The following is a 57,671-nucleotide window of genomic DNA, read 5'->3' on the forward strand; positions in this document are numbered from 1 at the left end:
AACGCCTAAGCAAGTTAATGTTGCGCTGAAAACAGCTTTTCACATCGCTGCTTTTGCGGCTATCAAGACTAAATATCTCAGAGAATACTATGATCGTAAACGAGCAGAGAACAAGACACACTTGCAGGTACTAAATGCTATCCGGAACAAACTATGTAGAGCGATCTACGCTTGCCACGAAAACAAAGTTATGTATGAAAGAAAGTTGCAAGCTTCTTTGGTTATCTCATAGCAATCGCAGGTGCAGGGTGAGTTTGCAAAAAGGCAGGGGACAGTTCCTCCACGGGGCTTACTCAACGGGCCCCGTCTCAAAATCACTCTTATTCACCCAACCTGCTTTCATATCCTCGCCACTCATATACCGGTTGTAGAAGTCGCGCGACTTCTCGCTGGAATAGAGGTAGGTATCGAAGACCTGTGCGTTGCCGGTCATGCGCGGATCATTCTGTGCCATAAGCTGTTCGGTCATAAAGGCGATCATAGCCTTTTTCTGTTCCTGTATCTCGGGTGAATCAGCGAGGTTGTTGAGGCAGAAGGGATCGGTCTTGACGTTGTAGACTTCTTCCTGAACCCTTTTGCCGAAGTTGAGCCGCCACCATTCCTGTTCTCCGCTCACCCGCCGGGTGTTGAGGATGTAGGATTTCGTTGGGCTTCCGTCCGTATTCAGGTAGCCGGTTTCGGGGTTGCCTACCGGCCAGCGCTCAGGGTGGAAGTTTTTCAGGTAGAGGTAGTCGCCCTTAAATATGCCGCGCACGGGGTAACCCTCATCGTTGGGTCGGCCAACGTCGTGCCGCTCTTTACCCACCAGCACGTAGTCCCGGTAGTCGGTAACCATGCCGTCCTTGTCTGAGTTAAAAATATCCGTAAGACTGCGGCCGGTAATCGGCTGCATACCAGTTTGTTCGGGGTCTACACCTGCAGCTTCCATAAAGGTGGGGGCGAGATCGATGAAGTTGACGAAATCTTCGATTTTACGCCCCGGTTTTGTGATGCCTTTTGGCCAGCGAATCGCCAGCGGAAGGTGGTTGGAGTATTCGTACACCTGGCCTTTGATGCGGGGAAAGGGCATCCCGTTGTCGGCGGTGACGACGATGATGGTGTTGTCCAGCTCTCCGGATTTTTCCAGGGCATCGATCATCCGGCCGAGGTGGCCGTCGAAGTGCTCGATTTCGTAGGCGTAGTCGAGCATGTCCGTCCGGACGCTGTCTACGTCCGGCCAGAAGGGCGGTACTTCGTCGATATCGGAGCGTTTTTTATCCGTGAGTCTCAGCGCGGCGCCGTATTCGTAGGCCCGGTGTGGTTCGGAGCCTCCGTACCAGAAGCAGAAGGGCTCGCCTTCCGTTCGTTTTTCGAGGAAGTCTTCGAAATTACGGGCGTAGTCGACCGTACTGATGAATTTCGCCGGCGGTTTCAGTTTGAACTCATCGAACTTCTGGCCGGCCAGCTCACGTGGAACTCCGTCCCGGGTCCCCTGATTACCCGGTGCCCATGGCTTCCCGGTTGCGCCGACGAAGTAGCCGCTGCTGTCGAGGGCCTCGGCGTAAGTGCCGAATTTCTCAGGGAAGAAGGGGAGGTGGCTCACGGCTTCTTCCAGTTGCCAGCTGTTGCGGCCCGTCAGGATGCAGGAACGGGAGGGCGAACACTTGGCGTTGGGCACGTAGGCGTTGTTGAACAACAAGCCCTCGGCTGCGACCCGGTCGAAGGCCGGCGTTTTTACCCAGTCGCATCCGTAGGCCCCGAAGTGTTTCCAGGAGGCATCGTCGGCGATGGCGAAGAGAATGTTCGGGCGGTCCGTAGTTGCGGAAGCCGGTGTTTCTGCTCCGTTTCCTCCACACCCATTTAACAGGCCGAGCAGTAAGAGGAGCGAAAGAGGGGCTAGTCTGTGATATCTCATAACGGGTTAGTGGTTAGTGGGAGGTGATTAGTTCGCCCTTGCTCAGGGTGGATGGATCCTTGTATAGTCTGACCTGGCGGAGTAATTCCGGTTGCAGGCGCTTGATGACCGCCGCGTACGCAGGGTCCTCGTAGCGGTTAATGATCTCCTGCGGATCAAGCTCCAGATCGAACAAGTAAGGAGGATCGTTCTTGGATAGAATGAGTTTGTGATGACCGTCAACAGCAGCTACCCAGTTGCCACCGGTGGTGCCGATGTAGGTGATCCGCCCGGGGCTGGGGGCTTTCTTTGGACTGAGGAAAGTCGCAGAAGCATCCGTGCCATGAATATTGGTCAGCGCAGGAGCTCCTAAAAGGCCAAGTACGGTTGGGGCAAAATCCACCATGGTATAGGGCGTCCCGATCTGCTTACCGGCAGGTATATGGCCGGGAAACCGGATCAGGAACGGGACCCGGGCCGAAGCTTCGTACGGAACGCCCTTATTGTTGCGATCATGCTCGAAGATCATGTCGCCGTGGTCGGAGGTGAAGATGATAATGGTTTTCTGCGCCAGCTTTTCCCGGTCGAGGAAGTCGAGGATGCGACCAACATTATCGTCGATGCACTTAACCATACCAAGGTATCCCTCTACGTATCCTGGGTCGAAATCACGGTGATAGTTTTTGTCTTTTCCCGTAGCCCAGCCAGGCCGGTCTTCTTCCGGGATTATCGTCATGGTAGCTGGTGGCTGGTAGTTCAGGTTACTGAACATCGTATCGTAGGGTGGGCGGGCAATGTTTGGCGTATGCGGATCGGGGATGGAAAGCATCAGGCAGAAAGGCTTGTCTTTGTCTCTTTCGAGAATAGCCAGGGAGCGGTCGGTGAGGTAGTCCGTCACGTAATGGATGTTTTCGGTTTCTCCTTTCTCTTTCAGCCTGACAAATGCCTTCGCATTAATCGCTTCAATCCAGCCATCCTTGAGCCTGAAGTAAGGAGCGTGGCCACCGTTGAACATCATACTGTGGTCTTCCCAACCAAAGGAGTTGTTTACCCTGGTGTATTTCCCTTCGCCCTCCAGGTGCCATTTCCCGACGTAGGAGGTGGCATAGCCCTGCTCCTTCAAAACCTGTGCAAAAGTCCGCATGGAGGCGTTCATCGGGATGTTGTTCTGACGCACATCCGTAGCGATGGGGTAGAGGCCCGTCATCATGGATGCGCGGGAGGGCGCACACACCGGAGAGGGAGCGTAGTAAGCATCGCAGATTGCGCCTTCGTGGGCGATCCGGTCTATGTTGGGGGTTCCTACTTTCACTTCCGGTCCCCAGACTAAGGCATCGTTGGCGGCCATCAGGTCGCGGTAGCAACCCAGGGTCCGGAAGTTGTGCTCGTCGGTATGGATGATGATCAGGTTAGGTTGTGCTACTTCTTCCAGGGTGGTACCTCCATCGCTTTTCGCTACCGTGGCAGCGCTTTTAGGGGAGCAGGAGACCAGCAGCAGCGCCAGAAATCCTGAAAAGTATGTTCTCAGTTTTAGCATGTCGTATTAATTGATATGAATGGTCCCGGAAAGGCATAGCATGGCCTGTGTTCTGTGGGGGGAACACTAAGGGGATAATTCAAAAATGTAAAGCGTTTTCAAAAGGCCCTTTCACGTGGGGCCGGGCTCACGTGGGGTTACTCCAGCTTAATCTGTTTGGTATCCCCGTAGGTCTCCCCCCGAATCTCTTCGAAAGCAGCCACCATTTCTGCCAGTTTTTCGGGGTTTTCCGCGGCAAGGTTGTTTTGCTGCCCGATGTCTTCACTGAGGTTATACAGTTGGTATTCGAGGCTGTTGCCCGGTTCGATTTGCACCTGCTTCATCACCGCCGGGCCTTTGTAGGGGGGAATCATAATCCAGTCTCCTTTGCGGAGCGCTGTACGGGAGGTGGCTTCCAGAACGAGTTCCTCGCGGCCGGTTGCAGATTCTCCCATGAAGGCAGGGAGCAGGTTTTTACCGTCCACTGCACCTGCGTCACCGCCCACGAGTGCTGCGATGGAAGGCAGAAGGTCCATCTGGCAAACCAAAGCGTCAGATACCTGTGGTTTGATTTTGCCCTCCCAGTAAGCGATGAAAGGTACGCGGGTGCCTGCCTCAAAAAGGCTGTATTTGCCGCCGCGCAGCGGTCCGGCGGGTTTATGATCGCCAATTTTCTCTACTGCATCGTCGTAGTACCCGTCGTTGAGTACGGGGCCGTTGTCGGATGACAGGACAATCAGGGTGTTCTCCAGCAGACCTTCTTCGCGCAGCGTTTTCATGAACTCACCGATGCACCAGTCGGCTTCGATGATTACGTCGCCGCGTGGGCCCATTCCTGATTTGCCCACAAACCGTGGATGCGGCGTGCGCGGCACGTGTGGCTGTTGCATGGCGTAGTAAAGAAAGAACGGCTCGTCTTTGTGGTCTTTCACGTACTGCTGAGCACGGACGAGGAAATGGTCGGCCATGTCCACGTCACTCCATTTTGCTTTTTCTCCGCCTTTCATGTATCCGATCCGGGGGATGCCGTTCACGATGGTGTTGTTGTGGCCGTGATGCCATTTCATTTCCACGAGTTCCGGGTTGTCTTTGCCCGTCGGCTGGTCGTCGAAGTTGTTTTTATAGTCGATCTCGATGGGGTCGTTGGGGTCGAGGCCTTCCACCATTCCGTTTTCGAGGTAAACGGTTGGCACGCGGTCCTGGGTGGCGGCCATGATGTAGCTGTGCTTGAAGCCAATCTCGTTGGGGCCGGGGCTTACGTGCTCGTTCCAGTTCACGTTGCCCGAGCCGAGACCGAGGTGCCATTTACCGACCACGCCGGTGTGGTAGCCTTCGGCGGCCATCATCTTCGGGAGCGTCGGCTGGCTCGTACTGATGATGAGCGGGGCAGTGCCGGGCAGAATTGCGGCGTCTTTGTTCTTCCAGGGATACATGCCCGTCAGCAAAGCGTAGCGGCTGGGCGTACAGGTGGCCGAAGAGGCGTAACCGTTGGTGAAGCGGACACCACCGTTGGCCAGGGCATCGATGTTCGGGGTTTTTAGGGAAACCTGCCCGTAGGCGCTCACATCGCCGTAGCCAAGATCGTCGAGGTAGATGACGACGACGTTAGGCTTTTCCGCCGCGTTGTTCTCCTCTTCGGACGCTTCGCCCTCAGGAGTGCTGCCGCAGGTGTAAAACAATGCGCAAAGCGCAAGTAAAAGCAAATTTTTAAATCTCATAGCTGGGTTATTTGGAGGACATTTTATCCTCGTAGACTTTAAGTTGTCGGCGGAGACCGGTAATGATTTTTGCTGCTCCGGGATCAGTTGCCAAGTTATTCCATTCCAGCGGATCTTCCATGTGATTGTATAATTCTTCTGTTCCGTCCGAGTAGCGTGTATAGCGGTAAGCCTGGGTTCTCAGCGAGAGGTTGTCGTCGTTCTTTACGGTCACGGCGTAGTTTTTGGTGCTCAGGGCGGGGTTTCGCAGCCATCCGGCGATGCTCTCGCCGTCGAGGCCTGACCGGGGAGTGAGTCCGCAAAGCTCTACCAGAGTGGGGTAGACATCAAGGAGTGAGACTACCCGGTCGGTAACGACGGGTGACGGACGGCGCGGGTCAAAAATCATCAGCGGGGTCTTGGCCGATTCCTCCCAAAGTACATTTTTGCCCCAATGCTGTTTTTCGCCCAGGTTCCAGCCGTGGTCGCCCATAACGACTACAATTGTGTTGTCGGCAAAAGCACTTTTTTCCAGTGCACCGAGGAGGTGTCCGGCACAGGCATCAGCGAAGGATAGTGAAGCCAGATACCCCTGCATGGCTTCCTGCCATTTCCCCTTTTCCACCATCAGGTCGTGGAGTTTGTTGGTGGCATAATTGTTGCCGTTGCGGCCAACGTCGGCCAGATCGTCCGGTTGTACGTCCGGCAGCCGGAGCTCCTGCGGATCGTAAAGATCAAAGTATTTCTTTGGGGCGTACCACGGCAGGTGTGGCCGGAAGATACCGACGGCGAGAAAGAATGGCTTTTCGTGCTGCCGGCTCAGCACCTGGGCACCGTAATTGGCAATTTGCCAGTCGGCGGTTGCTTCATCGGCAATGTCGATGGGTTGCCAGTCGAAGTTCTTTGGGCCGGGAACTTTGCCCTTCACGGTGCCTTTGCCCAGGGCGGAAAACCGTTCTTCTGCGGGCGGGAATTTTACCCCCAGACCACCACGCCATTCTTCCTGAAAGGATCCAGGGTCGCTGCCCGGCCGGGGCTGTTCCTTCGGGCCGTGCGGGCTGTGAAATATTTTGCCGGAGGCAAAAGTGGCGTAGCCGTTGGCCGCAAAATGCTGGGGCAGCGTTACCACGTCGGCAAACCCCCTCTGGTCCCTGAAGTTTTCCTTGTTGCCATGAACTCCGGTCCGGAGCGGAGACAGCCCGGTAAGCAAACTCGTCCGCGATGGATTACACAGCGGAGCGGAGCAATAGGCATTGTCAAAGCGTACGGCGCGGGCCGCGAAACGGTCGAGGTTTGGTGTGACCGCCTGGTTATTACCACCAAAGGCCCTAACCCAGTCGTTCATATCGTCTACTATAAGGAGCAATACGTTGGGCTTTTCCGCAGGCGCGGCCGCAGGTGCCGTGGTGGTTGGGCGGGCCAGGTTGCACCCCGTTGCCAAGAAAAGAACGGAAGCAAATAACAGGCAGGTTCGCATCATCGTAATGTATGTTTCATTCCTGGTTTGCGCTCTTCGTCTCCGGGGGTGGTATACCCGGAGACCGTTTTTGGTGTCTCGCAATCAGGAATGTTGTTTTGAATGTCGACTTATTGAATTTCTAACCGCAATAAGCACCTCCTTCCCCTGACCGGGGTGCCTGAGCGTTTGCTCTGTGTGCCCGAGCGTAAATAACCGGCAAATGCGGTGATTGGGTAGGTACGAACCCGTTCGGCAGCCTTCAGGCTGCGTTTAATCTTGCTTCAGCATGTTTACCGCACTTCGCGACCGTAGGGGAAGGCCGAAGTTGCCGTTCGCTCCTCGCGGAAGATGCGTTCGGCGCGGGCAACGAGATCGGGGCGCTCGGCGGCGATGTCGTAAGCTTCTGCGATGTCTTTGCTCAGGTCGTAAACCTCGATGGCTACGTTGGTGCCATAACGGACGGCCTTGAAATCTCCCATCCGGGCGGCTTGCCGGAAGTTCCGGGGATTGTCGCCGGGTTTATGAAACTCCCAGTTCAGGGTGTCACGCAGGGGTTGTTCTTCTCCCAGGAGCACGGGCAGGAAGGAGATCCCGTCAACTCCATCCGGCACCTTTGCACCTGCGGCCGCGGCAATTGTCGGTAAAACATCCTGTCCCGAAGCCACGCGGTCGGTGACCACTCCCTGCGGAACACGGCCCGCCCAGTACGCCAGCATGGGCACCCGGATGCCGCCTTCGTAAACGTCGCGTTTGTAGCCCTGCGTTTGGCCGTTGCTGGCAAAGAATTCGGGGTGATGACCCGATTCGGTGTGCGGACCGTTGTCGCTCGTAAACAGGACGAGCGTATTTTCGAGTTCTCCCAGTTCACGGAGTTTGTTGAGCAGGCGACCGACTTCGCGGTCGAGCAGCGTGATCTGGGCGGCGTGGAGCCGTTCCGGCTCCGCCCAACCGTGTTCGGCGTAGAGCGTCTTGTTGCCAATCTCGTATTCGTGGCCGTGGGGCGCCCGGTAAGACATGAACAGGAAGAACGGCTTGTCGGCTTCACGCTTATTATCCAGATAATCGAGGGCGAGATCGGTACGGAACTCATCCTGGCAGTCGTACTGGTTCAGGTCGTAGTTTACGGAATCCTGCAAACCGTTGATGTACTCCATCGGGCTGTCGTAGCGCGGCCCGGGGTCGCGTTTGTCCGACCATTGCTCCTGCACGGAGTAATCGAAGCCACGGCTGTGCGCCCAGGTATCGAGGTCGTAGGAGACATCGAGGTGCCACTTCCCGATCATCGCGGTCTGGTAACCGCGGGGACGCAGCATCTCGGCGATGGTTACGTGATCCGGCGGCAGGGCGACGCGACGCCACGAACCGTCTTCGGCCAACCCTTTATTGCCCCGCACGGCGTTGTGTCCCGAGCTGCGGCCCGACAGTAACACTGCGCGCGAAGCCGCGCAGACGGGGTTGCCGGCGTAGAAATCGGTAAAGAGCATGCCCTGACCCGCGAGGCTGTCCAGAACCGGAGTTTTGATCACCTCCTGGCCGTAGCAGCCGAGCTCACCGTAACCAAGGTCGTCGGCCAGCAGCAACAGAATATTGGGCGGGCGTTCGGAGGTCTCAGTGGCGGTAGATGCGTCGGGCTGCGGCCCCGCGCACGAGTAGGTGAACAGGAGTGAGTAAAGAAGGATAATTGCTTTTTGCATGATGGATTTTTGTAACGCTTAAGAGTAACCTGTCCCAAAAAACGCTGTTTTTCGTAGCTTGTGCCGCTCCGTTTACCGGTCTTTACCTCCACGCACGGTATGCTTACGGAGCAACACAAATACGCCCCGGTTTATCGGGGTATTCAACGGAAAACAGACCGTCGGCAGCGTATTATTGCAGTTGCCCGGGCTTACGTTCAGCTATACTTAATCAAGTCTGCTTTCCGGGCGTTGCAGATCCGCGCAACTTGCGCCTTTAAAACCAAAGATCATGAATCGTAGAAATTTTATCCGTCAGTCTGTTCAGGCCACCGCAATACTCTCGCTTGGCGGAGCAGCCCTCAGTAGTTGTACCCCGAAAGCAGCGATGACTGATGGAAGTGGCGAACTCTTCTTCAAAATATCCCTGGCGCAGTGGTCGTATCACCGGGCGCTACAAGCGGGAGAGATGGACGCGCTTGAGTTCGCAGCTGCTGCCCGCAGGCACGAATGTGAAGGCCTGGAGTACGTCAGCAACTTTTACCGCAAAACGATCGGGCAGAAGGGGTACGTACAACAGATGGGACAGCGCGCAGCCGACGAGGGCGTACAGAACCTCCTGATCATGATCGGCGGAGAAGGACCGCTGGCTTCGCCCGATTCGAAGAAGCGGATGGAATCGATCGACAAGCATAAAAAGTGGATCGACGCGGCGCATACGCTCGGGTGCCATTCCGTCCGGGTAGACCTGAGGGGAGGGGAGCACAAAGCCGAGGCCGCCGAGGCGAGTGTTGAGTCGCTTACCCGCCTGGCGGAGTACGCCAGTGACGCCAACGTCAACATCCTCGTAGAAAACCACGGCGGCTTTTCTTCCGACGGAGCGTGGCTCGCCGGAGTGATGAAGCGCGTGAAACCCAAAAACCACGGCACCCTGCCCGACTTCGGGAACTTCTGCATCGAGAAAGACAAACAGCGAAACTGCCTGGAGGAATACGACCGGTACCAGGGGATGAAGGAATTACTCCCTTACGCCATCGGCGTAAGCGCGAAATCGTACGATTTCGATGAACAAGGCAACGAGACCACGCTCGATTATCCCCGGATACTACGGATGGTAAAAGAGGTCGGCTACCGGGGGTTCATCGGCATCGAATACGAAGGCCGCCGCCTGCCGGAACCCGAAGGAATCCGGCTGACGCGCCAACTCCTCCTCAAAGCAGGGAGCGCGCTCTGATAAACGTCCTTTGCACCTGCGTCCGCGCCAAAATCAAGCCAGAATCTAAGAGCCGAACTTCCGCAAATCGTAACGGAAACCGAGTTTCACGTAGCTGCTGAGTACGTCGGTCTCGACGTCCTGGGTGTAGTTCGAGGCGACGTGGCGCTGCAGGCTGAGGTTCTGCCCCAAAAGATCGAAAACCGAAAGGCTGACTTCACCCCGGTCGTTCTTCATCATCTTCTTGCCGAGGCTGAGGTTCCACAGCAGGAAATCCTGGTTGAGTTCTTCGGAGAGCCCCCGGTAAAAACGGTGAGTAAGGTCGCTGCGGAAAACGATGCCCGGACCGATGATCCAGTTCAGGTTCAGCCGCGAAGTCTGCTGGAAATACTGGTTGTTGTTGGCGGGTTGCAACGCGTTGCTGACCCAGTTGTATTTTCCTTTGGAGGCCATCGAGAAATCGATCCTGTTGCTGACGTTGCTCGAGAAGGTAAGCCCCAGGCCTCCCGTCGAGTTCTGGATCTCGTTCGTTTCGCCGTTGATGAGCCCGGGCTGACGGTTGGTGGTTGCCGAAATGTCGAGGTTGAGATTCGAGCCGATCAGTTCCACCGGGAAGCCGATGGTGGTGAGCACCCGTAAATTCCAGCTTTCGTCCAGGTTCACCGGTTGCGAAACCCTGGTTCCTACCGGAAGGTCAAACGACTGGCCTACTTCGCTTTCTGCGGTAAAAATCCCGTTCGTAATGTCGTGCTGCGTTACCCCTCCTCCGATGAGGGTGTAGAAAACCGTGCCCGCCGTAGCGTTGGTGCTGTTGAAGCGCAGGTGCATATTGTGGCGGATCTCCTGCCGCAGGTTCGGGTTCCCCGTACGGATAAAGCGGGGATTGGAACGGTTGACCAGCTCCTGCAGCTGCGTTGCGGATGGCAGCCGCGTATTGCTGCGGTAAACCAGGTTGAGGTTGCCCGAGCCCGACTTTTTCCACTGCAACGAAAGGGTAGGGAGCACGCTCAGGAAAGAGCGCTCGTTGGTGGGCAGCGGCGGAATTTCCTGGTCGTTGATCAGTCTTGCGTACTGAAGGTTGGCTTTTGCCGTCAGGCGAACGCCCTTCATGTAATAGTTCAGGCCCGTACCGACTTCCTGGCTCAGGTAATCGTTGGTGAGGCGTCCGCTCTGGTCGGTATCCAGGTCTGTGTAACCGGCCGTTACCGGGTCGTAGTCGTAGGCGAGTTGCTCGCTGAGCTCTTCGCGGACGCTGGTTTTGCTGACCAGCAGTAACGAGGAGCGTTTGCTCACCGGTTCGGTGTACTGCAGGCTTATGCTGCCCATGTCGCGGGCCCGTTCCGTCTGGTTCTGCTGGTTAACCTCCCGCTGTACTTCACCGTCGGCAGTTTCGATAAATCCGGTAGTGCTCTGGTTGGTTTGCGGAATGGTGTAGTGGTTGAGGCTTACGGAGAAGGTCCGTCGCGACTTATCGAAACGGTGCTGCCAGAAGAGGTAGTTGTTCAGGTTCAGCGAGCGGTAATTGCCGGAGTAGTAGTTCTGGCTGGAGTCGACCGGAACGCCATTCAGGACCGTCGATCCCAGGCTGTTATTTTGGCCCTCACTGTTTTGTACGCTCAGCCGGGGACGCCATACCAACCGGTTTTTTTCGTCGATCCGCCATCTCAGCCGGCCGTCGAAACGATGGTTTCCGTTTTCGCTTTCTTTCACGCCGGTTTCCCGGTAGCGCTCACCGTCGCCTTCGGCGTCGTAGTACTGGCGGTCGAGGGTGCGCAGGCTTAGCCCCTGCGCGTTGTTATGGAAATAACTGGCGGAGACTTCCACGTCCTCGCCCCACTCATCCACCAGGTTGATCCCGATGGCCCGGGTGGTTACGATGCCGCTTTGTGGTTTCACCACGAAGTCGCTGGACGAAGAGCCGGTGTTGTTGGCCGCGTCGGCGTCCAGGTCTTCCGGCGCGAAGTTCTGGCGGTTGATGTTGTTGGCCATGCTGACTACCGAGAGCCTTCTTGCGCCCTGAAACGAATTCAGATTGCCACCGGTATCATAGCGATTGTCGGTGCCGTAGCCGGCTGAAAGCCGGCCGAAGACGCCGTTGCGCATGCCTTTCTTGGTGATGATGTTGATGGTTTTGGCGGTATTTCCGTCGTCGAAACCCGAAGCGCGGGATTCCTCGCTCTGCTCATCGAAAATTTCGATGCTTTCAATGATTTCGGCGGGCAGGTTGCGCAGCGTCGCGAGGGCATCGTCGCCAAAGAAAGGCTTGCCGTCCACGATGACTTGCTTCACTTCTTCACCCTGGGCCTGCACCTCGCCGTTGCTGATGGCCAGGGTCGGCATTTTCTGCAGAAGTTCCTCCGCCGAGGCATCCGGGAGTGTTTTGTAGGCGGCTGCGTTCAGGAGGGTAGTATCGCCTTTTTGCCGGACGGCCAGAACTTTTTCCACTACTTCTACCTGGGCCAACTCGACGCCTTGCATCATCCTGAGCTGGCCGAGCCGGACCGTGTCTTGCCCTACGGTCAGTACCTGTTTCAGGTCGGAGTAGCCGAGGTAACTCACCAGCAAGTCGTAGGTTCCCGGCGCTACTTCGGCCAGGGCAAAATTGCCGTCGTAGTCCGTCGTGGTTTTCCACTGCGTAGCTACTCCGTCTTGCTGCAGGATGACGTAGCCGCCAATCAGGGGGTATTCTTCGTTGCCGTCAAATACCTGCCCGGAGACCGGAACGCCCTGTCCGTACACTCCCGAAAAGGAGGCGGCAATCAGAAGGATCAGAAGAGAAATGTGTAGAATTATGGGCTTTGTCATGACGCTGTTTGGGGGTTACGCTAAAGTTCGGGCTTTTAGGCTTGTCTGCTAAACGATTGGCCTTTTTTAAGATTTTTTAGGTTCTGTACGACAATAATCCGGGCGCGGCCGCAGGTGCAGGGAAGGTTTGCGGGCAAAGGTGGGCGAACACCACGCTTTTCCGCCTGCCGGCTTACTTCACCCTGAATTTTATGCCTTTGTTCCGGCCGATATTGAGCGTCTGGCGGGAGCGCTCGTCGGCTTCGAGTGCGTATTTGTAGTCGCCGTTGTACCGGTTGTTTTCGATGCTTACGTTTCGGCAATTCATCAGCTCAAAGAGCGGAGCATCGGGGTAGAGCTGGGCGGCGGCCTTCGTTTTGGTGATTTTGTTGCCGCTGATGGAGAGCCCGTCAACCCGGTCGGCCCAGACGATGCGGTTGTCGAAGGTGGTGATCACGTTGTCTTCAAAACGGATGTTGCGGTCGTAGGGCGCGGTAGGGTCGAAGCCTTTTCCCAGGCGGGGCGTGATGTAGAGCACAGCGTGCTCCGACCCGCTGTACGCGCAATGATCGAAACGGTTGTTCCGGATGGTGACGTCTTCCACGCCGCCCGACTCAAACCAGTAGTACGTCTCCCCCCGGAAGAGGATGGCGGACATCATTGAGGAAAAGTCATTGTCCTCGATCACAATTTTGAGCGGTGTCTTCAGCACCACGTTCCTTGCCCGGTGGTTGCGGATGGTGCAGCCGCGCATCGTGAAGGTGGGGTTCCAGGTTTTGTTTTCCAGAATGTCTCCCCGCTTTAAGGCGGAGGGGATATCTTCCTGAAAAACAAGGTCGGAGTAACGATCATTGATGCGCTCAACGGCAACTACGCGGTTGGTCTCTTTGCGTGCGGGGTCCGGCTGGTGGATGAACCAGACTTCGTCGTCTGCGCCGGCGAACTCAAAGCCCAACTGCTGGAAGTGCTCCAGCTTCACGCGGACTTTTCGTTTGCTGATCACTTGATCGACCGAGACGTAGGTTCCGTGAACGTTCGTACCGTCGTCGAGCATATTCTCGAAGCGGCAGCCTTCGATGAGGATTTCGCCCTTGCAGTTGGCGAAGTGGGTGGCATCGGCAATGATGGACACCATCCGCGGAGAATCTTCGCGGCAGTACACTCCGCTGTTGCGGATGGTGATGCCATCCGTACGACCAAACAGGAAACCCATGCCCAGGGCATGGTGGATCACGATTCCCTCGAACAGGATGTTCTCCGAACCGGCCACCTCCACTGCGGGAGCGTAGCGGTTTTCTCCCTTTGTTCCTTTAGAACTGATGATGGTGCCCACGGCGGGGAAATGACGGAGGTCTTCGTAGAAACGGAGCACTCCGTTCTCCTTCTTTTCGACGCGTTCGGGGTCGATGGAGGCATCCCACGCGCCGTGGGCTACCTGCCGGGTTTCGGGATCGAAGGTGAGCGTGCTGCCCAGGCTGGAGAAGTTGAAGCCCTCAACGCCGGGAAACTGTACGCCTCTTCGGTTGAGCTCCCAGGAGAAGCCTTCGGTGTCGGGCTTCATCTCCCACCAGCCTTCTCCGGCGTTAACGGCGGTCACTTTTCCCTGAAAGAGGAAGGGGATGTCCCAGTCCACCGTTACGGCCTTCATGGTCACCTTGCGGCAGTCCTCGAACAGAAAGGGCTGCGACTGACCGTGAAAGATCAGTTCGGCTCCGTTGCCTTCAATCGTTACGGCATCGAAGCCTTTGAGCGGGAAGATGATGTTCTTCATCCCGTTGTCGTGGTTGGTGATGAAGCGGTATTCATTGAAGGCATAATCGTTGTGGAAACGATAGGTGCCGGGTGCCAGAACGATGGTTAGTTCTTTATCGTCGATTCCTTCAAGTGCTTCCCTTACCACGGGCGTCATGTCGCTTTGTGTAGGGGAGAGGTTAATTACGGCGGCAGCCAGACTGTTGAGGTTGCAAACGGAGAGCAGCAGCAGTAAGGGAAGCAGTTGGAGGGATCTGTTAGTCATCGCTTTTTTTCTTGTATTCTTTGTAGAGGTTAGCGGCTTTCTTATAGCCTATTTCTTCCCCGTCGAGCATTTGTTGGTGCAGGTCGGGGTGCTTTGTCTTAATGTGGTTGAGCACATCGACGGCACTGGCGTGAACGGGGTTGTAGACGTCGCTTACGGGAGCCATTTCACGGTCGTACCGCTCAGCGCGACGGCGGAACTGGTCGAGCTGCTCTGCGTATTCGGGCTGATTGGCCAGGTTGTTTAGTTCGTCGGGGTCGTTCGCGAGGTCGTAGAATTCTTCGGCGGGTTTGTTGGGCTGGAAGAACAGGGCCTGGACCGGCGTGAGCTTGCCTGCTTCGTTGAGCTTGCGCATGGCTTGAACAGCGGGGCGGTAGAACTCGAGGTAGGCCTGGTGGGCATCGTAGGGCACATCCGGCATGTCGTTGCGGATGTACTTCCAGTCTTTAGATACAATCGCCCGGGACTTCTCATCGATCTCATCCCACAGATCGCGGGCGGCGTAGACGTATTCGCGGTCGAAACCTTCACTCTGCAGCGGTTGGCCGGTCAGGAAGGCGGGGAGCTCCGCCCCCGCGTACTGGAGGACGCTGGCGGTGATGTCGGTGGCACTTACAACCTCACTTCGCACCTGCGCCCGCGCCCCCGAACTCCGCGGATCGTAGATGATGAGCGGAATGTGCAGGCCGGGATCGTTGAGGTAGCCCTTGCCCCGGATGTTGCAGCGGCCGTTGTCGCCGATGAAGATGATGATCGTATTGTCGGCAAGGCCTTTCTCTTCGAGCTCCTGACGGATCATCGCCACTTCACCGTCCATGTACTCCAGCTGATCGAGGTAGCGGGCCCAGTCTTTGCGTACTACGGGATCGTCGGCCATGTACTCGGGCAGGGTGACTTCTGCGGGGTCGTGGCGGTCGGCCGCTTGCTGGCTGACTTCCTCCCACCAGTCGCCCCGGTGGGTCACGTTGAGTTGGATCTGCGCGAAAAACGGCTGATCGGCCGCCGTGAAGGTGTCGAACTTGTCGAAAAGGCCGAACTCCGTCGTCCCGTCCCAGGGGCCGATGGGTTTATGCTTGAAATTGACGTCCGTTTTGCGGCCTTTTCCCCTGACGCCGTGGTGCCCCAGGACCGTGGTGTAGCCCACATCGCGGAGCAGCTTCGTGAAGGGAACGTAAGGCGCCGAAAGCGGCACCTCGCGGTTGCTGCGGTGGTGGTGGGTGTTGGTCTTTACCTGATGCGCGCCCACCATCATCGCCGAGCGGCTCGGCGAACAGATCGGGTTGGTAACGAAGGCGTTCTCGAAACGGACGCCCTGCGCAGCAAGGGCATCGAGGTTGGGCGTGCGAACATCGGGGAAGCCGTAGCACCCCAGATCGGTGCTGATGTCTTCCGACATCAGCCAGATGATGTTGGGCTGTTCAGCAGCGATGCCTTTGTCTTTATCAACCACCTCTGCGGAGGAGGTGCAGCCAGAGAGGACAAAAATACACGCCAGTACGAAGGCCAGTACCGTGGTCAGTCTGGTGAAACGAAGGCGATGTACGTACAGTGGGCCGGAGGGGGAAACAGTTTGCATGATGTATTTCAATTGAGGATCATTTTGCGTGAAGATTGAATACAAAACTCAATCAGCCATCGATTTAAAGCAACGAACAAGGGAAATACCTGAAAGTGCAACATTATTGCCCGCTAGCGGACCCCAACAGCCTCCTCCCAGGCCGCGAGCTTCTTCTTCAGTTTGCGCGCCATTTTGGGCGCGGTGGCGATCAGGTCGTTCTCTTCCGCGAGATCCTCGTTCAGGTTGTAGAGTTCGAATTTTCCGCTGTGGTACCGTTTCAACTTCCAGTGGCCGGAGATCACCGCTGAGCGCTGATCTTCGTAGCTGCGGAAGAAGTAGAGGTCGCGGCGCTTCATTTTTTTGCCCCGCAGTAGCGGAAGGAGGCTTTTGCCCTGGATTTTGTCGTCCTTATACTTCTTACCGCTTGCCAGCTCCAGAAAGGTAGGGAAGAGGTCGATGGATTGTACTGGTACGCTGGTGGAACTACCGGGTCGGGTAAGGCCGGGATAGCTGATGAGGAGCGGAACGCGGGCGCCGCCTTCACCGAGCGTGTTTCCGCCGGTTTTGCCGCCACTCAGTGGCGCATTGTCGAAGTAGCCGCCCTGATCGGAGATAAAAACGATGACGGTATTATCGGTCATCCCTTTCTTGTCTACGGCTTCGAGGATGCGACTTACGGATTCGTCGAGCGCAGTCACCATCGCGGCGTACTGCGCGTATTTGCCGGAGAGCCCCTCTTTGGTGTACCGTTCCACCAGGTCCGGCCGGCCGATGTGCGGGCCGTGAACGGTGTAGTACCAGTGGGAAAGCATGAAGGGGGCGGGGCGGTCGTAGTCTTCGATGAAACGGACGCTTTCATCCGTCAACACATCCGTCAGGTAGGCGCCTTCGGGAGCGTCCGGGAGTGGGCTGGCTTTACGAAAAAACGGAGCGATGTAGCTGCCGGGGTGCCCGTGGTTTCCGGTACCGAACTGTGCGTCGAAACCCTGTTGTACGGGATGGTAATCCTCGTGGCCCAGGTGCCATTTGCCGACGAACATATTGTAGTAGCCCTGTTCTTTCAGCTTTTCGGCGTAGGTGACTTCCTCGAGGGGCAGCCAGTTGCGGGTGGGGAGTTGTACGGGGTCTTTGGCCCACTGGCTGAAGGGCTCGTCGGTTCGTCCTTCGGGGGTGAAGCCGTGCTTCACCGAGTTGGGGATGTGACGGTAAAACTGCATCCGGGCGGCTTCCTTACCCGTAAGCAACGAGGCCCGGCTGGGGCTGCACGTAGGCGTAGGGATGTAGGCCCGCTCGAAGTAAAGGCCTGAGGCCTTTAGCCGGTCGATATTGGGCGTGTGGAGTGCCTGGTTCTGGTAGCCCAGATCCGCCCAGCCCAGATCGTCGACGAACAAGAGAACAATATTAGGCTGCTCCTGGCCGACCACCGCAGCGGTACCGCACAAAAGGACGAGAAGGGTGAAAAATGATTTTTGCATTCGACGTTTAACTTAAGCTGTCCGCAACTACCGATTTATCCGTTGTTGTCTTGTGTCTCTCCGTCAATGGTGGGTTGCTGTGCGTGTAAACCGTGACGGAGAGCGTGTTTTAGTAGTGTTTCCGGCAGGCGCGAACGCGGGTGCAAGGCGACGGTTTCAGGAATCCCTGTCTATGCACCTGCGGCCGCGCTATCCCTAACCCACCCCCAATAAATAAAGCAAACCAACCCCCGCCAAACCGCTCAGTCCCATGACGAGGGACTGCAGCGTATAGGTCCGGTACAGGACAGGCACCGGTACCCGGTGCAGCCGGTTGAGTAACCAGAAGAAGCTGGAATTGGCGTGGAAAACACAGAATGCGCCGCAGCCGGTAATGGCCGCCAACAGTTCGGGAGAGTAGGGGAGTTGCTCGACAAGCGGACCCACCATGGAAGCCGCCCCGATGAGGGAAACGGTGATGGAACCCGTGGCGGTGGTAAGCACCGCCGCCAGCAGGAAGGGCAGGAAGAAACCTAGAAAAGGCAGCTCTGCGAAGAATGCGGTCAGCAATGATTGTACGCCGGATTCCTTGATCAGAAAACCGAATGCACCGCCAGCGCCGGTGATCATGATGACGAGCGCAGATTTCGTGATGGCCTGCTCGACGAGCTTACCAAGGGTTCCGCCAGCAGTCTTCCTACGGTACTGTAGCGCCGCTACTCCGGCACCAACCATAACGGCTACCATCGGTGTGCTGAAGAAACCGATGATTTCCTGAAAGAGGCTTGCCTCTTCGGTCTGAAGGAAAGCTCCGGCGCCCATAAGCAGAATAGGAATGAGGATGGGGAGGAGGTCCAGCAGCGGAGACTCGGGTATCGTGAAATCCTCCCCGGCGGGAGCCGGGGTTGAGCGGAATTTCCCGGCAAGCTTCTGGTCGTAATCGATCCAACTGTCTTTGCAGAAATACCTGGCCCAGAGTACCCCGCCGGCCAGCGCGAAAAGCCCTACGAAGGCGTTGATGACCAGAAGTCGGCCGATATCCGCACCAAGCAGTGACGCCACGGCCAACGGCCCCGGGGTGGGCGGAAGCAAGGTATGAGAAACGGTCAGACCGGCCGTGAGGGCCAGACCAATCACCAGCACCGGTTTCCTGGCCCGAACGGCGATGGCCTCGGTAACGGGTTGGAGGACGATGTAGGCCACATCGACAAAGACCGGAATAGAGACGAGGTAGCCCGTAAACCCCATCGCCCATGTCAGTCGTTGCTCGCCAAAGCGTTTTACCACTGTGTTGGCAATGCGGAGGGCTCCGCCGGTTTCCCGCAGCACCTCGCCGATGAACGCTCCCAGGATTACCACGATGGCTATCCACTTGAGGGTATTGCCGAAACCTTCGCCGAGCAAGCGAACGGTCTCTTCGCCGCCCTGACCGGAACAGAGCCCCAACGCCAGCGCCGCAAGCAATAAGGCGATGAAAGGATGCCACCGCCAGCGCGATACCGCCAGGACCAGGAGAAGCAAAACCACCAACAGAACAATAAGCTGCAACATTCTTGCTTTTTGACGACCGACCTAAGTCATAGTTAACGGCGAAGCTAAATCACTCCGGCCGTGACATAGTAATGATAATTACCCGAAAATGAGAGGCTGAATTCGCAAACAGGTTAAAATGCGGTCATTGTTGGTTAGCAGAAGGTAAGTCGGTAGCGGGGTAAAACCGCGCTGACAACTTACCTTTACCTGAAGGAGGTAAAGATTGATCATGAAACTACACTACAAGCCGACGGATAAGAATCCGTTAAGTTCCGTTTACGTAAAGCGTATTCACCAGCCCTACCTGGGCGAAAACTGGCACTTTCACGAAGAGTTTGAGCTGATCTATTTCCTGAAAGGAAGTGGAATGCGGATTGTGGGCGACCATATCTCCAATTTTCAGGCAGGGGAACTGGTGCTGGTGGGCCAGTGGTTGCCGCACCTGTGGCGCAACGCCGAAGCAAACGATCATCCGGTAGAAGGAGCGGATTTCATTGTGGTGAAGTTCTCGCGGCTGCTGAAAGGGATCGACCTGTTTGCGCTGCCCGAACTGAGTTCCGTGAAGGCAATGCTGTCTAAATCCATCAGGGGAATTCAGTACTCGCTGGCTGCGGGTATGGCGATTCATCCGTTGCTGACCCGGCTGCACAGCAGCTCAGGCGCTGAGCGCCTGATTCTGTTTTTGCAGGTGATGGAAATACTCGCCGCCGACCGGGACTATGTGTTCCTGAGCAGTCCGGGCTTTACGTTGCCCAACGAAGTGACCAACGAAAACCGTTTGCAGAAGGTCATCAATTACATCTTTACCAACTACAGCCGCGAAATAAGCCTCGACGAAATATCGGAACTGGCGTGTATGACCTCTCCCGCCTTCTGTCGCTTTTTCAAAGGGCGTACGAATAAGACCTTCTTCAGTTTCCTGAACGAGTTTCGGGTAAACAAGGCGTGCCAGTTGCTGATAGACGGAGAATTGCCCATCAAGGAAATATGCTACGATGTGGGGTTCCGGTCGCTCACCAACTTCAACCGGACCTTCAAGAAAATAAAGAACGTAACGCCGGGGAGTTATAGAACGAATTCCGTCCGGTTGCAGCAACAGCTTTAGGAGAGTCTATGGTAAAAAGCGGTCATTCATGGGTAAATCGGGGCCATTTCCGGGGCTGAAGCCCCCATATTTTTGCTGGACCTGAAAACAGTCACCCTGTATTGACCTGCTTTCAGGCATAGATAACCTTAAAGTCGAATCAGTGAAAATTGCGAACGTAGAAACGTATTTATTGTCGGATAAACTGGAGGAAAGCTTTTTCTTTTCTCAGTGGACTTACGCTGAGCGGCGTATTTGTGTCGTCAAAGTAACCACTGCCTGCGGCATTGTCGGTTGGGGAGAAGGCTACGGCCCTGCCGACGTTCTGGAAGCGGGCATCGAATTTTTGCAACCCCTGCTTATCGGTAAAAACCCGTTGGAGCAGGAGAGCATCTGGTTCGACCTGTACCGCAAGTCGCTCGACTTCGCCCGCCGGGGAATTCTGGTTGCTTCCATCAGCGCCATCGATCTTGCGCTGTGGGACATTAAAGGCAAGCACTTCGGACAGCCGGTAAGTGTGCTGCTGGGCGGACGCCACCGCGAGCGCGTAACGCCGTACGCCACCGGTTTGTATTTCTCGGAAGGGGAAGGACTGGCCAACCGTCTGGCCCTCGAAGCGGTGAACTACGTAAAGCAAGGCTTCAAAGCAATAAAGATGAAGGTGGGGCTCACCATCGAGCGGGACCTGGAGAACGTGCGCGCTGTGCGCGCAGCCATCGGCGACAAAGTAAAACTGATGGTCGATGCCAACCATGCTTACTCCCTCCGCGAAGCAACTGAACTGGCCCGGAAAATCGAGCAATACGACATTGGCTGGTTCGAGGAACCCGTTTCGCCGGAGTTCTACCACCATTATACGTCGTTGCGCCAGAAGACCACGATTCCCATTTCCGGAGGAGAGTGCGAATACCTTCGCTACGGCCACCACCAATTGCTTAAAAACGAAAGCGTCGATATTTTGCAGGTCGACATCTGTTCGGCCGGCGGTCTTACGGAGGCGAAGCGAATTGCTGCGCTGGCGAGTACCTACGGCGTGGAGATCATTCCCCATACCTGGGGAACTGGCATTGCTTTTCACGCCGCGCTGCATTTTATCGCTAACCTTGAACCGGTTCCAGGAAGACTCTATAACCCTGAATTTTACATAGAATACGACCGCACCAGCAATGGAATCAGAGAACGGCTCACCTGCCCGTCCATTGAAATGGAAGACGGTTGTATCAACGTACCCAAAGCCCCGGGGCTGGGGATCGAAGTAAACGAGGATGCGCTGGCTTTTTACGCCGGTAAGAACCAGAACGGCCTGAAGGTAGGCTGATAAACACGACACTACGGTGAAGTTTTCCGGAGTCAGCAACCGCTGCTCCCCGGAAGGAAATTGCCCGAATCCTGCTGATTTACCATTAAATAATACAACGATGTTCCCCTTTATCTTAGTCCTCATCGCCAGCGTCTTTCAGGGCAGTTTTGGTGTAGGAATGAAACATATGGATCCTTTGAAGTGGGAAGCCTGGTGGCTCGTACACGCTACGGTAGCCATGGTCATCTTTCCGCTCACCTGGGCGCTTCTGGTGGTCCCTGACCTTTTCGGCATCATCGGGCAGGCGCCGTCAGGCGCCATTCTGCTCGGCATGTTTTTCGGTTTTCTGTGGGGCATCGGCGGCATCATGTTCGGTAAGAGTATTCCGTTCATCGGCATTTCGCTGACTTACGGTATTGTGATGGGCGTTTGCTCCGCCGTGGGCAGCCTGATTCCGTTTTTCAGCCTGGAGGACGCAACGAGCCTGCCCGCGTTCCCCTACGTGATGGCGGGTGTGATGCTGATGCTCATCGGGGTAGCCATCACGGCCTACGCGGGCATCCAAAAAGACAAACTGCTGAACCAGGAAGTAGAAGGCGGTGCGGCCAAGCTCCGTACGGGGCTAATCATCGCCTTCGTGAGTGGAGTGCTTTCGGCCCTGCTGAACGTGGGTTTCGTGAGTGCACAACCCGTAGGAGAGATTGCGGCTGACGCCGGCGTGATAACGCGCAATACCAGCCTGGCGGTATGGGTGGTTGTGCTCCTGGGAGCCTTTGTGATGAATGCGGGCTACGCGCTCTTCCTGCTGTTCAAAAACAAGAGTTTCAGCTCTTTCTCCGTAGCGGGCTCAGGTAAAGCTTACACCTGGTCTGTCGTGGCAGGTCTTCTTTGGTTCGGCGCCCTTGGGGTGTACGGACAGGGTGCTACGCTGCTCGGCGACATTGGTCCGGTCATCGGCTGGCCCATTCTCCTGGGCGTTTCGCTCATTGTGAGCAACGTCTGGGCTTACTTCAATAAGGAATGGGAAGGTGCCCGCAGACCGTTCACGATTCTGCTCGGCGGGCTGCTGGTGCTGATCATCGCCACGGTAGTGCTCGGGTACTCAAATGGGGTTTAGAGGGAGCTTTATTCCGACTTTTCAAACCCCATCCCTCGTGGGGCCGCCGAATGCAGCAGCGAAGCTCACGGGCTGGGGTGGAGGTTTAACACGGCTTAACGACCCTATGCGTTAGCCCTGCCCGACTCCCGACTCCCGACTCCTGACTCCCCCAACTCCCTGCACCTGCGACCCCGCCCGTAAATATTTTCCCAATCCAATTATCCAAATATGAAATTCGGTCACAAACAATTATACATCGACGGTAAGCTGTGCGACGCAGCAGACGGGAAGACATTCGACGTCATCTGTCCGGGCGACGAATCGATCGTTGCCACCATCGCCTGGGCGGGCAGGGCGGATACCGAACGGGCACTGGTGTCGGCGCAGAAAGGCTTCGAAAACTGGTCGGCGTTGCCGCAGGCGACCCGCCTGGAATGGATGGACAAGCTACGTACGAAGATTCTGGAACGCCGCGATCATCTGCGCCACGCCATCAGCCACGAAATGGGCAAAGTTTGGGCCGGTACGGACGAAGATCTGACCAGCATCACCGATTCGCTGAAGTACTACGCCGACGAAATCCGGAAGCGCGGAGACGTGGAAATCGAAGACCGCGAAGGCACCCATAAGCACCGGATCGTTTCTCAGCCCCTTGGTGTAGCGGTTGCTTTTCTGGCGTATAACTTTCCGTTGCTCAACCTTGGTTTTAAGCTTGGTCCGGCTCTGGCTGCGGGGTGCTCCATCATCATCAAGCCATCGGAGTTTTCGCCGCTGTCGGCCTACATCATCGGTGAACTGTGCCACGAAATCGGGTTTCCCGCCGGGGTGGTAACGGTGCTCTGCGGCGACGTTCAGGAGGTAGGTATTCCACTCTGCGAGAGCAAGATACCCAGGTTGATCACTATGATCGGTTCAACCGAAACCGCGCAGGCGTTGATCCGCCAGAGCAGCGCAACTTCGTTGAAGCGATTTAGTATGGAGTGCGGCGGCAACGCGCCCTTCGTGGTGTTGGAAGATGCCGATCTGGAAGCGGCGATCAGTCTTGGTGCGGGGCTGAAAACCGGCAATTCCGGTCAGATTTGCGTAGCGCCTAACCGCTTTCTGGTCCACGAGTCGGTGATCGATGAATTTACCGAAGGAATGCGGCAAAAATTTGCGGCAACGAAGCTTGGCTTCGGCGAAGCGGAGCAGCCAGACATGGGGCCGCTGACGAACCGTGGTTCGGTGGACAAAGTGAACGGCATAGTTCAGCAGGCGCGGGCGCAGGGTGCAAAACTGGTTTTTGGAGGCAAGGCGTTGGACCGGGCGGGGTATTACTACGAGCCGACAATCCTACGCCTCGACGACGCTCATGCGCCGGTGCTGCAACGGGAAATCTTTGGTCCGGTGGCCATCATCGTTCCGTTTGCTACCCGCGGGGAAGCACTCGCGATCGCCAACGACACCGACGGAGGGTTGGCCTCCTACGTCTTCACCACCAACCCCGACGCAATGGCCTTCTTCGCCGATAAACTGGAATTCGGTGAAGTGCAAATAAACGGCGTCAAATACGACATTTACCTGCCTCACGGCGGTATCAAGAATAGCGGTTTCGGGGTAGATTGCTCAGAGCTTGCGCTCGATGATTACCTGATCCGAAAGCGGGTAAGCCGGGCAATAAGCCAGGGGGTATGAACACACCAAAACACTTCATCAGTAGCGACTGGGGAACAAGCAATTTCCGCTTGAGGGTAGTCGTGACCAATACGCTGGAGATCGTGGCAGAACACACCTCCGGGCTTGGTATTCGGGAGCTTAACGAGCGGTTTGAGCAGAGTGGAGAAGGCAACCGCCTTGCTTTTTACTCCGCATATCTTCAGACCCAACTGGCCGAACTGCGGTCTTTAAGTGTGGTTCCCGATACACCGGCCAGGACTACTTGTTCAGCTCCTCCCACCGCTGGCGGGACCGGAGCGAATACTACCCGCGAAACCACTCCTCCGGGGCGAAGCACCGGTGGAGCAGAAAAGGAACTGAACGCACAACTCCCGGTTGTGATCAGCGGTATGGCCTCGGCTAACATCGGAATGTATGAACTGCCCTACGCCACGCTCCCGATTACGGCAACCGCACGGAACTTCGTGACGAAAGGCCTCACCCTGCATCCGTGTCAGCACCTGCGCCTGATCTCCGGCGTCCAAAGCGAGAACGGGATGATGCGGGGTGAAGAAACGCAGGCCCTTGGCCTGCTGCCGCTCATGGCCGGAGAAGGGGACGGAACGCTGCTGTTGCCCGGGACGCACAGCAAGCACCTCTCCTTCGTCGGTGACGCGTTCACCGGTTTTGCCTCCTACATGACGGGAGAGCTTTTCGAGATCATTTCCCGGAGGAGCATCCTGGCCAACTCGGTTGCTTCCGGCGCGTGGAACGAGCGTACCGGCGCGTGTTTCCGGCAAGCAGTACTTACGGGCTGCAAAGATGGTTTCTCCTCCCATCTGTTTGCCGTACGGGCCGGGCACGTACTGCGGGAGACCGACCCTACCGATAACTTCTACCGCCTGAGCGGGCTGCTGATTGGCGACGAACTGTCGCATCTTCCCAACAACACAAAGGGAAAGATCTACCTGGCGGGGTCGGGGCCGCTACTGCGCCTGTACCGCTACGCGCTCGAAATACTGGGCTTCGGCGAGCGGCTGACGGTCTATGCTGACGAGGCGCTTGAAGCAGCCTTACTGGCCGGGCAGCGGGAAATCCTGCTGCGCAAACAATGAACCGACCCGGAACTACGGATGGCTTTACCGTGCCTTCAGACCAGGTAATTATTTAAGTACCCCTTTTTAATCTTCCCGCCACCATGAATCACTCAACATTTTCCTGGGATGTTTTCAACGCCACGCCGATCGTCGCCATCCTGCGCGGCCAGCCGCTTGCTACCTGCATCCGGATTGCGGAAACCTTGCAATCCGCAGGATACGGCACCCTGGAGGTGACCATGAACACGCCCGGCGTGGCCGGTATCATTAGTGAGTTGAGCGCACGCTTCCCGGACTTGAACGTTGGGGCGGGCACGGTCTGCACGCCCGAAGACCTGGAAGTTGCCCTCGGGGCTGGCGCCAGTTTCATCGTAACACCGATCATCGACGAAGAAGTAATCACGACCTGTGTGAAGCGGGGAATTCCGGTGTTCCCGGGAGGATATACCCCAACCGAAATTTACCGGGCGTGGAGCCTAGGGGCTTCGGCGGTGAAGGTTTTTCCGGCCAGCCAACTGGGCGTGAAGTACATCAAAGACCTGGGCGGACCGTTACCACAGATCAAGCTGGTGCCTACGGGTGGTGTTTCGCTGGAGAATATCGGTAGTTTTTTCGCAGCCGGCGTTGCTGGCGTGGGCATGGGGAGTTCGCTGCTCGATAAGAAGCTGATTGCGGCGGAAGACTACGCTGGCCTGCGGGCGCACTTCCTGGCGATGAAAAAGGAAATGGAAAGCGCGGCGCGCTAATTCTTCATTCTCGTGGAGTGCATAGATTTCAGCCTCCAGCCGTCGGGTGTAGAGACGGCCAGCGCGCTTTCCAACCAACTGGCCTTGCCAACGATGGTGTCGGCTTGCAGAAATTCGGCGTAGTTGTAGTAAGCAATCTGGATGGAGTTGCCGTATTTGTCGAGAGAGATGTAGTCCATCCGGTTGATCCTTTTGGGTCGGTCGGGGCGGGCCAGTTGGCCCCGCATATACTGCTTGATGCGGTCGTTATCCCAGACTTCGCCCTGCTCTAGGATGACAAAATCGGCGGTATGGTACTGGCTGATTTTTGTACTGTCGACGCCGCCCCAGAGGTCGTCGAATGCTCCCTGAATCAATCCTTTTGCAGCTGCTTCTTCTGCTTCGGTGAGAGGTGCAGAGGATTCAGTGGAGACTGGTGACTGGCAGCTGCTGAGTGCCAGCAGGATAATCAATAAGTGCTTCATGCGGTAAAGATAACAACCGGCTGCAACGAGGCTCAACCCCGCCTTGCACCTGCGGCCGCGCAAAATACCTGAAAAGATTAATCGTGTCAGCTATTGAATCCCCCATCTCCCGGGGAAGAAGGGCAGCCTTCCAACCCGCTGGCCTGGAACCCGGACGAAACGAAAGTGGTAATTGACCGATTTAATCATTTGTGGTAGCCGTAAAGCGAACGGGGCAATAGGGTAAAGGAAGATGGTGTGATGTTAAAATACGGCTATATCCCAGTCGAAAAGGGTCGTTGCTTTGTGATGTAATGCGGCATCAGCGATAAAACTGGTGTCCGGAGTGCCAGATATGGTTCGGCTGAAACGAAGGCCGGGCGGGTAATATGGCCTCCTGTGTACTCACTTATTAATAACTAGTCGATGAAAAACATGCAAAAACCGAGTTGGAAGCCAGGGCTTCCGGCCATCGCTCTTACGGCGGAAACCCGTCCATTAGCACGAGCAGGATTACTTCTTTTACTTCTCTTCTTATACTTTCCGGTGTTGACGGCCGGCACCGGGGATCTTCCCGCAACCGTTACCGGAACGGTAACGGACGCTGATGGGCCGCTCATCGGGGTAAACATCATCGTAAAGGGCTCCGCCGAGGCGGGCGGACTGGTAGGAACCGTTACCGACTTCGACGGTAACTACAGCATCGAAGTACCCAATGGCGATGCCGTGCTCGTTTTTACCTATACCGGATACGACACTCAGGAAATTCCGGTAGATGGCCGGTCGGTCATTGACCTCGTTCTGAGCTCCAACAGTGAAGTGCTCGACGAGGTGGTGGTGATTGGCTACACCACGCGTAAAAAAGGAGAACTTACCGGTTCGGTGAGCTCCATCAGTTCCGAGGAAATCGAGACGATTTCAACGGGCAACATCACGAAAGGGATGGCAGGGCGCGTTTCTGGTCTGATTATCAACGACCGGGGAGGGTACCCTGGCGATGACAGCAATAACGCAGTCAGCATTCTCATTCGTGGCCAGGCAACGCTGGGTAATAACTCTCCGTTGATCGTGGTGGACGGCGTACCGACCAACAGTTTCTCCTTTCTGGCTCCCGGTGATATCGAAACCTTCACGGTGCTGAAAGATGCCGCTGCGGCCATTTACGGAGCCCGCGCCGCCAATGGTGTAATTCTGATTACAACCAAGCGCGGTAAGGAGGGAAGACCACGGCTGAACTTCAGCACAACCAATACCTTTTCCGGCTTCACGCGGGTCCCGGATATGATGAATTCGGCACAATTTGCCGAGTACCAGAACGATATCGACGCGCGGGAGGGAAATCCGCTCGAATTTTCTGAGGAAGACATCGAGAACTACCGTTCGGGCAATGACCCGATCAACTACCCGAACACCGACTGGTTTGATCTGACGATGAAAGACCTTTCTTTTGAAACCAGGAACAGCCTCTCTGTATCCGGGGGAGGAGAAGGCGTCAAGTACTTCGTCAGTGGCAATTACTTCAATCAGGAGGGCCTGTACAAATCCGATGCTTTGGGCTTCGAGCAGTATCAGCTGCGCTCCAACATCGATGTTACGCTTAATGATCACATTAAAATTGGCGTAGACCTTTCCGGCATTCAGGGGCAACGAAACGAACCGGGAGCGCCGTCTAACGTGATTCATAAAGCCCTGCAGGTAACCGAGCCGACCAGGGTGGGGCAGTACCCCAACGGACTGTTCGGGGTTGCGGGAGAGAACGGTACCAACCCGGCGCTTCTGGCGAGTAACGCCAGCGGGTTTCAGGACCGCCGGAACACCGAACTGCGTGCCCGTTTTACGACCAGCATCGATCTGGGTTTTATCACCGACGGGCTTAGCCTGGCGGGCAACGCCACCTTTTTGCAACGGTCATACGACACCAAGCTCTTCCGTGATACCTGGACGGTCTACAACCTGAACGAAACCACCGGCGAGTACGATCCGATCAACGGTTTCGATTTCAATGCGGGTAACTTCCTCAGCTTGGAGGATTCCTTCTTCAAGTTCAACGAAGAGTACTACAGTGCTCAGTTGAACTACCGTAAGGAGATTGGCAAGAACACCATCACAGGTTTTATTGCGACGGAACGCATCACAAACCGTTCAACCTCCTTCGAGGCGTACAAGCGAGACCTGATTTCGGCCGATCAGCCCTCCCTCTTTGCGGGAGCGGACGAGGGACAGCGGAGCACCGGTGTTTCCACCGAGTCTGCCCGTCTCAATTACTTCGGCTCCGTTTCTTACAACTACGACCGCCGGTACTTGGTCGACTTTACCTTGCGTCGTGACGGCTCCAGTAACTTTGCTCAGGGCAACCGCTTCGGTACCTTCCCCGGAGTGTCCCTCGGTTGGGCGATCTCGGAAGAACCCTTCATGGCCGGCGTCAAGGGCAACTGGCTTTCCAGCCTGAAACTGCGGACCTCGTGGGCACAACTCGGCAACGACCGTATTGCCGGTTTCCAGTTCCTTACCCAGTACATCTACGGCGGTGGTACGGCGGGCAACCGGAATTACTACATCTTCGGAGAAAACCCGACGCAGTACAACTCTTTCTTCAATTCCAACACACCTAACCCGGATATTACCTGGGAAAAAGCAGACAACCGTAACTTCGGTATCAACTTCGCTTTATTCGAGTACAAACTGACGGGTAACGCCAACTACTTCACGCAAAGCCGGACCGATATTCTGATCAGCCGTAATGCTTCCGTCCCTGATTTTACTGCACTCGAATTGCCGCAGGAAAACCTTGGAGAGGTAGACAGCCGGGGCTTTGAGCTGGAACTGGCTTACCGCAACAGCACCGCTGGTGGCCTTACTTACAACTTTGGTGGTAACCTGACGAAAACCAGCAACGAGGTCGTCTACCTGGATGAGCCAGGCGATGTTCCGGCCTGGCGACAGCGGGAAGGCTACCCGATTAACTCCTTTGTGCTCTACCCCAGCGACGGCATCTTCCGTACCCAGGAAGAGGTCGACGCAGCGGAAGTGAAATTACCCGGAACACTGCCCGGTGACGTGCGCTACATCGATACCGATGGCGACGGCCAAATCACCGGAAACGATCAGGTGCGTCGCTATACTTCGCCCACCCCAACCCTTACCTACGGCTTCTTCGGAGGTTTCTCCTTCAAGAACTTCGACGTCAATTTCCTGCTGCAGGGCCAGGGTGGAGCGGACATCGAAGTCCGCTACGACAACGAAGGCAACCGCCCCGCCTTCCTGGCCGATCGCTGGACGCCGGAAACTCCTGACGGAACCTACCCCCGGGCCTTCGGCCTCGACGATACCTACAACGCCCGCCTCAGCGACGTCTGGATCCGGGACGCGGATTTCATCCGCCTCAAACAACTCGAAGTTGCGTACAGCATTCCTGCCGAGACCATCTCCTTCGCGGCGATTCGTCTCTTCGTGCGGGGAACCAACCTTGTTACCATTGATAAAATCAAGGACGTTGACCCTGAGCAATCACGGTACTACAACTTCACATCTGGTCTTTACGCGCCGCTGAAGTCTTACTCCTTCGGTGCCACCATTCAATTATAAAGACGCTTTCGGAAGTCCGGCGCTCCGCCCGGAGCGGCGGGCTTCCCAAGGTGACCCTCAACCTTCCACATCATGCAACAATTCAAAATAAAAGCTTTTCTCCTTGCGCTGGTCCTGACCGCTTCCTTTGGGTGCGACAAAGACATTCTGGACACCCGACCGGGGAATACTTACTCCGAAGCAGACATTTACTCCAACGTGGACCTGACCCAGAGCCTGGTCGATTACACGTACAACGTTACCGAAAACTGGGGCCTCAACGTTGACGTATGGTGGACGCGCAGGATAGGGATCGAAAATGCCTCAGACGAAGCGTGGTTCCATTTCGTTCCTCAGAATTACCGGATTACGCGCGGCCAGATTCAGCCCAACAACATGGGGTTCTGGACCCAGAAATGGAGACAGTACTACCGCTACATCGGTACGGCCAACGATTTTCTCAGTAAAATCGATCAGAGCCCGGTTGCGCAGTCCGATCCGGAGCGCGTAGCTACCCTGAAGGGCGAGATGAAGTACCTGCGGGCCAACGCCTACGCCCGCCTCATCAACCTTTTTGGAGGTGTTCCCCTGTTCGATACGCCCTTTGAACTGACCGACGATTTCAACGTGCCGCGGGCGTCCTACCAGGAATGTGTAGACTTCATCGTCCGGGAACTCGACGAAGCAGTAACTCTCCTGCCCGAAGGACCTCGCAACGGCGTCGAATTCGGACGTGTGTCGCGGGGAGCCTGCCTTGCGATGAAATCGCGTGTGCTGCTTTACGCCGCCAGCGAGCTTCATGATCCGTCTACGGTACCCAACGGCCCGCTGTACGACTACAACAAGCCGGACAAATGGCAGGATGCCGCCGATGCCGCAAAGGCTTTGATTGACCTGGACCAGTACAGTCTCGTACCGGTGGAAACCGCCGAAGACTACCAGCAAATGTTTCTGTCTCCGAACAGCGAACTGATCTTTGCCCGGCCGTTCAGCCCGGACTTCCCCAACACTCCCAACGATTTCAATACCTTGCCCGATAAAGCGCAGTCGCCCGTCGGTGCCGGAGGGTGGGGGCTCAGTAACCCCACGCACAACTTCGTACAGGATTTCAAAATGGCCAATGGTCTGCGAATCGACGATGCCGGAAGCGGCTACGACGACGATGACCTCTACGCCAACCGCGAACTGCGCTTCTACGCCAACATCCTTTACCAGGGTGCTTCGTTCAAGGGAGCGGAACTGGAATACTGGTCTCCCGGAGGAACGGAGAGCCGTGAGGCCCCGGGCCCCAACCACTACGCGGCAACGGGCTACAACCAGCGGAAATTCCTGGACGAGTCGATCGTGATCGATCAGGAGCAGTCGGCCAACCGGCCTTACCCGCTGGCGCGCCTGCCGGAGATTTACCTCAACTACGCCGAGGCACTTTACCACCTGGGCCGGGAAGACGAAGCACGAACCTACGTGAACCTGGTTGCGGGCCGCGTTGGCCTGCCCGCTATCACCACCACCGGAGAAGCCCTTTTGGAAGATATCCGCTATGAGCGCCAGATGGAACTCTTCCTGGAAGGCCACCGCTTCTTCGATACCCGCCGCTGGATGATGGCCGACAAAATGAACGAAGACATCATGGGCGTACAGTGGGAAAAGCGCAACGCCGCCGGCGAACTCGATCCGGACGGTACGCTGACCCGTCTCGGCCCGCTGCTCATCGAAGACCGGATGTTTGCGCCCACTTTCTACTACCTGCCTATTCCCTTCGCGGAGGTAGAGAAAGCAGGCTTAGAGCAAAACTTTGGATACTGATCGTAATTAATTAACATCTAGTGAGTTGTGTTACGGGCGCGGTGGAATTATCCACCGTGCCCTTCTTTGTGGGCGGGGCCGCAGGTGCCGGGCAAGGAACAACAAGAGCAGGGTTGTACCAATGCCTTCCACCACGCGCTGCACCCGCGACCGCGCCCCAAACCGCGTCACACAGCTTCTTTTTCAGGGCCGAAGCGGCAACGTGTTCTGGATTCGGGTGGCTCGTGTTTAAGGCTGATAGCTGCGATCGGAGTCACTTAGGGTTAAAATGCGGTCACTACCGGTCAAACTTATACTACTATTGGTTAATTCGGTCAGATACCTTTGTCTCAGGCAGAAAAAATGGGTATCCTCGTATTTCCGTTTTGCTGCCTGATTGATCAGAGTCGAATAAAATAAATCATGCATAAATTAATCCTCCCCCTTCTTGGGTTTGTATTCCTGGGCCTTACCTCCTGCGAGCAACCAGTGGCTACGGGCAGCGAAGCAATTACTCCAACCAAAGACCTCAACAGCGAAATACGGGCTGCTGCCAAAAATACGAACCTCTCACGGGCCATCGTAGGCAACACCAACAGCCCCCACGTAAAACTCAAGAGTATCCCGATCGGCGACTGCCGCTGGACGGAAGGCTTCTGGGCCGATAAATTTGAAGTCGCGGAGAAAGTGATGGTTCCCCACATGGGCAGCCTGCTGACCGGAGACATCGGCCACTCACTCAACAATTTCAAGATCGCAGCCGGCCTGAAAGAGGGCAAGCATAAGGGCATGTTCTGGCACGACGGCGACTTCTACAAATGGATGGAGGCCGCCATGTACGTCTACGCCATCAACCGCGACCAGAAAATCCTGGACGAGCTGGACGAATACATCGACATCATCGGCAAGGCACAGGAACCCGACGGCTACCTGCAAACCCAGGTCACTACCCGGGATAATGTGGGGCGCTACGAAAACCGGAAGTTCCACGAGATGTACAACAGCGGTCACCTGATGACCAGCGCCGTCATTCACCACCGCGTAACCGGCCAGACCAATTTCCTCGACATCGCCGTGAAGCACGCTGACCACCTCGTGAAAACCTTCAGCCCTCAGCCCAAAGAGCTGGCCCGTTTCGGTTTCAACCAAACCCAGATTATGGGCCTCGTGGAGATGTACCGCGAAACGGGTGACAAGCGCTACCTCGCTCTCGCCGAGCAGTTCATCAACGCCCGGGGCAAATCCAAAGTGGTGGTTGATGAAACCACCCGCTACGGCCACATCGGCGATATGGTGCAGGAGCGGACGCCGCTGCGTGAAGAAACCGAAGCGGTGGGCCACGCAGTGCTGGCACTCTACTTCTACGCCGGCGCAGCCGACGTTTACGCCGAAACCGGCGAACAGGCCCTCGTGGATGCTCTCGACCGGCTGTGGGACAACGTAGCCAACAAGAAAATGTACGTGACCGGCGCCGTAGGGCAAACCCACCACGGTGTTTCCTCCCACAACGATATGGTTCACGAAGCCTTCATCAACGATTACATGATGCCCAACGCAACGGCATACAACGAAACCTGCGCCAACATCTGCAACGCAATGTTCAGCTACCGGATGCTGGGCGTAAAGGGAGAAGCAAAGCACGCAGACCTGATGGAACTGGTGCTGTTCAACAGCGCCCTTTCGGGGATCAGCATCGAAGGTAAAGACTACTTCTACGCCAACCCGCTCCGGATGACCAACGCCGCGAACCGCGACTACTCCTCAACAGAATCGCGCGACCGCGAACCATACATCGAGTGCTTTTGCTGCCCGCCCAACCTGGTGCGGACCATCGCGAAAGTTTCCGGGTGGGCGTACAGCCTCTCCGAAAACGGTGTTTCCGTCAACCTGTACGGCGGCAACGAACTCAACACTAAACTTACTGACGGATCGGTGCTGAAGCTGACGCAGAAAACCAATTACCCGTGGGAAGGCAGCATCAGCCTCACCATCGATGAGGCAAAGGCGGAAGCCTTTGATCTGATGCTACGCATCCCCGAGTGGGCGGCGGGCGCGCAGGTGCAGGTGAACGGTAAAAGTGCAGGGGTAGCCGCTGAGCCGGGAACCTTCGCCACCATCAACCGCGCCTGGAAGAAAGGCGACGTAGTTACCCTGGAACTACCGATGGACATCCACCTGGTGGAGGGGCACAACCTGATCGAAGAAGTACGTAATCAGGTGGCCGTAAAACGCGGCCCCGTAGTGTACTGTCTCGAAACGCCCGACCTCCCGGCGGGCCGCAGCATTCTGGACGCCTACCTGCCCGCCGACGCCGGCCTGAAAGCAACTTATAAGCCAGAAATGCTCGGTGGAATCACCGAAATACGGGGTGACTTGCTGCTGCGTAAAGACAAGAAAGAAGGGATGTACAACGTCCTCGAAAAACCGGAGTTCGAGCGCCGTAAGACCTCGCTCGTGCCTTACTTCGCCTGGTCTAACCGGGGCGAAGCGGAAATGACGGTCTGGCTCCCCATGATCTGGCAAACCAAGTAAAACCTGAATCGAACCAATATGAAAAACCTACTGATTCTCTGCTGCCTCCTGGTTGGAAGTACGCTGCTGTACGCGCAGCAGGAACGGCCGAACATCGTTTTTCTCTTCGCTGACGATGCCGGATACGCCGACTTCGGTTTTCAGGGCAGCAGCACGATGAAGACGCCTAACCTGGACAAGCTGGCCAAGCGCGGCGTCCTGTTCCGGCAGGCCTACGTTTCTCATCCGACCTGCGGCCCTTCGCGGGCGGGCATACTGACCGGAAAGTACCAGCAGCGCTTCGGGTTCGAGGAAAACAACGTCCCCGGTTTTATGAGTGAAGTCTCGGCAAGTGACGGCGATGAAATGGGGCTTCCGCTGGAGGAAAAGACGGTGGGCGACTACCTCAAATCAATCGGATACCGGACGGGCTACTTCGGCAAATGGCACCAGGGTGGGGCAGATCGGTTTCACCCCACCAAACGGGGCTTCGACGAATTTTACGGTTTCCGGGGCGGCGCACGGGCGTACTACCCCTACGAGAGAACCCCACGGGAAGCCCAGAACAGGCTGGAACGAAACTTCGGGGAATTCAAAGAACACGAAGGCTACCTGACCGACGTGCTGGGCGATGAAACGGCCCGTTTCATCGAGCGCCATAAAAATCAACCCTTCTTCGCCTTCCTGGCCTTCAACGCGGTTCATTCGCCGATGGATGCAAACCCGGACGACATGGCCCAATTCCCCCAGTTAGAGGGCAACCGCAAAAAAGTGGCGGCCATGACCCTGGCGATGGACCGGGCCTGCGGGGTCGTGTTGGACAAACTCGAAGAGCTGGGCCTGGCGGAGAATACCATCGTGGTCTTCAGCAACGACAACGGAGGCCCCTCCAACGTGAATGCTTCCAGTAATTACCCGCTGAGCGGGGTGAAGTCGACCTACCTCGAAGGGGGAATCCGGGTTCCTTTCCTGCTGAGCTGGCCGAGCCGCATCAAGGCGGGCACGGAGTACGATCATCCCATCAGCACCCTTGACCTGCTGCCGACTTTCTTCGCCGCCGGAGGCGGCGAACCGGGGAAGGTGACGGATACGGACGGAGTAAACCTGATCCCTTACCTGACCGGCGAGAACTTCGGGAGGCCACATCAGCGGTTGTTCTGGAAGAGAGATGTCCGGGCCGTAGTGCGGGACGGCGATTGGAAGCTGATCCGCTTCGGTGACCGGCCGGCAGAACTCTACTACCTGCCCGACGACGAAAGTGAACTGAACAACCTTGCCGCCGCGCAGCCGGCGCGGGTGCGTGAACTCTTCAACTTGCTGTTTGAATGGGAAATGACGCTGGAGCGTCCGCGTTGGCTGCTTAAACGGGAGTACGAGTTGAAAGACGTGGAGCGCAGGATCAAATACCGCGACCAGGTAAAGCTTTTCAGTGAGGAGCGACAGTAAATTTTCCTTGATCCGGCAGCGGATCCGGGGCGCGGCCGCGGGTGCAGAGAAAGGATGGAAAACAGGGTAGGGTAGCTTGCTCCTTCCAACTTCCCCCTGCACCTGCGACCGCGCCCGCTAATTCTTCAACTCCTCCCCCAAAACCAAACTACAACATGAGAATCCTGACTGTACTTTTCTGCTTTGTTCTGGTGAGTTGCGGCGCGCAGGATGCACCCGGGGAGATTATCCGGAAACCGCTGAACGTCTTGTTCATCGCGGTAGACGATCTGCGGCCGGAGCTGGGGTGTTACGGCTCTCCCATTGCCAATACGCCCAACATCGATGCGCTTGCCGCGCAGGGTTTACGCTTCAACCGGGCCTACTGTCAGCAGGCGATCTGCAGTCCCTCGCGGGCAAGCCTGATGACCGGCGCCCGGCCGGAGACGATTAATGTGATCGAAAACTATACGTACTTCCGGGACGAAAATCCGGACATCGTTACCCTGCCGCAACACTTTTGGGCCAATGGTTACGAAACAGCATACAGCGGTAAAATTTACCACGGCAAGTTTACCGACAAAGAGAAATCCTGGAGCCGGAAACCGGCCCGAATAAGTACACCCAGACCAAAACTGCCCGGCGGCTATGCGCTGCCCGAAAATGTAGCGATCTTTAAGCAGGCACAGGAAGAAATCAGGAAAAAGTACGGCAATACCGAGCACTACGCGCTGGGCCGGGGCCCGGCCTACGAAGCTGCCGACGTGCCGGACATTACGTACGCAGACGGCTACAACACCGCCGTAGGCATTGCTACCCTGAAGGAGATGGCGGCGGATAAGAACAAGCCCTTCTTCCTGGGAATGGGCTATAAGCTGCCTCACCTCGACTGGGTCGCCCCGAAAAAGTACTGGGATATGTACGACCGGGAGGCCATCCCGATGTCGGAACAGGACGAAGCTCCGGTCAACGGTGCGGCAATGGGCCTGCACGCCTCCTTTGAGCTGCGGGTACGGGCTGGCATCCCGAAATCCGGCCCGATTGAAGGAGAACTGGCCCGGACGCTGAAGCACGCTTACCTGGCCAGCGTAAGCTACGTAGACGCGCAGATCGGCAAGGTGCTGGCTGCGCTGGAGGAATCCGGTGAACGGGAGAATACGGTCATCATCCTCTGGACCGACCACGGCTGGCACCTCGGCGATATGGGAGTATGGGGCAAGGCCACGAACTACGAAATTGCCACCCGGGTGCCGATGATAATAAGTGCCCCCGACATGCCGGAACAGACACAAGGCCGGTCTTCTGACGCCTTGGTCGAACTGGTCGACATGTACCCGACCCTCTGCGAACTGGCCGGTATCAAACAGCCCGAACACCTGGAGGGCTACAGCTTCGCTCCGCTGCTACAAAACCCGGATATGGCCTGGAAGGAGGCCGCCTTCAGCCAGTACCCTAACCCGGCTTTGCGGGAGTGGGCGGCCAATCCCTTATCGCCCGGGATGCGTGAAACCTATTTCGGCCCGCTCATCGAGGAGGTGGAAGGACGCATCCTGAAGCAGCAGCAGGGCAACTGGGACCGTGAGTTGTTCGAAAACCACCTGATGGGCTATTCGATGCGGACAGACCGGTACCGGTTTACGGTCTGGAAAGACCGCAGAGACAAAGAAAAAGCGCCACTCTACATCGAGCTGTTCGACCACCAGGCCGACCCGTCGGAAACAATAAATATAGCCGCAGACGCCCCAGAATTGGTAAAGGAACTGATGAAACAGTTCGAGGCAGGCTGGAAAGGGAACTTACCCAAAGTTTAAACCGAAATTATGAAGAGGAGAAAATTCTTTGCGAGAGGATTAAAAGGGGCGATTGCCGCCAGTGTGTTGCCACTCTTTGGTCAGTCGTGTGCTACCCCGAACAAGCAAGTGCTGCCTTCGGCCGCTGAAGAAACCCATACAGGAACGGATCCCGAGCAATGGCAGCATATGGGGGCGGGGAAGCGGGCCTACGAAAGCCGCCATAAAACGATTCAGTGCGAAGTAGCAGTAATTGGTGGCGGCGCAGCCGGAATTTGTGCCGCTGTGGCAGCCGCCCGTAACGGGGCGCAGGTTGTTTTGGTCCAGGACCGCCCGGTTTTGGGGGGCAATGCTTCCAGCGAAATCAGGGTTCACCTCAACGGAGCCAATCACCTCAAAGATGGAAAGCCAGAGCGGGAAACCGGCATCATCGAAGAAATTTTACTGCACAACCGCTTCCATAATCAGCAGGAGTCTTATCCGGTTTGGGACCACGTTCTTTACGACTTCGTTACCAGGGAGCCGAACATCAGCCTGATGCTGAATACTTCGGCCATGAAAGCGGAAGTATCGGGCGGAAAGATAGTAGCTGCAGACTGCTGGCAGATGACAACCGAAACCCGGTTCACCATTCATGCAGAGTTATTCATCGACTGCTCCGGAGACGGATTGCTGGGAGCAACCGCCGGAGCATTGTACCGTACGGGGCGGGAAGCATCCTCGGAGTTCAATGAAAAGTACGCCCCCGCAGTGGCGGATGGCTGGCAGATGGGGTCAACGGTATTGCTTGCCTCAAAAGACATGGGAAAGCCAATGCCTTTTGAAGCACCTTCCTTCACGTTGAAGTACGAAGCAGAGAAATCAGTAAAGGGCCGGAAACTATCGCCCTTTACCGCAGGGTTCTGGTGGGTAGAACTGGGCAGTGAAAATGACATCATCGGTGAGTTTGAAGACACCAAGCACAAGCTGATGGGATACGCCTACGGGGTTTGGGACTACCTGAAAAATTCCGGCAAGCACCCGGAAACGGAGAATTTCGCCCTCGATTGGGTTTGTTCTTTGCCCGGTAAGCGCGAGTCGCGCAGGTTTATCGGCGATTACATTCTGTGCGAACCGGATATGCTGGGAGCGCGCGACTTCAGGGATGCGGTTGCTTATGGCGGCTGGTCATTGGATGAGCACAATCCCGGAGGCATCGAGAACCTCAGTGAGCCGCCGTCTTACTTTCATGAGCGGTTTGACGAGGTGTACCAGATACCTTTCAGGTCTTTGTATTCGAAAAACATCCCCAACCTTTTATTCGCCGGCCGTAACATCAGTCAGACGCACATGGCTCTGTCGTCCTCCCGAATTATGGCTACCTGCGCTTTGGAAGGGCAGGCAGTAGGAACCGCAGCGGCGCTGTGTGTGAAAAAAGACGTGCTGCCAAGAGCCCTGGGCGAAGAGTATATTGATGAACTGCAGGAACAATTGATGCGGGATGATGCCTACATCCCCAAGCGGCCCGCCAGGGACGCAAAAGACCTGGCCCGAAAAGCCTCGGTTATCGTTGCCTCAAGCACGCGCTCAGGCGATGCCGCTTTGCTGACCGACGGGGTTTCCCGGGATGTGGGGAATGAAATTCACCATTGGCAGTCGGACGGGCTGCCGGCAGAGCTTCAACTCGAGTGGGAGGCGCCGGTGAACTTGTCTTCCGTTCAGGTAAAATGCGATACCAATCTGAAGCGGCTCATCATGATGCGCAACGACAGTGCGAATAAGGGGATTTACCGCAACGATGTTCCTTCTGAGCTGATGAAATCTCTGGACCTGGAAGCCCGGGTGAACGGAAAGTGGGTGAGCCTGGGGGCCATCGAAAAAAACCGTACCCGGCTGATCAAATTCGACTTTGATGAGGTCAGAACCACGGCTGTCCGGCTGAAACTGAAGGAGACTTACGGTGAGAAGAACGCAAAACTGTTTGAAATACGATGCTATACTTAGGAGCCTTTAAGGGCATCATTTTTTCTTGTATTCTGGGATTCCTGAGCAGTTGTTTTCTGCCTGGGATTTGTAGTTTTAGCTCCTACGGGCAGGAGGTCGTACACCACCTTACCGTTTTTCACCCCGGGATGAAGCAGGCGAAGGAATGCCTGCTGGTAGAAAGAAAAGCAGACTCCGGACACACGCTCGATTTCAGGATGGAGGTGGAGTCGGTCATTTGCCTTAACGGATTGTGCAAAGTGGTGGACGTTGGCCTGATCTGGGATAAGTTCGGCAACTATCACAGCCTTGAGCTTGCGAAAGGAGTTGAGCTGGAGAAAAAGGACGGAACTCCCTTTGATACCGCCGACTATGACAAACTTCATCGGATTCTTAAAGACAAAAATTCGGTGTTTCAGGCCTTCGAGTTGGGACAAATCGTTGACTTGAACGTTGATAGCTCCGGGATAGACGGTATCTCCGGGGCCACGATACTAACCGACAAAGCTGCAACCGTAGAAGGAGCTGCCTGGACGTGTTATACCCTGTGGCACTGGGCAAATTCCGAAATCAGAGATACCATGTTCGAAATTGCCGGGCACTCCTATTCAGACCGGGAACTGCTCAGTTTGCTGCCCCTCGATTCTTCGTCGGTAAGGATGGCCCTGGTGCAACTCGAGAAACGAAGTCTATACGACGAAGCTACCATTGCCGCTGTAGTCGCCGCCACCCGGGAGTGGGAGACCAACAATACTAAACTTGCCATCAATTACCTGAACGGAGGCCCGAAGGAAACTATGCGCTCTGCCGTCAGGCGAATTTTTTCTGGTGCCGGTCCCCGGCAACGTGTCCTGTTCCTGAAATCGGTATTGCACGATGATAAGCACCCCCCGGAAGAGATCCTCTCAGAATTGCCATATTACGTTCCGCTGCTGAACTCGTACGAGGAAGTGAACCTGTTGCTCAGTTATTTGTCGCGCAGAAATATCAGCGACGACACCCTGAACGAACTTCTGCTCAACCTGCTGGCGGCCGATGACTTCATCATCGCCAGGGGCGTGTACTGGTTTCTGAGCAACCAAGCCCTTGCACCGGACGGAAAGGCAAAAGTGGAGGAGTTCGGCCGGCTGCATTCAGGGCGGCTGTGAAGACCTGTTCGGCAGCCTTCAGGCTGCCGTTTTCTGAACGGTCTTAATCCTTCTTGTGATGGATGATGCTCCGGAGGCAATTTATTTGAAATACATTGAACTTTCTTCTGAAGTCTTAATCCTTCTTGTGATGGATGATGCTCCGGAGGAATGCTGGTTCATTACTTTTATTATGTTAGTTATGGTCTTAATCCTTCTTGTGATGGATGATGCTCCGGAGGATAGTTTCTTACCTCACATCGGCGTACAACGGGCAGTCTTAATCCTTCTTGTGATGGATGATGCTCCGGAGGTGGGTTGCCAAAAACAAAGAGGGAAAGTATCTAGGAGTCTTAATCCTTCTTGTGATGGATGATGCTCCGGAGGTGAAGGCACTGAGCAATATGGTTCAGGATATGGGGTCTTAATCCTTCTTGTGATGGATGATGCTCCGGAGGTCGAAGACCTTGCATACGCCCTCGAACTGACGGGGTCTTAATCCTTCTTGTGATGGATGATGCTCCGGAGGTTAGGCCCCAGGCAATTACCCGCATTCCTACGCAGGTCTTAATCCTTCTTGTGATGGATGATGCTCCGGAGGACCCGCTCACCCTGGCACATCCTAGCGGATACAGTCTTAATCCTTCTTGTGATGGATGATGCTCCGGAGGGGTTCTTTCGGAGCACTCTCCGTAGATGAAATTACAGTCTTAATCCTTCTTGTGATGGATGATGCTCCGGAGGTTACAATTAAAAGCAGTTCGGCAATCATTGCCGAAGTCTTAATCCTTCTTGTGATGGATGATGCTCCGGAGGAAGACGTTATTGAGCTAACCACCGAAGATCTGTCTTAATCCTTCTTGTGATGGATGATGCTCCGGAGGTCTTACCTCACGTCTGCCTACAACGGGCAGGTTAACGGTCTTAATCCTTCTTGTGATGGATGATGCTCCGGAGGCATGTGGCTGAACCATAACACACCATCTGTTGGTGGTCTTAATCCTTCTTGTGATGGATGATGCTCCGGAGGTATCTTGATGCCGTTCCTGGGTAACACCAACTACTGTCTTAATCCTTCTTGTGATGGATGATGCTCCGGAGGAACTACTGCTGTATCTTTAGGTACGCATAATTTGTCTTAATCCTTCTTGTGATGGATGATGCTCCGGAGGCGCCGGCACGGTCACCCATTGCGCACCCTATGATGTGTCTTAATCCTTCTTGTGATGGATGATGCTCCGGAGGTTTGCCGAAGAGGTATGTCGGCCAGACGCGGAGATGTCTTAATCCTTCTTGTGATGGATGATGCTCCGGAGGACTACATTCTTTTTAAATGGATACTTTACGGTTAGTCTTAATCCTTCTTGTGATGGATGATGCTCCGGAGGTGATGCCTTACCTGGGCAATACCAATTACTTCGGTCTTGATCCTTCTTGTGATGGATGATGCTCCGGAGGTTTGATGTGGTTGAAACCACATTACTCTACATTTTTGGCTCCCTCTCCGCTGAGCCTTAGGCGAAGCTTGTTGGAGAGGGCGGGGGGAGAGGGGGAAAATCAAAATGTAGAGTAGTATTGGTTGAATCATAACACCCCATCCGTGGTCTTAATCCTTCTTGTGATGGATGATGCTCCGGAGGACCCGCAAACAATTTTTGCAAACGTGCAAGGAAGTCTTAATCCTTCTTGTGATGGATGATGCTCCGGAGGCTTATATTACTAGCTCTAGCAACATTATTCATTGTCTTAATCCTTCTTGTGATGGATGATGCTCCGGAGGCGAAAGAAGGTGTTATATACACAGTGAGACTCCTGGTCTTAATCCTTCTTGTGATGGATGATGCTCCGGAGGAGTACAAAATACTTAAGAAGAATGAGGTAGCACTAGTCTTAATCCTTCTTGTGATGGATGATGCTCCGGAGGACGGATTTCGTTTAACAATGGGAGAAATACTTCCTGTCTTAATCCTTCTTGTGATGGATGATGCTCCGGAGGTGCAAAGACACCCACGACGTAAACGTTGGGATCATAGTCTTAATCCTTCTTGTGATGGATGATGCTCCGGAGGTGGGAGAACTACGGTCTATTAAGGATGACTTATACGAGTCTTAATCCTTCTTGTGATGGATGATGCTCCGGAGGGGTCAGAATCTATGAACTATGAGAAGCTCATTAAGGTCTTAATCCTTCTTGTGATGGATGATGCTCCGGAGGGAATGGATTTCTATTCTTTGGAACAAATGTAGATAGTCTTAATCCTTCTTGTGATGGATGATGCTCCGGAGGACTTACCACCGGCGCCGAAGTCGCCGGAGCAAATGTCTTAATCCTTCTTGTGATGGATGATGCTCCGGAGGAACCCTTCACCATCTTATTAAACACTCTTAAATTCGTCTTAATCCTTCTTGTGATGGATGATGCTCCGGAGGCGCTACTGCTGATGCCGATGTCCTTTCGACTCAGAACTAAGGTCTTAATCCTTCTTGTGATGGATGATGCTCCGGAGGCTGATGCCGATGTCCTTTCGACTCAGAACTAAGGTCTTAATCCTTCTTGTGATGGATGATGCTCCGGAGGGAAGGATCTATGTGCTTTTACGCAGAACATTCTGTCTTAATCCTTCTTGTGATGGATGATGCTCCGGAGGGCTGAAAAGCCGGAGTCAAGGTTAAAATTCACCTTGTCTTAATCCTTCTTGTGATGGATGATGCTCCGGAGGTTCGCGTTTGACCTCGCAAGAGTGTACAACGTTCGTCTTAATCCTTCTTGTGATGGATGATGCTCCGGAGGAGTTACAATTTAATCTTTAATATGGTCCTTAATCTGTCTTAATCCTTCTTGTGATGGATGATGCTCCGGAGGGAATAATAGTTTTTACCGGTGGGGGAGTTCGGAAGTCTTAATCCTTCTTGTGATGGATGATGCTCCGGAGGAATTGGCGGCCCTGCAATACGTTGGGGCAACGAAGTCTTAATCCTTCTTGTGATGGATGATGCTCCGGAGGTTTTCGACGGGGAGCCAATCGGGCTGGATGAAGAGTCTTAATCCTTCTTGTGATGGATGATGCTCCGGAGGGGCAGCGTTCAGGAGTTTGCAAACCTGCTCAACACAGTCTTAATCCTTCTTGTGATGGATGATGCTCCGGAGGCCATCCAGCGGCCCGGTTTTGGGCGTGAATGCGGTCTTAATCCTTCTTGTGATGGATGATGCTCTGGAGGAAAACGTTAAAGTTCTTGCCGAAGAACTCATTAAGTCTTAATCCTTCTTGTGATGGATGATGCTCCGGAGGACCTAAAGAGCCTCCGTACCTTGAGACGGTGCAAGGTCTTAATCCTTCTTGTGATGGATGATGCTCCGGAGGTTCCTTTATCGTCTCCCATGTAACATGGGTGGGAGTCTTAATCCTTCTTGTGATGGATGATGCTCCGGAGGCGGTTTCGTCAGTTGGCAGTAAACATTAGAAAACAAGTCTTAATCCTTCTTGTGATGGATGATGCTCCGGAGGTTGGGCTGGTAATTACCGTCATCTCCTGAACCAATTGTCTTAATCCTTCTTGTGATGGATGATGCTCCGGAGGTACCAGCGTAGATCGCCGTGGAAATGAGACGGTGAGTCTTAATCCTTCTTGTGATGGATGATGCTCCGGAGGTGAACCCGAAGACCGCTTCGGCGATTATCGGGTTGTCTTAATCCTTCTTGTGATGGATGATGCTCCGGAGGCCCCTACAAAGGTTTGTAGGGGGAAATTACAAAATGTCTTAATCCTTCTTGTGATGGATGATGCTCCGGAGGTACTAATTTAGTGCCGCTCACACCTGAGCCCGTAAGTCTTAATCCTTCTTGTGATGGATGATGCTCCGGAGGTTTATCCTTTTGCGATGACTGGTTTAGATTTAATCGTCTTAATCCTTCTTGTGATGGATGATGCTCCGGAGGCAAAGAAATCAATGAAGCCCACAACGAAGCTGTAAGTCTTAATCCTTCTTGTGATGGATGATGCTCCGGAGGCCAGTACAGCAGCTTGGTCCGGGTCGAAACCGGCGGTCTTAATCCTTCTTGTGATGGATGATGCTCCGGAGGTCCCGCAAGCTCAGCTTCCCACCCTGACCGTTTCAAGTCTTAATCCTTCTTGTGATGGATGATGCTCCGGAGGTGTTATGAAGACATGTAATCATGCAGAAGAACTGGTCTTAATCCTTCTTGTGATGGATGATGCTCCGGAGGCTGTTTCGCGGATGTAAATGTTGCGGGCAACCCGGTCTTAATCCTTCTTGTGATGGATGATGCTCCGGAGGGCGTACAAAGTAAATAACGCTATCTTCGTGGAAGAGTCTTAATCCTTCTTGTGATGGATGATGCTCCGGAGGAACGCAGAGAAATGCACATAAGATCAATATTATCAGGTCTTAATCCTTCTTGTGATGGATGATGCTCCGGAGGAATGAAGAAATCAATTCTTGGGATGAACAACAAAGTCTTAATCCTTCTTGTGATGGATGATGCTCCGGAGGGTGCTGCTCTGTTTTCTTACATTGAAGCTGCTGTCTTAATCCTTCTTGTGATGGATGATGCTCCGGAGGCAATAGCTCAGGAATGGAATAAAATAAAACACAGAGTCTTAATCCTTCTTGTGATGGATGATGCTCCGGAGGATAAAGTCGGAGTTTTCCGACTTTGTAAAGGTAGTCTTAATCCTTCTTGTGATGGATGATGCTCCGGAGGCAAGAAGCCCAATAAGCACAAGGCTGAATTTCAAAGAGTCTTAATCCTTCTTGTGATGGATGATGCTCCGGAGGCTAAACGACCTAATTGCTATAACAACCAAAAGACAGTCTTAATCCTTCTTGTGATGGATGATGCTCCGGAGGAATTGGAGAAAACTACGAGTTGGAGTTTTTGGGCAAAGTCTTAATCCTTCTTGTGATGGATGATGCTCCGGAGGTTGGACCTTCGGCTGTTTACGATTTTGCCCTAACTAGTCTTAATCCTTCTTGTGATGGATGATGCTCCGGAGGCACGTTTGAAGATACTTTAAAAATTGATGGGAGGGTCTTAATCCTTCTTGTGATGGATGATGCTCCGGAGGAGTTCTTTTTCTAATATATTTGTTTTCAGCTTGTTATGCCTGTTCCGGAGAAGGGTAGGCTTGGCTTTCACCGCCAAAAGTGACTTTTCTTTAATCTCTTGCTGCATAGCCGGTAGGGATTACGACACGAATATATTAAAAAAAGAGTGTATTCGGAGGGTCCGTTATCAATTGTATGTCCACATTTTGCCCGATAAGTTTCATCCCCCGTACGTCACTGCTGTTTACGGGAACAAGGATGATACTGTCATCGTTGGCGTACAACTCGTTAACTTCACGCAACGTGTCGTGGATTTCTTCAAATCGTGCGTTTGCGGTCTTGATCAGGTAAACACTTTTCTGGATGCGGGTACAGCCCGCAGTAATGAGGTAGTTCGCGATTTCTCGCCGAACCTTATTGTCGGTAATATCGTACATTATCAGGTAAACCATCGCATCTGCTTTGATAGGGGCGGCCTGGATGATACCAAGAATTTGAGCCACGCGTTCGTTAAGGTCAGGTAGTTGATCGTCCGGAGGAATTCGGCCGGGCGGTGGCTGGATACCTGCTTGCGTAATGTGTTCCAGCCTTTCTTTGAGGCTACGCCGTTGTCTTTTCGCCACATCGTTTTAATTGAGCTGATCAAAACGATCATGGAGTAGTTCCCGGAGTACTTTGGCTGCCAATTCCGCCAGTTCTGCGTGACTGCCGCTTTTGGTTGTTTTGACTATCGTAAAGCCTCTTTTGCCGTAGAAAAGGTTCAGCTCGCACCAGATTCCTTTGTTTGCCATGATGCGCAGCCGCCGGCCGTAACTGATGGCTTCGTTATCCGTTAGCCGGAGGTCGTATTCCGAAAGGTTCTCTTTAAAGTAGTCAATAGCGCTACTGATTTCTTCGGGCTGCACTATCGTTCTTTCCTTACTTGATTTTCGGCGTTTGGGGTTTAGCTTCTGGCGGATGTTCCCGAGGGTCTCTTCGTCCGGGCCGGCAATCGCCTTTTTGTTTTTTGCCGCCGGCTGCGGTAACCGTGGTGCTCTTTCCTGTTCCGTACCTGATGGCAGGGCGAGTGGCTCGGTCAGGTAGTTGTTCAGTTCTACCGGAGCAGCATTCGGATGATAAAACGCTTCGGGGTCGTAGCTCATAAAACAGGCACGGGTAACATCACAGGTCTGGTAGTCAACCACGTGTTCCCAGCCGTGCTCTCTTGCGAATTTGCGGGCGAAAGCCTGATAAAAGGCATGAAAACGCGCCGCATCACTGCAGGGCGTGGCAAGCCGGAAGAGCACTTTGTAGCCATCGCCACCAGGGCTGGTAAAACCAAGCAGCGGCCGGGGCAGCCCCGACAGTTTATCCCGTACCTCTGCCGCCGTCAGGTTTCCGTCCGCCAGGTGGTCCAGGTCAAGAATGAAATAATGAATAGTAGCGAAGTGCTGCTTGCGGCGAATAGAAGGGTGGAAGATGCCGCATACGATGTACGGTAGTGTTTTTTTCAACTGACGATACTTTGCGGTATCCACCGAGGCAATGGTTCGCAAACGGCTGATCATATCCCGGAAAGCTGGTTTCGGGCGCGTCAGGCCCTGAAAAATACGTTCAACGTGAACCCGCTCCAGAGGATCAGACGGAGCAGTAAGCTTTCGGCCCAGCATTAGTGGAGGAAGGTCATAAGTGGCGGGTTGAGACATAGCGGCAAATATTGAATCAGTGCGGAATGTTGTAGTGCGGTGAGGCCCTGTTTAGTGCTCCGAAGGGAGCTTGACGGGCGAGTATTCCAGAAAGAATTTAGCGAGAGCGTGTGCTTCCCTTTGCAGGTGTTCCTGCCGGGATCTGCGGAGTGCGCCACGCTGAATAACTTCGGCGAGGTAGTCGTTTACCGATTGGATGACGATCCGTTTGCCCAGGCCGTCCAGCATCCGGGCCTGTCCTTCCCAGCGGAAACACTCCTCCGTCATGGCTTCCTGCCGGCACAACTGCAGAACAACATAATCCACCCAAATGCGGTAGCGCTCGATGATGTCGTAAACTAAAGCAGGTCGGTTGTAGCCATCACGGTGAAAAATTCCGAGGTATGGGTCTACTCCGGCACGGATCAGAGCGCCTTCAATTTTTCCGTACAGCATTCCGTAGCCATAGTTGAGCATTGCGTTGAAGTCATCGGCAGCAGGGTGTTGGCTTCGGCGTTCAAACCGATAGCCCTCCGGGAGGTAGGCACTGATGAGCTGAAAGTATTTGCGGGAGGCGGCTCCTTCCCATCCCCGCAGCGTGGGGGCGGCGTCCTCCAGCCGGCTGTCATTCAGGGCCTTTACTTTACTGCGGTAGTCTTCCATCGCCCGGATGCCCCGGTTGATGCGCCGCCGCAGCGGGTCTTCGCTGTCAATCTGCAGCGTTAGCAGAAGAGCGACCTGATTGTCGATCTTTTCCCGCACCAGTTCTTTGACCCACTCCAGCGCCTCGGGGCCATAGAAGAAATCGAGTTGCTTGCGGCGGATGTCACTGATGGAACCGAATTTTACGCTCCAGACCCGCCCCTGCGGGTTGCCGCTGTGGTCGACAAAAACAACGTCGATCTGGTTCTCGATGGCCAGCAGCACGGCGTCTGATGTCATCTTCGCGCCTTTGCCTACGTTGATACTACGGATTTGGCTTGGGTTGAGCCGCTGTTCTGCCTGGGCGGTTTTAATCAGGAAATTACCGTGGTCTCGTTGCAACGAAGCACCGTAACTATTCAGGATGATGTGCATACACGTTTGGGAAATTGATTATACGGAACCGATGAATTTTTTATGCGCGGCCGCGGGTGCAGGGTGGAGGGATAAGGAGCCAGGTCACATTGCCTTTGTCCTTCCCTTTGCACCAGCGGCCGCGCCCTTTTCTCTGCCTTTGTCAGTGTATTTTGACTTTCCTGACCGGCTTGCCGCCTTTCCGGATGTGTTTCAGTTCCAGTTGCTTGCTGGCCCGCGTCACGGCGGTGTACAGCCAGCGGTACCGGCTCTCCGGGGGCAGCATGTTGATCGTTTCGCTGAGGTTGAGGAAGATGGTGTCCCACTCGCCGCCCTGGGCTTTGTGGCAGGTGACTGCGTAGCCGAACTTAGCGCGTAGGGCGTTGAGGAACTTATCTTCGCGCATGGCCTCGAGGTAGGCTTCCGATTTTCGCTTCAGCCCCCGCTTGCGGGCCCGCTTGTCGAAATCGATGAGCAGCTTACGAAAATCATCCCCGCTGAAGTTGGCCCGCTGGTCGAACAGGAAATCGTAGAGCAGCGGTACTTCGTGGACCTCTCCGGTATTGACGTCTTCCGCTTTGATGGTCAGGAAGAAGAAGCCCCCCGATTTCCCCAGCGGGCGCGCATCGCGCACCAGTACCTGATCGCCGTTGGCCAGCGGTACCAGGTGATTATTCTGGACAACCTGCAGCAGCTCGTTGCGCTGCAATCGGTGAAGTTGTTTGGGTGGGTACCGCTTGGCCCGGACGATGTTGTTGAGGTAATGGGTTTGCTTGTTGGAGTGGGTAATGATGAGCGCCGCGGCAAAGTCGTCTTTCGTGGCGGCCAGGTAGCGGTCGGCCATCAGCGCCTGGGTGTAGGGGGTGAAGAAGGGCGAGTCGGGCTTTTTCAGCACCGGCTGCCAGTTCTTTCTGGTTTCTCCCCGGTCCACGTAGCCCCGCAGTTCGGTGGCCAGGGCGAGTACGGGGTTGTCTTCCTTCTGCCGGATGACGTGGCGGAGCTCCCGCTCCGTTACCCCGAGGCCGTAGGTGGCGCGCAGAAATTCCGCATCCAGCGCGCTGGAAAAGGGCTCTTTGCCTACCGGCGGCGGCAGCTGTACGGGGTCGCCGATGAAGAGCACTTTATGCTTACCCACGAAGTGGAAGAAGTCGGCCAGCATACTGCCCGAGCCAAAGCGGGTGGCGCTTTCGCCCGAGCCCTCCAGGTGAGAGAGCATACTGGCCTCGTCGATGATGAACAGGTAGTTGTCTTTCGCGTCCTGTTCCGGTTCGCGCAGCCCGAAAGTGAGCATCAGCTGACCGGTCTTTTCGTCGTAGTCTTCGTCCTCGGCGGCCTGCCCGTCGTCCACTCCCTCAAAGCGGTAAATATAGCTGTGGACGGTGGTGGCCGCCACGCCGGTTTTTCGGCTCAGCACCTTGGCCGCCCGGCCGGTGCTGGCCATCAGCACCGGCGTGACGCCGGCTTTGCTTGCTTCGAGGTGCCGCAGCAGGAAACTGACCAGGGTGGTCTTGCCCGTGCCGGCGTAACCTTTGAGGAGGAATACCTGGTGATCATTGCCCGCCACGAAGGCCTGCAGACGGGTGAAGATTTGCTGTTGGTGAGGGGTGAGTTGGAGGGAAGACATGGGGTGATGGATTACGTAATTGAGCAGGCCGCCAACGGGCACTGTGCGATTGTCCTGTAGGGCACAAGAGGCCCTATGGGGTACGAGCCCGCGTACGGGCGAACAAATCAATCCTTCTTGTAAGGGACGGGGCCCTGCGCACTCACTTCAAGGCGTGAGGGGAGGGGAGATCCTTGTTTTGGGGGATGGGTTGGTGTCCATTTACTGGAAGCATACCAAACGCCAAGCGTCTTAATCCTTCTTGTAATGGGTAAAGTTTCGGAGGACTGGGCCTTCTTCGAGATTGAGCCCAACGAGAACAAGTCTTAATCCCTCTTGTGGTGGATGAGGCTCCGAAGTTAAGAAGAGTATCGCCGATACCCGAGTCCTGATCGGCCTTAATCCTTCTTTTGATGGATGGGGCCGTTAATTTACAGGAAGAATACCAAAAGCCAAGTGTCATAATCCTTCTTTTGTAGGCGCGGCTATAGTGGCCAAATGAGTATTTTGACTACAACCCTACTGCAGAGAACTCTAAACATGAATTTACATTGGATTTAACTGCATACGACCTAGTGCCTCGAAAATTTCCTGATTAATTCGATCAAATCCAGAAATGTCTTGCGAAGAAAGAAAAATATCGTCCAAACTTGCAATTAATTGTTCAAGAGATGCACTGTTCTTCTTCAGCTCTTTCTCGATAATAGGCCGACTAACAGGTTCAAAATCGTGTGCGCCAATACTTTTATTACGAAGATCATTAAGTGAAATGATAAGGTTGAAGTTCTTTGCTTCTGTTGGTTCATAGTATTTCCAGATGGCAAGGTAAGCTGGCACTCCTTGAAATGAAATATCTATCTTCCCATTGCCTCCTGGGGCATTCATTTTCTCAGTTGCTTCAAATAAATTGCTATAATTAGCGTCCTGCCGCATGGCCTTAATCTGCGATTCCCACCGCTTTTTGTTGACATTAACCTCTATACCTGGCAATAAACGACCGACTTGTGTTCTCACATATTCCTCAGTAAGTCTGTATAGTCGTAGAAGAAAGTCTACATAGTTTTCGTTTTCGAGCTTAATTCTTGCGTTACGGTAGAGTTCTTTCACCTTGTTTCGCTCCGCGTATTGTATTGACTTGAGTATAGTTCGCTTGAGCTTTGTGTCACGAATAGCATTAGCTTTATGTTTAGCGCGATCAAAATCAAAACCTAGTCTTGCATCGAGAGATTCGGTAGCCTTAATCACATCCTCAGGTAAACTGTTCAAGGTTTTTATCGCAGAATAGTTATAATTTTCGATTAGTCGTTTGGCTTGGTAACTTTCACGTTCTCTCTGATAGTGGATTGGGAAATTGGTGAGCGAAGCAACACCAAATTCTTCAGAGACACTTAATTGGCGAACTTTTTCACCAAATCGGTTAAGAAGTGCAAGCGATAGACTTTGGTTGATGGCGTCTATCCCGCCAAGGTTTAGCAAGTAGAGGTTTTGCCTGCTTGAGTTAAAATTATTAAAAAGTTGATCTGACTTAACGTAAGTAAAGAAACGCAAGCTGTTTTCTACATAGTCCTGTACGCTGTCTGTTACACGCTTAACCTGAAAATCAGTTTCACTCAATTCATCAAAATGTAGGGGTACAATACGTTTGAGTAGCTCAGCAAAGTGGATGCTATCGTTTGCACGATACCGCTCATCGATCTCGGTGGATTGATCTGTTACTATAAAGATAATTTTACCAATCCTATTCAGACCTGGCTTCTCTTCCTCGCTCTCCATTCTCAAAAAATCAAGTGCGGGCTTCAAGATTGGGAATTCCAATTCAAGCAATTGTTTTTGCTTTCCAGAATTGTTCTCGTATCCCTTAGTATGCTTCAGTACAGCTTGCCCGAAAACTCGTGGAATTACAAGTCTATCTATATTGGGGCGATATAATTTCTTCGATTTTTCACCAAACCATTCTTCGGCAGTTGATTTGGGTAGCTGAACATCTCTAGTACCCAATGTCACGATAAGTATATCTTTGTTATTCATTATTTGATGATTTTTAGCCCACGTTGTGCTATTATTTTTTTCCCTTGGAGCATTACTGTAATTTCTACAATTTTGCCCGTAGCGACCCCGGCAGGGTAAGAAATTTCAAGATTGGTGTTGTTGTGACCTTCTAACTGGGGTGCGACAATTACTTTATTTCCTCGGGTATTCTTAACTATGGCTAAAACCTTTACACCACGTTTTAGCTGCTTCACAGTTTTCTGCACCAGCTTAGGCTTAGCATCAGGTGTTGACGTACCTGCCGGAAGTTTAGCAGAGGACACTTCTTGCGTTACGGGCTTATTTATGATAGTTGCTTGTTTTTGTTGCCTTTCCTTTTGCTGGCGCTTGAGGTGAGGTGCTGCGGCTTCTGGAGTCAGCAGCTGGATGAATCCAAGCAGATAAAAGCGGTAATCCTCTTTTTGCTCATCCCAGTCAAAGGCTAGGCGGCGGGATTTCATTCTTTTCTCTTCGATTATTTCTTCTCCTCTTCTCTTTTTTTTGAACTTAAGGGGTATTGACAGAGTAGAAAGATGATTTTCAACTTGATAGTCTCCGGTGACTGCATGAAAGCCGGAACCATATCCAAGCCTGAGGAGTGGACTGTTAGCCGAATTAACCGCTTGAAGCCTTTTTAGTTCCTTAAGAATAAGGTCAGACTTATCACCCTCTAGCTCCGTGAAGAAATCGATTTCTCGTTGGAGATATTCACTGGTGTATTCATAGAGGGCAGTGAAGAAATATTCCAAGGGAGAGGGAGTCGTAAGTAGTTGAGTGGCCTTTGCAGGAACGCTCCTGATTGTTCGCTTATTTTGTCTTGAAATCCCTTGGTCTATCTTACGTTGCTCTTCTTTAGCAGCTTGTCGGTATTGCGCTAAATCACTGGACCGAAGCCTCAAGCGAAGTTTACCAACTTGTCCCGGAGGAACAGTTTGTAGAGTGGTGGCGAAACCATCATTCTGGAAATCATTTTCGTTGTTACCGCTACCTGATCGGTATTTCCATCTCCCTTCCCAACGCTCGCTCCTCCTATCTAAATGACCGTTATAGACCCGGGAGTTATACAATTTTCCAGGATGGTCAAAATAAACATCACTCACCTGAACGAAGCGCATAATCGAGTTGGCAAACTGTCCGAATACGTCTCGATCGTTATTCTGAGCAATGCTACCACCAAAGGCTTTGAACAGTGCGGACCGGATACCTCCTTTAAGAGATGTGCCGGGCAGGTAAGGAAAGCCGGTTTTGCCTTCCGCGATCATGCGATGTAGTTGCATTCCGCTTCCCTCAATTTCTCCAACCTTGCCACAATAGTCGGGATACTTACGTAGTCCCCGCTGTCGCAATACTTCCTTAAAGCCAGCTGGACCTTTTTCCAGGGCCTGTACATAGTAATCTAAACCGATACGTTCGATAACCTTGCGCTCGTTCACTTTCCAGATAGTGGTAGGACCATTGTCTATTCCTTCTTCAAAGTAGTCAAAGCCCTTATCCCAATGCTTTTCCTGTTCTCCCCCAATGTGCAGTGGCGTTTGGGTGAGCACGTAGAGTTCGTAAGTATTGTTCGTCATTAGTTAACAGGTTTGCAGGGTAGAAAAATGGCTTGTCCGTTACGCCAAACCGGATGGGGTAGTAAAGGCTGGCCGTTTTCATCTAACGGCCCAAGGTTGATAGCTTTTCTCCCGGCTTGTTTGTCTGAGGTCTTTAGTACGCTCCCCTCCGCTAGCATCCCGATTGACCGTTTACGCAACGTGCGGCCATCTGCCCCCGTCACCCATCCTCCGCGCCGCACAACGCGGTAAGTAGTTTTAGCCCCTTCTGTATCGAGCATACTGCTGAGTTGAGCAGCGTTCTCGGGGCAGAACAAAGAAAGGTTTACAGCATGAGAAGCATCCTTAGGGTGTTCCAACGTGATGTTATCGTGCTTAAATTCAAAAAGGCCATTGCCAACGCTCCGGTCAGTACCCAGTCCTTCATTTTGTAACAAATGCAAGGCACTTTCGAGGCGTTGTTTTGCCGCATCGTCGCCATCAAAAAGGAAGAAAAGCCCCGCCTTGGAACTGAAGAAGAGTCGCTGGCTGATAAAGGGAATAGCATCTTTTTCTTCACGAGAAACCGTCACCCGTTGTCCAGTTGTGGCCGTCGCAACGGGATTTTTCTCCGGCAGTGTGGAAGAAGTCAGATATATCCCTTGCAAATTAGGTTGTCCTGAACCACCGAAATCAACCGGGGTGCCATTCAGTAAATGTCCAAGATATTCAGTGTCCACCCAGCGTACCCGCTTGAGCTTTTTGGCGTAGTCGATCTCGTCTTTGCCGAGGTCAAAGTTTAGAAGCGGCTTCGGAAAGAAGTAAATAGTCTTACCTGAAGTATCCTGCCCAAAAGGGAAGCAGGAACTGAGTGTATAGCCCGGTCCTTCTAAACCTGGTACTGGCTCGCCCATTTTAGCCATAGTGGCCAAGAGCGCAGCGTGAAGGCTGTCTGAGTGCAAAAAGTCGGCACTCTTTGCGTAATCATCCGGTCGGTCGTCTCCTAGATGGACCGGACCAGTGAAGGTGAGTCGGTATAGTTGGTAGGAAGTAGATACTTTGCTCATGTTCAACTTACTTGGCACCTGCGTACTCGCCCGGATATAATATCTGGGGCTTTTCAAAGTCCATATCGATCTGTACCTGCCCGTAGCCCCGTGAACCGCTACCTCCCAGATAGTCCGCCTCCAGTAGTTGAATGCCCTCTTTTAGCAAGGCGATCTGTTCAGCTTCGCTGGCCTCGTCTTCGCCAGACCAGATATTGACGATAAGCTCTATGCTGAAAATGGAACCGACTGGTACTCGCTCTGTTTTACGAGGATTACCCGCTATTCCCTTCACCCGGTCAATCGAGTTTTCAAACTTTACTTCCGTGTAAGGATAATCGGTATAAATTGATTCACTTAGGGCTTTTTCACTCTCTTCGGTCAAATAGCTATCCCGAACGATAAGACGACTGGCACGGTTATCAGACTTCTTATTTTCGATGTTCCCAAAGAGTTTATTTACCTCTTCGCTATCACCGACATTAGCAGCCCCTCGAGTCTGTTCTAACAGACTCCGAATTTTTCCTTTGAGGGAACTTCCGGGAATGTAGGGTTGGTTGTTATCTGGGCGACGCACTACCGTACGGTCAATTCCGCCAATATCAACCTGTTCGTTACTGTCACCGATGTACAAGCCAGATAGCAAGTGTAGGGAGCCTTTGAAGGCGATTTTTTTGATTAGTTTTTTACTCATTTGATAAATTATTGTGCACCATTATTTGCTTTGTGAAAGGCGACTATGGCCTCAATCATTTTGATAAAGCGAAGGAATTTGCTTTTATCCTGTTCAACTGCTAATAGGCCAGGCATTACAAGGTCTTTGAATTCCTTAACTCCTGGCTTTCCTTTACGTCCTGTATCATACGCTAGCCGTGCGCGGAGCATCGGAACGTCATTATTATACTTTTCAAAATCACCTTCTATTCTACGTATCTCTCCGAAGAATCGGCGAAGGCTGGAGGCAGTTAATTTTTTCTCTACGAGGTACTTTCCCGCCTCTTCCGCCCAGTCTACAGCAGCATTATCAATAGCATGTGCATCAGTTATCCACTTGGTATCAATTTTTCGCGGCGGCGGCTTACGATTAGCTTCACGATCTCTGTTCCGGTTTCTGTTATGGTCAGGCATTGGCAGTGGTTTTAAGTTTAAGTTCCAACTCGGCCCAGCGCGACGCCACTGCGGCGAGTTTGAGATAGTGATCGGCACCGAATGCGTCGTTGTGCAATAATTCCTGGTTTAGTTTTTCGATGAAATCCCCGATGGCTTTTTGGTTTTTATTGTACCGATCAGCCATCCGTTTCAGGGTGTAGGCGGTCCTCCACTTATAGCTGAAGTCCACAGCATTAGTTTTAGGATCTGGTAGGCTCTGTACGTAAGCTTCCTGAATCGTGTGTAAAATTGCACGATTAAGTCCATTGGCTTCGTGTTCTAATAGCTCTGTTTTAAGCTTCTCGACTGCGGGAAATTCTTCATCCCAATTTAACGCTATTCCGAAGATTGCGAGTGCATTTTTAGGTTGCTCATCAGAATTTTTGGCCTTGAAGCGGTGGGATTTTGCCCGATCTTCCTCATCTCCGGCCATCTCAGCCGCCCGATAGATAGGATATTTATGATTCACTATACTAATACCTGCTGAAATCGTTAGGTCATCACGACCAACAAAATCCCGAAACTCTTCTCGAATGCGTTTCCCGAAATCGATGATACGGTCCCAGCGGCCGAGGGCAAAAACGTCGTCACCGCCTGAATAAACTATGGAAACCTGATTTTTAAAATCTGCCTCTTCCCGGATTATGTTGATATAGCCGCTGAAGAAGAAATCTAATTGAGCGGAGAGCGTAGCGTAGGCGGCAAAACTCTTGTCTTTATCCGCGAAACCTTTGATGAAAAGCTGCCCGAGACTATCCACATCCATCCGTAACACACCTAGCAAAGCGTACTGCGGGTCTCCGCTTTTGGAATCTTTATACCAGCATAAGTCTTCAAACTCAGCAACTTCCTTTCTTCCGCGGGCGTCCGGCTGACTGTTACCTCCATAAAAGCAAAAGCCATAGCCTCCCTGTTGAGCCGCAGGGGGTAAAAAGTTGGTGCTATTCAATCGCAGACGTTGTTCTCCGGATCGGGCTTCCCCTGATTCGGCTCGCAGACCAAGTACTCGGTCTAACTTGGAAAAGCTCAGATCATGGCTAGCCTGATTTGCATAAAGCAGATAGTTGGCATTTTTGAGTTTTTTGCCTGCGGAAATGTGGTCGTTTACCCTTTGAGTAATTAATGGGCTGTCCTTATCTCCCTCATTAAGTCGGTTGCCTTTCCCTTTTGGAATGGGAACTCCCGTCACTGCACAAAGCTGATCGGTACTACCAGAAAGTAAGGCTGGCTCACCCTTTTCACTAAAAATATCCTCAAAGGATGATTGTAGTATTCGTTCGTAGCGGCGGTTTTTTTGCTGACTAGCGCGATCACTTACGGCCTTCCACAGCGCACCAAGACTTTCCAAGCCATCGTCTGAAACAACCTGCGTTCCCCGAAAGCCAAACACAACTTCTCCCATGGCTGGGAAAATACTGCCGCCTTCTTCATAGTAAGCCTGGTCTTCAATAAGATGACGTGCTCGAGCCAAGCCTTTAGTTACCGCTTCCGTATTAGGTAACAGATAATAGGCTTTGCCTCCGGAAGCATACAGTATGTTTGGGTAGTGTTGATTGGTTTCCCGTAGCAGTACGGTCGTCATTTGCTCAATGAGAGCGGTAAGAAAAAATGAACGTCCTTTCAGGCTTTTGTAAGCTTTACTGCTGGATATGTCGTAGATAAATGACTGGATACCGCTCAGGTCTAAACAAATCATCTTAATAAGAAGATGATCATGCTCCTTAATAGATGCAGTATTTATCTGCTTTTCAGTACTGAAGTCGTGTAGACACGTTACTAATGCGGCAGTTGTCTTTAGATGCTCGTAAAGATTAATCGTGCGTACCTTACCAGTGTTCATAGGAATACACGAGCAATACTTACGTAGTACCTGCTGTAGAGTAAAAAGAAAATCTTCAGCAGATTCAGTAGGGATACGTGCAAAATCATCCCTGAAATCGCTCCAAAGTTTACGATAAGATTTGTGAACCTTTTCTACTTCCGAAGCGGTAAACTCTTCATTAATCAGAAATGGCTTGGTGCCCTCAATCGACAATGAACGCACTGGTAAAGTTCTATCGGTTGCCTTCTGCCCACTTATTTTTGCACGACTAAATATTGATTGCAAGAGGAGCCTTTTTGATTCAGTACTCCCATTGGGAACAGAAAGTTCGGCTTCTACTGATTCATTGCCAGAACACCAA

35 protein-coding genes, 1 pseudogene and 2 CRISPR repeat arrays (1 of these 38 running past the window's edge) are annotated in these 57,671 nt (G+C 53.8%); of the genes and pseudogenes, 15 read left to right on the forward strand and 21 right to left on the reverse strand.

Annotation, left to right across the window (positions count from 1 at the left end; all coding sequences use genetic code 11):
• A pseudogene (locus FUA23_RS22600) lies at nt 1-232 on the forward strand (IS110 family transposase); the annotation flags it as partial.
• Nucleotides 233-289: 57 nt separating this feature from the next.
• Here FUA23_RS22600 and FUA23_RS16500 read toward each other — a convergent pair.
• From FUA23_RS16500 to FUA23_RS16520, 5 genes are all read right to left on the reverse strand, one after another.
• A complete protein-coding gene (locus FUA23_RS16500) occupies nt 290-1,894 on the reverse strand; it encodes a sulfatase family protein (protein ID WP_147931867.1) in 1,605 nt (534 codons plus the stop codon).
• A 13-nt stretch (nt 1,895-1,907) separates the two neighbouring features.
• Entirely contained in the window at nt 1,908-3,410 is a 1,503-nt protein-coding gene (locus FUA23_RS16505) for a sulfatase-like hydrolase/transferase (RefSeq protein ID WP_147931868.1), read from the reverse strand.
• Between the two features lie 137 nt (nt 3,411-3,547).
• Complete coding sequence (locus FUA23_RS16510) at nt 3,548-5,107, reverse strand: sulfatase family protein (RefSeq protein ID WP_147931869.1); 1,560 nt, start codon at nt 5,105-5,107, stop codon at nt 3,548-3,550.
• A 7-nt stretch (nt 5,108-5,114) separates the two neighbouring features.
• Nucleotides 5,115-6,566, reverse strand: a complete 1,452-nt coding sequence (locus FUA23_RS16515) for a sulfatase (protein WP_147931870.1) — start codon at nt 6,564-6,566, stop codon at nt 5,115-5,117.
• A gap of 269 nt (nt 6,567-6,835) precedes the next feature.
• A complete protein-coding gene (locus FUA23_RS16520; RefSeq protein ID WP_147931871.1) occupies nt 6,836-8,239 on the reverse strand; it encodes a sulfatase-like hydrolase/transferase in 1,404 nt (467 codons plus the stop codon).
• 271 nt (nt 8,240-8,510) lie between these two features.
• On the opposite strand from FUA23_RS16520, the gene FUA23_RS16525 reads away from it, so the two are divergent.
• A complete protein-coding gene (locus FUA23_RS16525; protein WP_147931872.1) occupies nt 8,511-9,452 on the forward strand; it encodes a sugar phosphate isomerase/epimerase family protein in 942 nt (313 codons plus the stop codon).
• A 45-nt stretch (nt 9,453-9,497) separates the two neighbouring features.
• Here FUA23_RS16525 and FUA23_RS16530 read toward each other — a convergent pair whose 3' ends face one another.
• From FUA23_RS16530 to FUA23_RS16550, 5 genes are all read right to left on the reverse strand, one after another.
• Nucleotides 9,498-12,236, reverse strand: coding sequence for a TonB-dependent receptor (locus tag FUA23_RS16530; protein ID WP_147931873.1), 2,739 nt, complete (start codon nt 12,234-12,236; stop codon nt 9,498-9,500).
• Nucleotides 12,237-12,408: 172 nt separating this feature from the next.
• Nucleotides 12,409-14,232: an alpha-1,3-galactosidase-related protein gene (locus tag FUA23_RS16535; protein ID WP_147931874.1), complete on the reverse strand. Its 1,824-nt coding sequence runs from the start codon at nt 14,230-14,232 to the stop codon at nt 12,409-12,411.
• The gene (locus FUA23_RS16540) at nt 14,225-15,808 is read right to left on the reverse strand and encodes a sulfatase family protein (protein WP_147931875.1); all 1,584 of its coding nucleotides are present in this window, start codon (nt 15,806-15,808) and stop codon (nt 14,225-14,227) included. Before FUA23_RS16540 ends, FUA23_RS16535 begins: the two co-directional genes overlap by 8 nt.
• A gap of 113 nt (nt 15,809-15,921) precedes the next feature.
• Complete coding sequence (locus tag FUA23_RS16545; RefSeq protein ID WP_147931876.1) at nt 15,922-17,265, reverse strand: sulfatase; 1,344 nt, start codon at nt 17,263-17,265, stop codon at nt 15,922-15,924.
• Between the two features lie 195 nt (nt 17,266-17,460).
• Nucleotides 17,461-18,795 (reverse strand): GntP family permease, encoded by a 1,335-nt coding sequence (locus FUA23_RS16550; protein WP_147931877.1) that lies wholly within the window; start codon nt 18,793-18,795, stop codon nt 17,461-17,463.
• A gap of 211 nt (nt 18,796-19,006) precedes the next feature.
• On the opposite strand from FUA23_RS16550, the gene FUA23_RS16555 reads away from it, so the two are divergent.
• From FUA23_RS16555 to FUA23_RS16580, 6 genes are all read left to right on the forward strand, one after another.
• A complete protein-coding gene (locus FUA23_RS16555; protein WP_147931878.1) occupies nt 19,007-19,882 on the forward strand; it encodes an AraC family transcriptional regulator in 876 nt (291 codons plus the stop codon).
• Between the two features lie 142 nt (nt 19,883-20,024).
• Nucleotides 20,025-21,179, forward strand: a complete 1,155-nt coding sequence (locus tag FUA23_RS16560) for a mandelate racemase/muconate lactonizing enzyme family protein (RefSeq protein WP_147931879.1) — start codon at nt 20,025-20,027, stop codon at nt 21,177-21,179.
• 100 nt (nt 21,180-21,279) lie between these two features.
• Complete coding sequence (locus FUA23_RS16565; RefSeq protein WP_147931880.1) at nt 21,280-22,278, forward strand: L-rhamnose/proton symporter RhaT; 999 nt, start codon at nt 21,280-21,282, stop codon at nt 22,276-22,278.
• Nucleotides 22,279-22,488: 210 nt separating this feature from the next.
• Nucleotides 22,489-23,934 carry an aldehyde dehydrogenase family protein gene (locus tag FUA23_RS16570; protein ID WP_147931881.1) on the forward strand — a complete coding sequence of 482 codons (1,446 nt, stop codon included), beginning with the start codon at nt 22,489-22,491 and terminating at the stop codon, nt 23,932-23,934.
• The gene (locus FUA23_RS16575; protein ID WP_147931882.1) at nt 23,931-25,010 is read left to right on the forward strand and encodes a 2-dehydro-3-deoxygalactonokinase; all 1,080 of its coding nucleotides are present in this window, start codon (nt 23,931-23,933) and stop codon (nt 25,008-25,010) included. Before FUA23_RS16570 ends, FUA23_RS16575 begins: the two co-directional genes overlap by 4 nt.
• Nucleotides 25,011-25,093: 83 nt before the next feature.
• On the forward strand, nt 25,094-25,738 hold the full coding sequence (locus FUA23_RS16580) for a bifunctional 4-hydroxy-2-oxoglutarate aldolase/2-dehydro-3-deoxy-phosphogluconate aldolase (protein ID WP_147931883.1): 645 nt from the start codon (nt 25,094-25,096) through the stop codon (nt 25,736-25,738).
• Here FUA23_RS16580 and FUA23_RS16585 read toward each other — a convergent pair.
• Nucleotides 25,735-26,202, reverse strand: a complete 468-nt coding sequence (locus FUA23_RS16585) for a hypothetical protein (protein WP_147931884.1) — start codon at nt 26,200-26,202, stop codon at nt 25,735-25,737. The two genes, FUA23_RS16580 and FUA23_RS16585, sit on opposite strands and share 4 nt — an antisense overlap.
• Nucleotides 26,203-26,607: 405 nt before the next feature.
• Between FUA23_RS16585 and FUA23_RS16590 the strand changes: the two genes are divergently transcribed.
• From FUA23_RS16590 to FUA23_RS16620, 7 genes are all read left to right on the forward strand, one after another.
• Nucleotides 26,608-29,766: a SusC/RagA family TonB-linked outer membrane protein gene (locus FUA23_RS16590; protein WP_246144296.1), complete on the forward strand. Its 3,159-nt coding sequence runs from the start codon at nt 26,608-26,610 to the stop codon at nt 29,764-29,766.
• Between the two features lie 72 nt (nt 29,767-29,838).
• A complete protein-coding gene (locus FUA23_RS16595) occupies nt 29,839-31,551 on the forward strand; it encodes a RagB/SusD family nutrient uptake outer membrane protein (protein ID WP_147931885.1) in 1,713 nt (570 codons plus the stop codon).
• Nucleotides 31,552-31,953: 402 nt separating this feature from the next.
• The gene (locus tag FUA23_RS16600) at nt 31,954-34,062 is read left to right on the forward strand and encodes a glycoside hydrolase family 127 protein (RefSeq protein WP_147931886.1); all 2,109 of its coding nucleotides are present in this window, start codon (nt 31,954-31,956) and stop codon (nt 34,060-34,062) included.
• Between the two features lie 18 nt (nt 34,063-34,080).
• Complete coding sequence (locus FUA23_RS16605) at nt 34,081-35,487, forward strand: sulfatase-like hydrolase/transferase (protein WP_147931887.1); 1,407 nt, start codon at nt 34,081-34,083, stop codon at nt 35,485-35,487.
• A gap of 155 nt (nt 35,488-35,642) precedes the next feature.
• Entirely contained in the window at nt 35,643-37,277 is a 1,635-nt protein-coding gene (locus FUA23_RS16610) for a sulfatase (RefSeq protein WP_147931888.1), read from the forward strand.
• A gap of 9 nt (nt 37,278-37,286) precedes the next feature.
• Nucleotides 37,287-39,239, forward strand: a complete 1,953-nt coding sequence (locus tag FUA23_RS16615; RefSeq protein ID WP_147931889.1) for an FAD-dependent oxidoreductase — start codon at nt 37,287-37,289, stop codon at nt 39,237-39,239.
• The gene (locus tag FUA23_RS16620; RefSeq protein ID WP_147931890.1) at nt 39,227-40,366 is read left to right on the forward strand and encodes a hypothetical protein; all 1,140 of its coding nucleotides are present in this window, start codon (nt 39,227-39,229) and stop codon (nt 40,364-40,366) included. The genes FUA23_RS16615 and FUA23_RS16620 overlap by 13 nt, the downstream gene beginning before the upstream one ends.
• 40 nt (nt 40,367-40,406) lie before the next feature.
• A CRISPR array of direct repeats spans nt 40,407-41,804; the repeat unit is 37 nt; unit sequence GTCTTAATCCTTCTTGTGATGGATGATGCTCCGGAGG.
• 144 nt (nt 41,805-41,948) lie between these two features.
• Nucleotides 41,949-45,433: a CRISPR direct-repeat array (repeat unit 37 nt; unit sequence GTCTTAATCCTTCTTGTGATGGATGATGCTCCGGAGG).
• 135 nt (nt 45,434-45,568) lie between these two features.
• On the opposite strand, the gene cas2 is transcribed toward FUA23_RS16620, so the two are convergent.
• From cas2 to cas10, 10 genes are all read right to left on the reverse strand, one after another.
• Complete coding sequence (cas2, locus tag FUA23_RS16625; RefSeq protein WP_147931891.1) at nt 45,569-46,036, reverse strand: CRISPR-associated endonuclease Cas2; 468 nt, start codon at nt 46,034-46,036, stop codon at nt 45,569-45,571.
• Between the two features lie 6 nt (nt 46,037-46,042).
• Nucleotides 46,043-47,098, reverse strand: coding sequence for a CRISPR-associated primase-polymerase type B (locus FUA23_RS16630; protein WP_147931892.1), 1,056 nt, complete (start codon nt 47,096-47,098; stop codon nt 46,043-46,045).
• Nucleotides 47,099-47,149: 51 nt separating this feature from the next.
• Nucleotides 47,150-48,154, reverse strand: coding sequence for a CRISPR-associated endonuclease Cas1 (cas1, locus tag FUA23_RS16635; RefSeq protein WP_147931893.1), 1,005 nt, complete (start codon nt 48,152-48,154; stop codon nt 47,150-47,152).
• A gap of 142 nt (nt 48,155-48,296) precedes the next feature.
• Nucleotides 48,297-49,757, reverse strand: coding sequence for an ATP-dependent DNA helicase (locus FUA23_RS16640; RefSeq protein WP_147931894.1), 1,461 nt, complete (start codon nt 49,755-49,757; stop codon nt 48,297-48,299).
• A gap of 525 nt (nt 49,758-50,282) precedes the next feature.
• Nucleotides 50,283-51,764, reverse strand: coding sequence for a hypothetical protein (locus FUA23_RS16645; protein ID WP_147931895.1), 1,482 nt, complete (start codon nt 51,762-51,764; stop codon nt 50,283-50,285).
• The gene (locus FUA23_RS16650; protein WP_147931896.1) at nt 51,764-53,335 is read right to left on the reverse strand and encodes an RAMP superfamily CRISPR-associated protein; all 1,572 of its coding nucleotides are present in this window, start codon (nt 53,333-53,335) and stop codon (nt 51,764-51,766) included. Before FUA23_RS16650 ends, FUA23_RS16645 begins: the two co-directional genes overlap by 1 nt.
• Complete coding sequence (csm4, locus tag FUA23_RS16655; protein WP_147931897.1) at nt 53,335-54,360, reverse strand: type III-A CRISPR-associated RAMP protein Csm4; 1,026 nt, start codon at nt 54,358-54,360, stop codon at nt 53,335-53,337. Before csm4 ends, FUA23_RS16650 begins: the two co-directional genes overlap by 1 nt.
• A gap of 7 nt (nt 54,361-54,367) precedes the next feature.
• Complete coding sequence (csm3, locus tag FUA23_RS16660; protein ID WP_147931898.1) at nt 54,368-55,033, reverse strand: type III-A CRISPR-associated RAMP protein Csm3; 666 nt, start codon at nt 55,031-55,033, stop codon at nt 54,368-54,370.
• Nucleotides 55,034-55,041: 8 nt separating this feature from the next.
• On the reverse strand, nt 55,042-55,467 hold the full coding sequence (gene csm2 / locus FUA23_RS16665) for a type III-A CRISPR-associated protein Csm2 (protein ID WP_147931899.1): 426 nt from the start codon (nt 55,465-55,467) through the stop codon (nt 55,042-55,044).
• Nucleotides 55,460-57,671, reverse strand: the 3' portion of a protein-coding gene (gene cas10, locus FUA23_RS16670) for a type III-A CRISPR-associated protein Cas10/Csm1 (protein ID WP_147931900.1). 338 nt of this gene lie beyond the right edge of the window; only the last 2,212 of its 2,550 coding nucleotides appear in the window; its start codon lies off the right edge, out of view — the gene reads right to left on this strand; its stop codon occupies nt 55,460-55,462. The genes csm2 and cas10 overlap by 8 nt, the downstream gene beginning before the upstream one ends.

The organism is Neolewinella aurantiaca, from assembly GCF_008014675.1.
Taxonomy (GTDB): Bacteria; Bacteroidota; Bacteroidia; order Chitinophagales; family Saprospiraceae; genus Neolewinella; species Neolewinella aurantiaca.

Excerpts from the sequence above, each read along its gene's own strand:
- FUA23_RS16500 (WP_147931867.1), bottom strand. The coding sequence starts at position 1,894 with ATGAGATATCACAGACTAGCCCCTCTTTCGCTCCTCTTACTGCTCGGC.
- FUA23_RS16505 (WP_147931868.1), bottom strand. The coding sequence starts at position 3,410 with ATGCTAAAACTGAGAACATACTTTTCAGGATTTCTGGCGCTGCTGCTG.
- FUA23_RS16510 (WP_147931869.1), bottom strand. The coding sequence starts at position 5,107 with ATGAGATTTAAAAATTTGCTTTTACTTGCGCTTTGCGCATTGTTTTAC.
- FUA23_RS16515 (WP_147931870.1), bottom strand. The coding sequence starts at position 6,566 with ATGATGCGAACCTGCCTGTTATTTGCTTCCGTTCTTTTCTTGGCAACG.
- FUA23_RS16520 (WP_147931871.1), bottom strand. The coding sequence starts at position 8,239 with ATGCAAAAAGCAATTATCCTTCTTTACTCACTCCTGTTCACCTACTCG.
- FUA23_RS16525 (WP_147931872.1), top strand. The coding sequence starts at position 8,511 with ATGAATCGTAGAAATTTTATCCGTCAGTCTGTTCAGGCCACCGCAATA.
- FUA23_RS16530 (WP_147931873.1), bottom strand. The coding sequence starts at position 12,236 with ATGACAAAGCCCATAATTCTACACATTTCTCTTCTGATCCTTCTGATT.
- FUA23_RS16535 (WP_147931874.1), bottom strand. The coding sequence starts at position 14,232 with ATGACTAACAGATCCCTCCAACTGCTTCCCTTACTGCTGCTGCTCTCC.
- FUA23_RS16540 (WP_147931875.1), bottom strand. The coding sequence starts at position 15,808 with ATGCAAACTGTTTCCCCCTCCGGCCCACTGTACGTACATCGCCTTCGT.
- FUA23_RS16545 (WP_147931876.1), bottom strand. The coding sequence starts at position 17,265 with ATGCAAAAATCATTTTTCACCCTTCTCGTCCTTTTGTGCGGTACCGCT.
- FUA23_RS16550 (WP_147931877.1), bottom strand. The coding sequence starts at position 18,795 with ATGTTGCAGCTTATTGTTCTGTTGGTGGTTTTGCTTCTCCTGGTCCTG.
- FUA23_RS16555 (WP_147931878.1), top strand. The coding sequence starts at position 19,007 with ATGAAACTACACTACAAGCCGACGGATAAGAATCCGTTAAGTTCCGTT.
- FUA23_RS16565 (WP_147931880.1), top strand. The coding sequence starts at position 21,280 with ATGTTCCCCTTTATCTTAGTCCTCATCGCCAGCGTCTTTCAGGGCAGT.
- FUA23_RS16570 (WP_147931881.1), top strand. The coding sequence starts at position 22,489 with ATGAAATTCGGTCACAAACAATTATACATCGACGGTAAGCTGTGCGAC.
- FUA23_RS16575 (WP_147931882.1), top strand. The coding sequence starts at position 23,931 with ATGAACACACCAAAACACTTCATCAGTAGCGACTGGGGAACAAGCAAT.
- FUA23_RS16580 (WP_147931883.1), top strand. The coding sequence starts at position 25,094 with ATGAATCACTCAACATTTTCCTGGGATGTTTTCAACGCCACGCCGATC.
- FUA23_RS16585 (WP_147931884.1), bottom strand. The coding sequence starts at position 26,202 with ATGAAGCACTTATTGATTATCCTGCTGGCACTCAGCAGCTGCCAGTCA.
- FUA23_RS16590 (WP_246144296.1), top strand. The coding sequence starts at position 26,608 with ATGAAAAACATGCAAAAACCGAGTTGGAAGCCAGGGCTTCCGGCCATC.
- FUA23_RS16595 (WP_147931885.1), top strand. The coding sequence starts at position 29,839 with ATGCAACAATTCAAAATAAAAGCTTTTCTCCTTGCGCTGGTCCTGACC.
- FUA23_RS16600 (WP_147931886.1), top strand. The coding sequence starts at position 31,954 with ATGCATAAATTAATCCTCCCCCTTCTTGGGTTTGTATTCCTGGGCCTT.
- FUA23_RS16605 (WP_147931887.1), top strand. The coding sequence starts at position 34,081 with ATGAAAAACCTACTGATTCTCTGCTGCCTCCTGGTTGGAAGTACGCTG.
- FUA23_RS16610 (WP_147931888.1), top strand. The coding sequence starts at position 35,643 with ATGAGAATCCTGACTGTACTTTTCTGCTTTGTTCTGGTGAGTTGCGGC.
- FUA23_RS16615 (WP_147931889.1), top strand. The coding sequence starts at position 37,287 with ATGAAGAGGAGAAAATTCTTTGCGAGAGGATTAAAAGGGGCGATTGCC.
- FUA23_RS16620 (WP_147931890.1), top strand. The coding sequence starts at position 39,227 with ATGCTATACTTAGGAGCCTTTAAGGGCATCATTTTTTCTTGTATTCTG.
- FUA23_RS16630 (WP_147931892.1), bottom strand. The coding sequence starts at position 47,098 with ATGTCTCAACCCGCCACTTATGACCTTCCTCCACTAATGCTGGGCCGA.
- cas1 (WP_147931893.1), bottom strand. The coding sequence starts at position 48,154 with ATGCACATCATCCTGAATAGTTACGGTGCTTCGTTGCAACGAGACCAC.
- FUA23_RS16640 (WP_147931894.1), bottom strand. The coding sequence starts at position 49,757 with ATGTCTTCCCTCCAACTCACCCCTCACCAACAGCAAATCTTCACCCGT.
- FUA23_RS16645 (WP_147931895.1), bottom strand. The coding sequence starts at position 51,764 with ATGAATAACAAAGATATACTTATCGTGACATTGGGTACTAGAGATGTT.
- FUA23_RS16650 (WP_147931896.1), bottom strand. The coding sequence starts at position 53,335 with ATGACGAACAATACTTACGAACTCTACGTGCTCACCCAAACGCCACTG.
- csm4 (WP_147931897.1), bottom strand. The coding sequence starts at position 54,360 with ATGAGCAAAGTATCTACTTCCTACCAACTATACCGACTCACCTTCACT.
- csm3 (WP_147931898.1), bottom strand. The coding sequence starts at position 55,033 with ATGAGTAAAAAACTAATCAAAAAAATCGCCTTCAAAGGCTCCCTACAC.
- csm2 (WP_147931899.1), bottom strand. The coding sequence starts at position 55,467 with ATGCCTGACCATAACAGAAACCGGAACAGAGATCGTGAAGCTAATCGT.